This window comes from Caulobacter sp. GW821-FHT12F03, assembly GCF_058806855.1.
On the sequence record NZ_JBXAQC010000003.1, the window covers coordinates 1 to 54541 of the forward strand.

Sequence of the window (54541 nt, forward strand, 5' to 3'; positions counted from 1 at the left end):
GGGGTGACCCGGGCCGGCGGCGCGGGCGGCGCCGGCGGCGCGCGCGGCGTGCGGATGACGATCACGCCGCGGCAGGCCTTGACCCGCAGGCCGGCCGGCAACCGGGTCCGCTCGTCGCCGCAGGCATCGTCGAGCTGCTCCTGCCGCAGGCCCCGCGCGCCGGTCAGCACCGCGCCGATGAGCACCGCGCCGTCCAGGTCCGCGCCCCGGAAATCCGCGCCCTCGAAGCTGGCGCCGGTGAGGATCGCCCGCTCCAGCGAAGCGCCCTTGAACGAGGCCCCGTCGAAGCGCGAGTCGCTGAGGATCGCGCCGTCCAGTTCGGCCGAGGCGAAGTTCGCCCCCTGGCCATTGACGTGCAGCAGCCGGGCGCGCGGCAGCTCCGCGCCGTCGAGCCGCGCCTGGGTCAGGTTGGCGAACATCAGGTTGGCCCCGGGCAGCTCGGCCCCGGTCAGGGTCGCGCCGGCGAAATTGGCCCGCATGAAGTTGACGGCCGGCCCTTCCAGGCCGTCCAGCCGGGCGCCGCCGAAGTCCGCGGCGCTGAAGTCGCTGCCGGCGATCATCGCGCCGCGCAGGTCGGCGCCGTTGAGGCGGGCGCGCTGGAAATTCGAGCCCATGAAGGTCGCGCCGCGCAGGTCGCTGCCGACAAAGCTGGCGTCGGCGAAGGCCGCGCCGGCGAACTTGGCCCCGGTCAGCCGGCGTCCGGAAAGATCGCATTTGCCGCAGGCGCCGCCGAAGGAGACCAGACGGGCGACGTCACGGTCGTCCGTCACGGCGCTGGCGTGTCCGACCAGGCCGAGGCTGGCGAGGACGAGACTGGAAAAGGCGATCGCGAAACGGGTCATGGACCGTCGGGGTCTGCGGCTCTGCGGGAGCCTGTTCGCTATCGGGTTTGCCGCGCCAAGGCCAGCAAGACCACTTAAATCGCGGTAATGACTTGGGTTTAACGACAGGCGGGGATGCGCAGGCCGGCTGGCAGGGTGGTCGCCTCGTCCCCGCAGGCGCGATTCAGTTGGCCCTGGGTCAGGCCGGTCGCCCGGCTCATCTCGGCGCCGGAGAAGTTGGCGCCGGCCAGGGTCGCGCCCCGGAAGGCGGCCCCCTGCAGAAAGGCGCCGACGAAGGTGGCGTTGGTCAGGTTGGCCCCGGCGAAGCTCGCGCTGGAGAACACCCCGCCATAGGCGTTGACGTCGCGCAGGTCCGCGCCCGCGAAGCTGGTCCGGTTCATCACCGACAGGCTGAGGTCGGCCTGGCGCAGCCGCGAGCCCGACAGGTTCAGGCCCTTGAGCGTGCGGTTCGACAGCTCGGCCTGGAACAGGTTGCAGCGCGGGCAGCTGGCGCCGCCCTGAACGCGCGCGATCTGGCCCGCGTCCTGTGCGAGCGCAGGCGTGGCGGCGAGAGCGGCCAGCAGGCCAAGGGCGGCGAAGGGTCTCATCACGGCACGGATGCTCCGTTGGACGTCGGATTTCCCTTAACCGTGCAAGCTTAAGACCAGATGACCTGACGAAGGGGCCAGGGGTTAGGGGTTAGCCGAGGGTAGGCGCGGCCTCAGCGGCGTGCGCTGTTCGAACCTAGCCCCTAGCCCCTAGTCCCTAGCTGGCCCCGCACGCCCCGCAGACGCCGCCGATGACGGCGAGGTCGCCGCAGGCCGGGCAGACGCCGGCCGCGCGCTGCTGCAGTTCGTCGGACAGTTCGGCCTTGCGGCCGCTGAACGGCAGGAAGACCAGATTGTCCGGCGCCGAGCCGCGCGCGAAGCCCTTCGAGATGAACTTCGAGGCCGGCTGGGGCTCTTCCTGGAAGGCGAGGGCGGCGTCGTCGGCCTTGCCGCGGCCGAGGCCGTCGGCGTTGAGGGCTTCGCCCTCGGCATTGGCGAGGTCGTGGCGGCCGAGATAGCTGACGCCCAGCTCGCGGAACACATAGTCGAGGATCGAGGTCGCGGACTTGACCGAGTCATTGCCCGTCACCGGCCCGGCCGGTTCGAAGCGGGTGAACACGAAGGCGTCGACGAACTCGTCCAGCGGCACGCCGTACTGCAGGCCGATCGAGATGGCGATGGCGAAGTTGTTCATCAGGCTGCGGAAGGCGGCGCCTTCCTTGTGCATGTCGATGAAGATCTCGCCGAGCTCGCCGTCGTCGTACTCGCCGGTGTGCAGATAGACCTTGTGACCGCCCACGGCCGCCTTCTGGATGTAGCCCTTGCGGCGATCGGGCAGCTTGCGGCGCGCGCGTTCGATCTCGACCTCGACGCGGCGCTCGACGATGCGCTCCTCGATGATGGTCTCGGGGCGCGCGGCCTTCGGAGCTTCCGGCTCGGGGAGGGCGAGGGCGAAACCCGCCGGGGCCGCCTCCCGACGGACGTGGACCGCGCCGACGCCCGACGCCGCGCCAAGGGCGACCGCCGCGAGGGCGTCGGCCGGCGTCGCGTCGAACGGCAGGGTGATGTCGGTCAGGCCGGGCTGGTCGGCGACGACCTCGACGGCGGCGGCCATGGCCAGCCGGTCGGCGAGGGATGGCGGGGCGAACACGGCCTGCTGGCCGGCGTCCAGCGCCGCGTGGCCGGTCAGGGCGCCTGCGCCCAGGGCGTGACGCTCGGCGGCGGCGATCTGGTCGGCCGAGAAGCCGGCGAAGCCCAGGGTGTCGAAGGCCGCGTCCTGCAGCGCCTCGGCCGGCGCGCCGAGCACGTCGCAGACGAAGCCGGCGCCGAGGATGGCCGGGGTGAAGGCCTGGGCCAGGCCGGTGACGAACGGCAGGTGGCTTTCGGCCGCGCTGATCTCATGGTCGGTCAGGCCGAGCGCGTGCAGTTCGGCGTGACCGACGCCGGGCGCATCCTCCAGCGTGCCGGCGCCGAGCGCATAGAGCCGGGCGGCGTCCAGATCGGCGCCGAGGGTGGTCAGGCCGCGCAGCGCCGCGTCGGACAGCACGGGGATAATCTCGCCGTCGGCGGTCTCGGCGTTGACGACCACGCCGGGGACCGGCGCGGCGCCGAGGCTGACGCCGCCGAGGCGGAGGGACAGGTCGGCGTCGCCGAACGGTGCCACCGTCAGGCGGGGAAGGTCCGGCGTCTCGGCGTCCAGCGCGCGGGCGGCCTCGACCGCCAGGCGCCAGAGGCTGGCCGCGGCGTCGCGGGCCGCGTCGGTCGACCAGGCGAGACCTCCTGCCATCAGCCGCTCGGCGACGCCGGCCAGGGTCAGGCGGGGCGTCTCGCCGGCCTCGACGGACAGTTTCAGGGCGAGGCCCGCGACGCGCACGGCGGCGGTCAGGTCGTCCGGGCCGAGGTCGCCGACATGGACCGCCGCGCAGGGGCCGGCCGCGTGGTCGCGCAGCCGTTCCGCGGTCGTCGCGTCGCGGGCCAGCGCCAGCCGGCCGGTGCGCCAGGCCAGCATCGCCGCCCGCGATGGGTCCGCGCCGGCCGCGGCGATGGCCAGCATCAGCGGCGGCGGGGCGAGCTCGAGCAGGGCGTGGCCGGCGTCCTCGCCGACGAAGCCCAGCGCGATGGCGTCGGCGATGGCCGCGTCATCGGCGCCGGCGAGGCGAGCGGCGTGGGCGGCGCGGGCGAGGGCCGGATTGCCGGCCGGGTCGGCGCAGGCGGCCGGATCCCCCTCGCAGCGGCGCACGGCGTCGGAAATGGCGTTGAGCCGAAGGGCCAGGGTCTCGGCTGACCGCTCGGCGAGGCCTTGTCCGAGGCATTCGGCCGCCAGCCGGTCGGCGGCGACGCGGAAGGCCGGCTCGCCGACCGAGAGCAGCGGGCCGTCGGCGAAGATCTGGCGGGCGCGGCCGAAGGCGGCGATCCCGCCCAGCAGGACGGCGGTCAACTCCGCCTCGAAGGCCAGCAGGTCAGGGCGGCGATCGAGAATCTTGCGCTGGGCCGCGCGGGCGGTGAGGGCGTTGGTGAAGTGGGCGGGGCCGCCGGCCAGCAGGGCCGCGCCGTCACGGTCCCGGTCGGCGGCGTGCGGGGCGATGGACTCGGCCCAGTCCAGCCAGGCCTCGACCCGGGCGCTGGTCCATCCGCGCGGCGCCAGCACGCCGGTGAGGGCGTCCGCCGTCTCGACCGTACGAAGCTCGACTTCCGGCGCGGCGACCTTTGCCAGCCGCTTGGCGAAACGCATCGACCCGACTCTCCACTGCACCCTGGCGCAAGGCTAAAGAGCAGGTCGGGCAGGGGCAATAGATATGGCGTGTCGCGGGCCGGTCATCCACAAGATGTTGCGTCGCGGGGCGTCGGCGGAGCGCTGGACGCGGCCGGTGCGCCCCGCTATGGTCCGCCCGACCTCAAACCCTTGTCTTCAGCGGATTTGCGCGTGCTCAAAGCGATCTTCACCTGGTGGAACGGCGCCACGATCGGCCAGAAGTTCCACATCGGCCGCCGCGGCGTGTTTGTCGGCCAGGACGAACTGGGCAACCGCTACTTCGAGGCCAGGGACAACCGCGACAGCTACGACAACCGCAAGCGCCGCTGGGTGATCTACAACGGCTACGCCGAGGCCTCGAAGGTGCCGCCCGACTGGCACGGCTGGCTGCGCTACACCTTCGACGAGCCGCCGACCATCGATCCGCTGCCCCGCCGGTCGTGGGAAAAGGACCACCGTCCCAACCTGACCGGCACCGTCCACGCCTGGCGGCCCAAGGGCTCGATCGCCCAGGGCGGCGAGCGCGACCGCGCCACCGGCGACTACCTGCCCTGGACGCCCGAGTAGCGTCCCGATGCGGCTGACCCTTCCCCTGCTGGCGGCGCTGTCCCTCGCGGGCGCGGCCGGGCTCGTTCAGGCGCGTCAGGCGACGCCGCCCGGGCCCCCGACCGCGCCGCCGCCCGCCGCGACCCCCGGGGCCGAGGCGCCGCCGGCCTCGGAAGAGCCGCCGCCCGGACTGCAGGTTCCGCCGCCCAAGACCGAGACCGCGCCGACCACGGCCGAGACCCCGGCCACCAGCAGCAAGCCCAAGTCGCAAGCCGTCGAGAAGCCGGCCGATCCGACGCGTCGCACCCGCTCCGGCGCGGCCATCATCCAGGCGATCGACAAGGTCACCGCCGAGACGCTGCGCTTCGAGGCGCCGATCGGCCAGCCGATCCGCTACAAGACCCTCGTGTTCACCGTGCGCGCCTGTGAGACCACGGCCCCGGACGAGGATACGCCGGACTCGATGGCCTACATGACCATCGACTCGCAGCCCAAGTCGCTGACCGGCCGCGCGCCGCCGCCGCCAAAGCAGGTGTTCCGCGGGTGGATGTCGGCCGCCTCGCCGGGCCTCAACCCGTTGCAGCACCCGGTCTACGACGCCTGGCTGATCGCCTGCAGGGCGCCTTGACCTGACTCGCTGAAGCGGTAGAAGTCGGCTTCCACCGCCAGCGCCTCCGCCAGTTTCCGGCGATAGGCCGCGCGCGGAATCTCGACGGCGCCGAACTGCGCCAGATGCTCGGTCATGAACTGGGTGTCGAGCAGCCGGTAGCCGCCGACGATCAGCCGGCCGACCAGATGCACCAGCGCCACCTTGCTGGCGTCGCGGGCCGTGCTGAACATGCTCTCGCCGAAGAAGGCGCCGCCCAGTGACACGCCGTAGAGGCCGCCGACCAGCGCGCCGTCCAGCCGGCATTCGACGCTGTGGGCCCGCCCGGCCCGGTGCAGCGCCTCGTAGAGCCGCTGGATGGGATGGTTGATCCAGGTTTCAGGTCGGCCCGGCCGCGAGGCGGCGCAGGCCTCGACCACGCCGGCGAAGTCGGTGTCGACGCTGACCAGGAAGCGGCCGGACCGCACCGTGCGGGCCAGCCGCGAAGAGACGTGGAAGCCGTCCAGCGGGATCACGCCGCGTCGCTGCGGATCGATCAGGAAGACCCGCTCGTCCTCGCGGGCGTCGGCCATCGGGAAGACGCCGCGCCGGTAGCAGGCGACGAGCTCTTCAAGGTCGAAGGCGTCGTCGGCCACTGGACCCGGCTACCCTTGGGCTTTGATCCACTGTTCTAGCCAGTGGATGTTGTAGTCGCCGTTGCGGATGTCTTCCTGCTGCAGAAGGTCCTGGAACAGCGGGATCGTCGTGTCGACGCCGCTGACGACCATCTCGTTCAGGCAGCGCTGGGTACGGGCGATGCACTCGGCGCGGTCGCGGCCGTGGACGATCAGCTTGCCGATCAGGCTGTCGTAGTAGGGCGGGATCGAATAGCCGTCGTAGAGGGCGCTATCGAGCCGCACGCCGAGGCCGCCGGGGGCGTGGAAGCCGTTGATGGTGCCGGGCGACGGCGCGAAGGTGCGGGCGTTCTCGGCGTTGATGCGGCACTCGATGGCGTGGCCTTCGAAGACAACGTCGTCCTGGGTAAAGCTGAGCGGCAGGCCGGCGGCGATGCGGATCTGTTCGCGGACCAGGTCGATGCCGGTGATGGCCTCGGTGACCGGGTGCTCGACCTGCAGGCGGGTGTTCATCTCGATGAAGAAGAATTCGCCCTTTTCCCACAGGAACTCGATCGTGCCGACGCCGAGGTAGCCGATGGCCCGGATGGCGTCGACGACCACCTTGCCGATGGCGGAGCGTTCGGCCGGCGTCAGGGCCGGGGAGGGGGCTTCTTCCAGCACCTTCTGGTGGCGACGCTGCAGCGAGCAGTCGCGTTCGCCCAGATGGACCACGTTGCCGAAGCTGTCGGCGATGACCTGCAGCTCGATATGGCGCGGGGTCTGGAGGTAGCGCTCCATGTAGACGGCGTCGTCGCCGAAGGCCGCGCGGGCCTCGCCCTGGGCCGTGGCGACGGCCTCGGACAGGTCTTCACGGGTCTCGGCGACCTTCATGCCGCGTCCGCCGCCGCCGGCGGCGGCCTTGATCAGCACCGGGAAGCCGATCTTGTCGGCCGCCTCGAAGGCCTGCTCCTCGGTGGTCAGGGCCCCATCGGAGCCCGGCACCACGGGGATGCCGGCGGCCATGACCGCCTGCTTGGCGGTGATCTTGTCGCCCATCATCCGGATGTGTTCCGGCTTGGGGCCGATGAAGGTGTAGCCGTGCGCGCCGACGATCTCGGCGAAGCGGGCGTTCTCCGACAGGAAGCCGTAGCCGGGATGAACCGCCTGGGCCCCGGTGATCTCGCAGGCGGCGATGATCGAGGGGATGTTCAGGTAGCTCTTCGCCGCAGGAGCCGGGCCGATGCAGACGCTTTCGTCGGCCAGGCGGACCCACATGCCGTTGGCGTCGGCCTCGGAGTGGACCGCCACGGTGGCGATGCCCATCTCCTTGCAGGCGCGGTGAACCCGCAGGGCGATTTCGCCGCGGTTGGCGATCAGGATCTTGTCGAACACGGCTCTGGCCTACTCGATGATCGCCAGCGGCTCGCCGAACTCGACGGGCTGGGCGTCGGACACCAGGATCTCGACGATCTTGCCGGCCTTCGGAGCCGGGATCGGGTTCATGGTCTTCATGGCTTCGACGATCAGCAGGGTCTGGCCCTGGGTGACGGTCTGGCCAACCTTGACGAACGGGTCGGAGCCGGGGGTCGGCTGCAGATAGATGGTGCCGACCATCGGCGACTTGATCGTCTCGCCGTTGTGCGTCGGGGCGGCCGGGGCGGCGTCAGCCACGGGCGCGGGCGCGGGCGCGGCGGCGACGGGCGCAGGGGCGGCGGCCATGGCCACCGGCGCCGGGGCATGGACCATGGCGCTCACCGGCGCGGACATCGTCACCTCGCGCGCGACGCGGATTTTCAGACCGCCGCGCTCGACCTCGATCTCGGTCAGATCGGTGTCGCGCAGGATGTCGGCGAGCTTGCGCACGACGCGGGTGTCGATGGCCTGGTGATCGCCGGACTCGGGAGCGGCCTTGGGAGTGGACATGAAGCGTTACCTTGTCTGCGGATCAGGCCGAGGCGCCGGGGGCGCCGATCAGGCCGGCGGCGGCCTCGACCGCCAGTTCGTAGCTGTTGGCCCCGAAGCCCGAAACGATTCCGGTGGCGGCCAGCGACACGTAGGTCTTCCTGCGAAACGTCTCACGCGCCGCCGGGTTCGACAGATGACATTCGATGATCGGTATATCGAGAGTCTTCAGCGCGTCGAGCAGGGCCACGGAAGTGTGACCATAGCCCGCGGGGTTGATGACGAGGGCGCACGCCTCGGTCCGGGCCTGCTGGACCCAGTCGATGAGCTCGCCCTCGTGGTTGGATTGCCGGAACACGATCGAGTAGCCGAGGCCTTTCGCCCGGGCTTCGCAGCGGGCCTGGATATCGGCCAGCGTCTCTCGTCCGTAGATCTCAGGCTCACGGACCCCCAGAAGATTGAGGTTGGGTCCGCTCAGCACATGGATCGGTTTCGCCATCAGGCCCCGCCGTCGTTTCGGCGGCCCTTGTATCTTCGCCGGGCCGGGGTCACAAGCTGCAGCGTCATGCGCGTGTATATCAATGGCGAACTGCGGGAAGTCGAGGCGGTCGCGACCGTCGCCGATCTCGTGGCCGCGCTGGGTCTTGAGACCCGCAAGGTGGCCGTCGAACAGAACCTCGAGATCGTCCCGCGCGGCCTGCACGCGGCCACCCCGGTGCACGAGGGCGACCGATTCGAGATCGTCACCTTCATCGGCGGTGGGTGATCAGGTCCGGCCGTCGCCGATCCTGCGGTAGGCGATGAACACGCCAAGCGCCGGAAGCACCATGCCCAGCCACAGCACCAGGGCGAGCACCATGCCCCGGTCGAACAGCGGCTGGCCGGCCTGATGACTAAGGCCGGCGGGCAGAATCACGACGGCCGAGAAGGTCACCAGCGCTGCGAGGACGATCCGGGCCGCCAGCCGGACGTCGCCCCTGAGCCGGGCTTCCACCAGCCACACGGCGGCGCCCACGACATAGAGGGGCGCCAGCGCCTGTAGGCCGGGCATGGCGCGGGCGATGAGAATCCGCGGGGCGTCGCCCGACCGGAAGGCCGCGATCATCTCCGACCAGCTGTCGAACGACACCATCAACAGCCAGGCCAGACATCCCACGGCGATCGTCACGCCGATCGTCGCCCTGCCGAGCGCCCGGAGAGCGCGCTCCGACAGGCGCGCCCTGAAGAACCGGGAAGCCAGCTCCAGCAAAACCACGACGGCCACCATCGCGGCCACGAAGGCGCCCTGGAAAATCGCCTCGCGCCCTGGGTCGTTCGATTTGGCGATCCGTTCCGCCACGATGATCATGGGCAGCGCCAGCCACAGATAGCGCAGCAGCCACGCCCCAAGGACCTTCAACGTCTTCACGAACGCCTTCACGGCGACCTCCGAAGCCTGTGCAACCGCAGGCTAGCGTCATGCGGATTGGAGGCCAAGGGCTTCCGACGGGTGGCCGGCAGGCGTGACCTAGCGCGAAATACGCCGGTTTTCCGTCAGTTTTCAAACAGCTGTATTCGGCGAATTTCAAATAATCGCTTGTCGGACAGGCGTTTTCGTGAGACCCCGAATAAATCGAAGTTCGATCTGGCGCGGCCAGCCGTTTCGGAACCTCATCACGAGGTGACCGGAGTAGCCTTCCAAAACCTCTGAGAATACGATCAGGCAGCCGCATCTCGCGGGCTGAAATTTATGTCTACAAGGCTACAAACTATGGCTACCGGTACTGTTAAGTGGTTCAACGCGACCAAGGGCTTCGGCTTCATCGCGCCTGACGCGGGCGGCGGCGACGTGTTCGTCCACATCTCGGCGGTTGAGCGTTCGTCGCTCGGCTCCATCCATGAAGGTCAGAAGCTCAACTATGAGCTCGAGCGCGACCAGCGCAGCGGCAAGACGTCCGCTGGCCAGCTGACGTCGGCCGACTGAGGCTTTCAGCTTCATTCAGTTACGGATGACGGGTCGGCTCACGCCGGCCCGTTTTCTTTTGTGCCCCTGTCATGGAACCCTTCGTGCTACTGTGCGCGACGCTCCTGAAGGGAGCCCTGCCGGCGACTCGCCCATCCGCCGTCCTGCCCGACCAGTGCCCCGTCATTCATGGGGCTGCGGGGGAAAAAGGCGACGATCATGAGCATCTCCAACCGTCCGGTCCCCAAGCACGACACGATCCTGCTGCTGCGCAGCGCCATCGCCGAGGCCGGCGACAACGGGTCCGACCTGTCGGCCATGACCCTGCACCTGACCCATCGCGACGCGGCCCTGCTCAAGCGCAGCCCGACCGTGGCCATGGAAGAGATCAGCTTCGTCGGCGGCGAGATGCGCTTCCTCGGCGTGAAGGTCGATGTCGGCCAGGTGACGGTCAGCGCCCTCGGGGCTTAGGTTGCGGCGCTCCTCCCCCAGCGGGGGAGGGGGGACCATGCCCCCGGAACGCGCAGCGCGCGCCCGAGGATAAACTCCACATGGTGAAGGGGGCCATCCAGTGCGCAGCCCCCTCAGTCAGGCCTCCGGCCTGACAGCTCCCCCGGCGGGGGAGCATCCTTTCATGTACAGCTGTCAGGCCTGGTCCGAATACCGGACCTGGAACTCGGCGCCGTCGTCCTCGACGTTTTCGAGGGTGACCGGCGTGAGGACGCCGTTGTCCTGGGTGAGGGTGGCCTCGCCGCCTTCGAGATCCTCCACCATGCCGGCGAAGTCCCCGTCGAGCGATCCGCTGGCGACCTGACGGTCGCCGTCGGCGTAGAGGTCCATCTGGTAGCCCACGGCGATCGTGCGGCCGGCGGCCAGCAGGCTTCCGTCGCCGCGCAGCGTTTTCAGCAGTTTGAGCGAACGCTTCCCGCGACGGGAGCCGAAGCCCTGACCCTTGGCGGTTTTCGGCGGTTCTGGCTTGTCAGACGGCGGCAATCGGATCTCCCGGACGCAGCGGGCCGACGGGCGCACGACGAGCCCCCATTATGCGCCGCCGGGAGCGGTCCGGCCAGCGCTAACGGTCACACCCGGCGCCGTGCTCCCCGGTGCAGGGCGGCAAACGTCGCGGCGGCCAGGGTTCCGCACTTCCAGGCGCTGTCGCGGTTGTCGGCCATGCCGCTGGCGGTGACCACCGCGTCCAGGTCCATCAGCGCCCACAACCAGCGGTCGGCTTCCGGCTGGACGACGATGGCGTAGCCGGTCTCGGCGGGCGCGGGCTGCTGCATGGTGGATCTCCCTGTTTGCCCGATGCTGGACCGGCCGCGGGCAGCGGTGAGGGAGGGGATGTGGAGATGGGGTGCAGGGAAGGGGTTAGGGGCTAGGGGATAGGGGATAGGGGCTAGGGAGTAGGGGCTAGGGGCTAGGGGCTAGCAAGGGACATGCGCAGGCGAAGTCCCCAGTCATCTCTAACCCCTAAACCCCTAGCCCCTAATCCCTAGCCCCTACTCCCTAGCTCCTGGCCCCTGGTCCCCAGGCCTCAGCCACCCACCTCCGCCACCGGCAGCACCACCTCGAACCGCGCGCCGCCGGCGGAGGGGGCGAGGGTGATCCGGCCGTGGCTGGCGGCCAGCAGGGAGCGGGCGATGGGCAGGCCGAGGCCCGTGCCGCCGGCCGCGCGACGGCTGGTGAAGAAGGGCTCGAACAGGCGGTCGCGGTCGGCCTCCGCCACGCCCGGGCCGTCGTCGGACACGGTCAGGGTCACCGCCGCGGCGTCGGCCGTCGCCGAGACCCAGGCCCGGGTCGCCCCGATGAGGCGGCTGTTTTCCAGCAGCACCGTCAGCACCGTCTCGATCGCCTCGGCCGGGACGGCCACGGCGGGCAGGGCGTCGGGCAGGCTGGCCTCGATGGCCAGGGTCGAGCCGCCGAGCGCGTCGACCATGCGATGGACGATCTCGCCGACCTCCACGGCCTGGCCCGTGCCCGGCTGGGCCATGTCGGCCCGGGCCAGATCGAGCAGCCGGGTGACCAGCTGGGTCAGGCGGGCGTTGTCGGCGGCGATGTTGGCGAGGAAGCGGGCGCGCTCCTCCGGCTTCATCGTCTCGCCGTGGTCCTGCAGCAGCTCGACGGCCCCGCCGATGCCGGCCAGCGGCGTCTTGAACTCGTGGCTGACGGCGGCGGCGAAGTCGCGCAGGTAGCGGGACCGGCGGGCGATGGCCTCGGCCATGGCGCGGAAGTCCTCGTACAGCTGGCGGATCTCGATGGCCGCGGTCGCCGGGGTGTCGGGGATGTCGCCGACCCCGGCGGCCACGTCGCGCGAGGCGCGGCTGAGGGCCATGATCGGCCGGGTGATGCCGCCGGCGATCAGGCCCGACAGCAGCACCAGGATCAGGATCAGCCCGGCCAGGCCGGCGAGGAACTTGCCACGGTCCTCGTAGAGCCCGCCGAACAGCGCGCGGGGCGAGCGCGACAGCAGCAGCACGCCCTCGACCCTGCCGTCGACGACGATCGGCCGGGTATGGTGCAGGCGGATGCCCGAGGCGCGGCTGAGCCACTCGAACGAGTAGCGCGGGCGGTAGTCGGACTGGCGGCGCAGCACCGTGCGGGTCTCGCCGCGCAGGGCGGCGGCGACCTCCGGCAGTCGGCGCAGGCTGCCGCCCCGGCCGAGGCCCTGGACGACCACGCCGTTGCGGTCGAGCACGACGACCGAGGCGAGGGTCGTGCGGGTGGTCTCGTCGATCACCCGCCGCAGGGCCGGCAGCGCCGCCACGGCGGCCGGATCGGCCGGCGGGCCGCCGCGGGCCGCCGCAGGCCGCGCCGGCAGCACCGGCGAGCGGCTGAGGTCGATGGTCGTGTGCTCGGGGGTGTAGTAGCCGGGCGCGGTCTTGTCCGGCGGCGCGGCCGGCGGCGTCGCGCCGGGCCAGAGGGCGGCGGCGGCGGCGGTCAGGGCGGCGCCCTGGGACACGAGCTCGACCTCGGTCTGGCGCACCAGGGTGTTCTCGTAAACGCGCAGGAACACCGCCCCGGCGACGGGCAGGGCGGCCACGCCCAGCAGCACCGACAGCAGGATGGTCCGCAGCTTCAGCCGCGGCCAGACCCGTTTGACGACGGTGCGGACCGTCGCGATCACGAGGCCTGGCCGGTGCAGGCTCCCAACCGGTAGCCGACGCCCGCGCGCGTCTCGATCACATCGTGGCCGCCGAGCGCGGTGAACTTGCCGCGCAGGTTGCGCACATGGCTGTCGATGGTCCGGTCGGTGATGGCGAAGCCCGGACCATGCAGCCGGTCGATGATGGCGTCGCGGCTGAACACCTTGGTCGGGGTGGAGGCGAGGGTGCGCAGGATGCCGAACTCGGTGACCGTAAGGGCCGCCTCGCGGTCGTCCCACAGGGCGGTCCAGCCGTCGGTGTTGAGGGTCAGCCGGCCGCGCACGATGGCCGCCTCGTCGTCGCCGGCGGCAGCCGGGGCGGCCCGGCCGCCGGCGCGGCGCAGGATCGCCTGGACCCGCGCGGTGACCTCGCGGGGGCTGAACGGCTTGACCACATAGTCGTCGGCCCCGAGCTCGATGCCCAGCACCCGGTCGATCTCGTCGTCGCGCGAGGACAGGAACAGGATCGGCAGGTCGCCCTGGGCCCGCAGCCGGCGACAGACCTCCAGCCCGTTCAGGCGCGGCATGTTGATGTCGAGGATGACCAGGTCCGGCACGTTGGCGGCGACCGCGGCAAGGGCCGCCTCGCCGTCCTCGGCCTCGCGCGCTTCCAGACCCGCCTTGGTCAGGGCGAAGGCCAGCAGCTGGCGGATGTGGGGGTCGTCATCGACGATCAGGATCGAACGGGTCATGGCCGCATCATCCGCCGACGCCGCGCCGGGTCAACGGGGGAGGGGTGCAGGGGGCGAACGGCTGTGATGCAGATTTGGTGCAGATGCGTCCGCGTTCTTCTCGCCGGGCCCGACACGTCGTAAACCGCCGCCATGACCGAGACCCTGACCCCCGCCGCCGACAGCTGGACCGTCGCCGGCCGCACCTTCACCTCGCGCCTGATCGTCGGCACCGGGAAGTACAAGGACTACGCCACCAACGCCGCCGCCGCCGAGGCGGCCGGGGCCGAGATCGTCACCGTGGCCGTGCGCCGGGTGAACATCTCCGACCCCAGCCAGCCGCTGCTGATGGACTATGTTCGGCCGGACCGCTTCACCTACCTGCCCAACACCGCCGGCTGTTTCACCGGCGAGGAGGCGGTGCGGACCCTGCGTCTGGCGCGTGAGGCCGGCGACTGGTCGCTGGTCAAGCTCGAGGTGCTGAGCGACCCCAAGACCCTCTACCCGGACATGGAAGAGACGCTCAAGGCGTTGAAACTGCTGGTGAAGGAGGGCTTTGATGTCATGGTCTACTGCACCGATGACATCGTCTACGCCCGCAAGCTGGAGGAGGCCGGCGCCGCCGCCATCATGCCGCTGGGCGCGCCGATCGGCTCGGGCCTCGGCATCCAGAACAAGGTCAACATCCGGCTGATCGTCGAGCAGTCGAAGGTGCCGGTGCTGGTCGACGCCGGGGTCGGCACGGCCTCGGACGCGACCATCGGCATGGAGCTGGGCTGCGACGGCATCCTGATGAACACCGCCATCGCCGAGGCCAGGGACCCGATCCGCATGGCCCGCGCCATGAAGTACGCCGTGATGGCCGGGCGGGACTCCTACCTCGCCGGCCGCATGGCCCGCCGGATGTACGCCGACCCGAGTTCGCCGCTGGCGGGGCTGATCTAGAGTCGCGGTTTGTCCCGTGATGTCCCGGGATTATCGGTCCGCAGAGTCCCGTTCTTTGGATTGCGCCCGGTCTGACCTCTGCTAGCCTCCGGTCAGCACAGGGGTCTCACATGCGTATTGGACTGTTCGCCGGCGTCGCCGTAGCGGGATTCGTCATCGGTCTCGCCGAGCCGTCGCGATCGGCCGACGAGCAGGTCATCGACGCCCTGACCGTGTCGACGATCTGCGGCAACGAGGCCGACAGTTCCGGCGGGTCGGCGCCGGCCGTGGCCGAGGCGCCGCCGAAGCTGCTTCCGGGCTTCGGCAACGGCGGCTTCACGATCAGCACCGGCAATGCCGAGGCCCAGCGGTGGTTCAGCTACGGCGTCCAGCTGGCCCAGGCCTTCGCCCACGACGACGCCAAGGCCGCCTTCAAGGAGGCCGCGCGGCTGGATCCGGCCTGCGCGATGTGCGTCTGGGGCCAGGCCTTCGCCGAGGGGCCGACGATCAACTACGGCATCAGCGCGGACGAGCGGGCCAGGGCCCTGACGCTGGCGATCAAGGCGCAGCAACTGGGAAGCGCGGCGACCGCGAAGGAGAAGCGGCTGCTGGCCGCCATGGTCCGGCGCTACCAGCGCGCCGGCGGCGACGCGGCCTTCGCCGCCGAGATGGTGGCGACCGCCGCGACCTGGCCCGACGACGACGCGCTGCAGGTGCTGGCCGCCGAAGCGCTGATGGACACAGGCAAGACGGCGCGGGTGCGCGAAGCCGATGCGCTGCTCGAACGGGTGCTGGCGCGCACGCCCGACCATGTCGGCGCGATCCACTTCTACATCCACTCCAGCGAATGGATCGGCGTGGGCGGCAAGGCCGAACCCTATGCCGACAAGCTGGGCCGGCTGGCGCCGGCGGCCAGCCACCTGATCCACATGCCGTCGCACACCTATTACCGGGTCGGACGCTACCGGGAGGCGGGCCGGGTCAACCTGGCGGCCATCGCCGTCGACACCCAGCGGATGAAGGCCGACGGGGCGACGACCGGCTGGAAGATCCCCTACTACGGCCACAACGTGCGCTTCGCCGTCGGCGGGGCGATGATGGCCGGCGACGCCGAGGCGGCACTGTCGATCGCCGATCTCTACACCGGCGTGCCGGCCGAGATGGCCGAGAAGCAGCCGTGGATGCAGGCCAGCGCCGGCGCCGGCTGGTTCGCGCGGGGCCGCTACGGCGATCCCGACCAGGTGCTGGCCATGGCCGGGCCGGGCGACCGGCTGCCGCTGGTGCGGGCCATGTGGCGCTACGGCCGGGGGGAGGCGCTGGCGCGCAAGGGCGACGCCAGGGGCGTGCTGGCCGAGGCCGCGGCCCTGACCCCGACGGCCAAGGAGATGGCCGGCTACAAGGGCGGCGGCGCGACCGTGCCGACGCTGGTGCTGATCGCCCGGGAAACCCTGCTGGGCCGGGCGGCCATGCTCGAAGGCCGCTACGGTGACGCCGCGGCGGCGTTCCGCAAGGCGGCGGCGAAGCAGGAGAAGGTGTTCGGCTTCGGCGGCGACCCGCCGATCTGGTGGTATCCGGCGCGGCGCAGCCTGGCGGCCGCCCTGCTGGCCGGCGGCAAGCCCGATCAGGCGCTGGCCGAGGCCAACGCCGTGCTGGCCAAGTGGCCGAAGGATCCGATGACCCTGGTGGTGCTGTCGCGGGCCGAGGCGGCGCTGGGCCACCAGGCCGCGGCGGCCGACGCCCTGGCGCGCGCGAAGGCGGGCTGGAGCGGCGCGGCCGTCGAGGGCCTGAGCCTCAGCGGGATCTAGCTGGCGGTTCCGGCCGGCGGGCGCGGCGCGGCCGAGGTCTGCTGGGCCCCGCCTGGCTTGCGCCGCAGTTCCGCGGCGATGGCGGCCTTCAGGGCCTCCGGATCGGCGCCGGGGATCAGGGTGTCGCCGACGATGAAGGCCGGCGTGCCCTCGATGGCCAGGCCATTAGCGATGGCATGCACGTCCTGCAGATAGCGTTTGCGCGCGGCGCTGGCCTGTTCGGCGCGGGCGGCGGCCGGCGTGATGCCGTGGGCGGCCATGATCCGCGCGGCGACGGCGTCGTTGAGCGGCTTGGCGGCCATGAAGTCGCGGTGCAGGGCGATGTACTGCTCGGGCGTCGTGGCCAGGGCGGCCGCGGCGGCGGCGAACTCGCTGGTCTCGCCGAAGATGACCATGTCCTTGAACACGAAGCGGACCTGCGGGTGGGTGCGGGCCAGTTCGAGGACCTGCGGCGCGACCAGCTTGCAGTAGCCGCAGTTGTAGTCGAACAGCTCGACGACGGTGATCTTGCCGTCCGGATTGAGCACGCGGTCGCGCGGGTCGTTTTCAAGCTGCGTGCGGTAGGCGCCGAGCGACTCGCGCGCCTGCTTGGTCTTGAGCGCGTTGCTGACCTCGATGAGGATCTCGGGATTGGCCAGCAGATAGGCGCGGACCTTCTGGCCGAACGCCGGATCGACTTTCGCCTCGGGGCGGGGCCCGCAGGACGCCGTCAGCAGGGCGAGGGCGGCGATCAGCAACAGGCGCATCAGGAGAACTCCGGCGGGTCAGGCGGTGCAGATGGGGCGAACCTCGCCGCCCGTCAACGACGGGAAGCGGACCCCTCGTCGGACAGGGCGCGCATATCCTGGTCGGAGGGGTTGGAGGCCATGACGATGTCGGTCGCCCGCAACCACTCGACCGAGCTGCGGTCGAACATCTCGCGGGCGCGGACCGCGAAGTTGCGCGATTCCCCGAGGGCTCCCATGGCGAAGTACTGCTCGGCCGTGGCCAGCCGGGCCAGGCCCTCGTCGCCGCGCGCCTCGTAGGCCATCGCCAGCAGACGCCAGGCTTCGGCGTTGTCGGTTTCGAGCAGGGTCACGCGCTTGAGCTCGGCGATGCCTTCGTCGCGCTTCTTCGCGTCGTTGAGGTTGATCAGGGTCTGGCCGAGGTTGATGCGCAGCAGGGCGGCGTCCGGCTTCAGCGCGACCGACCTGCGCTGCGGCTCCTCGGCCTCGGCCACGCGGCCGAACTCAAACAGGATCTGGCCCTTGAGCTCCCAGAGGTAGGGATTGTTCGGCTGGTCGACGAGCATGGCGTCGATCAGCTTCAGGGCCCGGTCCGGGTCCTTGGTCTGGTAGTAGGCGATGGCCCGGGCGTAGCGGGCCGGATAGCTGGTGTCGCTTTCCTTGTATTTGGTCAGCGAGACCTGGGGATTCACGAAGCCATCGATCTTGGCCTTCATGATCTGGAATTCGAGGATGTCTTCAGGTTTGTCGACGGCGCCGTAGCTCGGCTGGGCCTCGACGCGGCTGCGCAGCAGCTCGATGCGCTGCGACGACAGCGGGTGGCTGCGGAAGTAGGGGAAGCGGCGGTCCTGGGAGAAGACCTCCTGGTAGCGGAACTTGTCGAAGAACTCGACCAGGCCCTTGCCCGACTGGCCGGTCTTCTCGAGGAAGCCGACCGCGGCCTGGTCGGCGCGGCCTTCCTGCTCGCGGCTGTAGCCCAGCGCCCCGAGGGCGCCGAAATACTGCGAGTTGGCCAGCAGCATCGCCCCGGCGTCCGGCGCGCCGGCGAACAGCGCCAGCACGCCCAGCCCCATGGTCAGCAGCATCGGCTTGATGCCGGCCCGGGTCAGTTCGCCCGAGCGGATCGGGTGGCCGCCGGCGATGTGGCCGGTCTCGTGGGCGATGACGCCCTTGAGCTCGTTGGGATTTTCGGCCTCGAGGATCAGGCCGGTGTGCAGACCCAGTTGCTGACCCTGGGTGGCGAAGGCGTTCAGCGTCGGGTCGCCGATCAGGAGGATGCGGACATCCTCCGGGTGCAGGCCCGCGGCGCGGAAGATCGGGTCAGCCTCGTGGTGGAGGATTTCCTCGATTTCCGTGTCGCGCAGCAGGGTCGGACCGCGCTGGGCCGACTGGGCCCAGGCCGGGGCGACCTGGGTCATCATCACCGCCGTCATGGCGGTGATGACGCCCAGGGTCCTCAAAGGCTTCCGGATCGGGGAGGTCATGCCTCAAAACTCTCCGTCGCGCCCCCGCGCGTCATGACTGTATCGGCCGGTCAGCCGCGACGCCACCAGCCCCGTTTGGGCTTCTCGGGCGGCGCGACAATCTCAGCCGGATCGGGCTGAACAATGGCGGCCGGCGTTGACGCGACAGATTCCACGACCGGTTCCGGCGCGGGTTCGGGCGCCGGCTCCGGAGCGGGTTCGGGCGCGGCTTCGGCGACCGGTTCGGCGGCGGCCGGAGCTTCAGCCTCGGCCTCGACCGGGGGCCTGGCCTTGGCGCGCGAACGCGAGCGGGGTTTGGCGGCCGGGGCGGCTTCCGGTTCGGGCGCGACCTCGACGGCCGGGGCGGCGGGGGCCTCGGCGGCCGGCTCGGCGACGACCTCGGTCACCGTTTCAACCGGCGCTTCGGCGACCGCGGCGGCGGCCTTGCCGCCGCGCGGCTTGCGGGCGCGGCGCTTGCCGGCTTCCGGCTCCACCGGCAGTTCGACCCAGATCTCTTCCTCCGGCCCGGCGGCCGCGGCGGCGACAGGCGCGGCCTCGACGACAGGGGAGGCTTCAGGCCGGGGCGCCGGTTCGCGGCGCGGCGGACGGGCGTCGCCGGTCGGGGCGGACGCGCCGCCTTCGGCCAGGGTCGCCGGGTCGTGCCAGACGAAGGGATCGTCGCCGAACGGGACACGCGGACGGGTCCAGGAGAAGCCGTCCTGCGGACGGGCGTCGTCGCGCATGCGGCGACCGCCGCGACGGCCGCGACGGCGGCGGCGCTGGGCCTCGCCCTCGGCGCCCTCGGCGTCCTCGTCGTCACGGGCCGGGGCAGGGGCCTGGACGGCCGCGCCGGCTTCGGCGCCCTCGCCGTCTTCACGGCGACCGCCGCGACGGCGACGGCGACGGCTGCGGCCGTGACGGCCGCCGTTCTCGCCGGCCTCGCCGTCCTCGCGCGGCGCGCGGGCTTCGCGGGCCGGGGCGGCGGCGTCTTCGTCCTCGTCGTCGTCGGACAGGCCGCCTTCGTTCTCCTCGGCCTCTTCCTCTTCCTCGTCTTCGTCTTCCTCGTCCTCGAAGTCGGCGCCGTCATCCAGCAGGTCGTCTTCCGGATCGTAGGCGACGCGGCCGATCGTCGAGGCCACCGGCTCCAGGTCGTGCAGCGACCGCTCGCCGCTGGCCGTGCGCTCGATCTCGTGGTCGGCCTCGCCGAGGCCGGCGTCGATCTGCACGGTGACGAACAGATGGTGGGTCTGGTGCACGCGGATCAGGTAGGCGCGCTTTTCGTTGAGGATGTAGAGGCCAACGGCCGGCGACACCCTCAGCGTCACCTCGCCGCCGCCCTGCAGGGCTTCCATCTCCACCGCACGCAGCGCCGACAGGGCGCTGGACTCGGTCGAGCGGACCCGGCCCGTGCCGGCGCAGTGTTCGCAGACGTGGGTCGTGCCTTCCAGCACGCCGCTGCGGCGACGCTGGCGGCTGATTTCCATCAGGCCGAACGAGCTGATCTTGCCCATCTGGATGCGGGCGCGGTCGTCCTTGAGGGCGTCCTTGAGCTTCTTCTCGACCGCACGGTTGTTCTTCGACTCATCCATGTCGATGAAGTCGATGACCACCAGGCCGGCCAGGTCGCGCAGGCGCAGCTGGCGGGCGGCTTCCTCGGCGGCTTCCAGGTTGGTCTTGAGGGCCGTGGCCTCGACGTTCCGCTCCTTGGTCGACTTGCCGGAGTTGACGTCGATGGCGACCAGCGCCTCGGTCTGGTTGATCACCAGGTAGCCGCCGGACTTCAGCGGCACGACCGGGGTGTAGATCTGCGAGAGGTGGCCCTCGACCTTGTGCGCCACGAACAGCGGCGTCGGCTCGCGGTACAGCTGAACCTTCTTGGCCTGCGAGGGCATCAGCATGCGCATGAAGTCGCGCGCGTCCTTGTAGCCGCGCTCGCCCTCGACCCAGACCCCGTCGATGTCCTTGTCGAACAGGTCGCGGATGGCGCGCTTCACGAGGTCTTCTTCCTCGTAGATCAGCGCGGGAGCGATCGAGTGCAGCGTCGTCTCGCGGATGTTCTCCCAGGCGCGCAGCAGATAGTCGTAGTCGCGCTTGATCTCGGTCTTGGTGCGCTTGGCGCCGGCCGTGCGAACGATCAGGCCCATGCCCTTGGGCACTTCCAGGCTCTGCACGATGCCCTTGAGCTTCTTGCGGTCGGTGACGGTGGTGATCTTGCGGCTGATGCCGCCGCCGCGAGCGGTGTTGGGCATCAGGACGCCGTAGCGGCCGGCCAGCGACAGGTAGGTGGTCAGGGCCGCGCCCTTGTTGCCGCGCTCTTCCTTGACGACCTGCACCAGCATGATCTGCCGGCGGCGGATCACTTCCTGGATCTTGTAGTTGCGCATCAGACGGCGGCGGCGACGGGCCACCTCCTCGTCCATCACGTCGTCTTCGTCTTCCGAGACCTCGTGATCGTCGTCGTCGTCGTTCTCCGACGACGAGGCGGCCGAACGGCCGCGGCCGCGCGTCTCGGGCTCGTCGTCATCCTCGGCCTGGGCGCGCATCAGCGCTTCGCGGTCGGCGAGGGGGATCTGGTAGTAGTCCGGGTGGATTTCGTTGAAGGCCAGGAAGCCGTGGCGGTTGCCGCCGTACTCGATGAAGGCCGCCTGCAGGCTGGGCTCCACCCGGGTCACCTTGGCGAGATAGATGTTCCCGCGAAGCTGTTTCTTGGACTGGCTTTCGAAATCGAACTCTTCAACCCGGTTTCCGTCCACGACGACGACCCGGGTTTCCTCCGGGTGGGCGGCGTCGATAAGCATTTTCTTGGTCATTGAAAGTGTCTCCCCGGCGCGCGGCGGGCCTTTGGCCCGGTCGCCGGCATGATGTGAAGGCGCGCTCCGTATGACCGTCCAACGCGCCGCGATCGGCGGTGCGAAGGGGCGAATGCCAGGCCAGGGCGTGTGCGCAGCCCATGAGGAAATGTCCTTGTCGCGCCAGGATGGGCGCGGGGTCAGAGGGTCGCGTCGTTTCACCGTGAGGCGAAGGGCCGGACGCACGGCCTTGAAGTGTCTCGTGCGCGGAGAATCCCCGTCACTCGCGGGAACCGGCGCGCCAGGCGACCTTAGCCCTATCCGGACTCAAAAGGAAAGCTCGTCGCAATCGCCGGTCGCAAACCGGCGTCGCGGGTCAGGTCGCAAACCGGCGTTGTAGGTAAAGCCTTAACCAATTCGATACCCGCCCGGTGCGATGATGGACGATCAATCGCAAAGCGATGTTTGGGGCGTAGAATGCGGGCGTTGGCGACCGGTGGATTTCTGGCGGGATGGAGGGGCTTCGCCTTCCTGGTCTGCCTGAGTCTGGCGGTTCTGTCGCTGGGCGGCGTCGCCCGCGGTTCGTCCAGCAGCGGCCTGCTGAAGGTCCGCCTCGGCGGCGACCAGATCGAGACCCGCATCGTCCTCGACCTCGACCGTTCGGTGACCGGCAAGCTGGTGCAGGACGGCAGCGACGGCACGATCGTCGTGGCCCTGCCGCGCATCGACACGGCCAGCAATCTCAGCGGCGGCGGGCAGGGGCTCGTGCGGCGCTGGAACGTCGAGCGCGGCGCCACCGCGGTGAAGCTGAACATCGAGCTGGCGCGCGGCGCCGAGGTGCACCGGCGCTTCCTGCTGCCGCCCGGCGACGGCGTCTCGACCTATCGCTATGTCATCGACCTGAAGGCGAAGAACGCCGCCTCGAACACCGGCCCGTCGGCCCGTCCCGCGCCCGTCGCGCCGGTGGTGGCCGCGCGGGCGCCGAGTCGCGGCGGCCAGCGCGTGGTGGTCATCGACGCCGGTCACGGCGGCAAGGACCCGGGCGCGCCCGGCGTCTCGGCGCACGAGAAGGATGTCACCCTGGCCGCGGCCAAGGCGCTGAAGGCCAGGCTTGAGCGCACCGGCCGCTATCGCGTGGTCCTGACCCGCTCGACCGACGACTATATTCCGCTCGAGAGCCGGGTGCAGATCGCCCGGTCGGCCGACGCCGACCTGTTCATCTCGCTGCATGCCGATTCGGGGCCGACGACCTCGATGCGCGGAGCGAGCGTCTACACCCTGTCCGAACGGGGCGAGAGCCGCGTGACCAAGGTGCTGCGCAAGGATGACTGGCTGATGCCGGTCAGCTTCCCCGGAGCCGACCGCACGGTGGGCGAGATCATCCTCGACCTGACCCAGCGCTCGACGCGCAACCGGTCGGCCGAGTTCGCCGGCCTGCTGCTCGATCACATCGCCGACGAGACCACCCTGTTGCGCCGCAGCCACCGCGACGGAAATCTGATGGTGCTGCTGGCCCCCGACGTGCCGGCCGTGCTGCTCGAAATGGGCTTCATCAACAATCCCGACGACGAGCGGCAGCTGACCAGTTCCGCCAGCCGCAAAAGGCTTATGGACGCCGTGGGCGACGCCGTGGACGCCTGGTTCGCCCGTCAGGTGAAGACCGCCAGCAGTTAGCGACTGTCTGATGCGGGAGCCGTTGGCGCCCGGCTTCAGTCAGGCTAAGCAGGCCCATGCTTGAGAAGGCCCTACTGCGACTTTGGCCGTTTGAAGAGCCGCCCGAACGATGGGTGGCCATCGTCGGCGTGAGCGTGCTCAGCCTCATCGCCGTGGCCGGGTTCACGCTGGCGATCTATGCCGCGTGGCTGTTCCACGACATGCCGGACGCCGGCGACCTGACCGATTACCGGCCGCCGACCGCGACGCGGGTCTATGCCTGGGACGGCACCCTGATCGGCGAATTCTCGCGCGAACGGCGGATTTTCATCCCCTACGACCAGATTCCGCCCCGTCTGGTGCAGGCCTTCCTCGCCGCCGAGGACCACAACTTCTTCCAGCACAGCGGCGTCGACGTGCAGGGTCTGTCGCGGGCGATGATCAAGAATGTGCTCAACGCCATTCAGGGACGCCGTCTCGAAGGCGGCTCGACGATCACCCAGCAGGTGGCCAAGAACGTCCTGCTGACCAGCGACGCCACGGTCGGCCGCAAGCTGAAGGAAGCGATTCTCGCCCGGCGACTCGAACAGACGCTGACCAAGGACCGGATCCTCGAGCTCTATCTGAACGAAATCTGGCTGGGCTATCGCTCGTTCGGGGTCGGGGCCGCCGCCTACAACTACTTCGGCAAGCCGGTCTCGGACCTGACCCTGGCCGAATGCGCCTATCTGGCGTCGCTGGCCAAGGGGCCGGACAACTACCATCCGATCCGGCGCAAGGCGAATGCGATCGGCCGCCGAAACTGGGTGCTGGGCCAGATGGCCGAGATGGGCTGGGTCAGCCGGGCCGACGCCGAGGCGGCCATGAAGGAGGACCTCAAGGTCCAGGCCGCGCCGTCGCGGGCGAAGTACCGGGACGCGGACTATTTCGTCGAGGAGGTTCGCCGCCGCGGCATGGTCACGCTGGGCCCGCGCCTGAGCGAGGGCGGCTACTACATGCGCACCACGCTCGACCCGCGCCTGCAGACGGCGGCCCGGGTGGCGCTGATGGACGGGCTGGAGAACTACGACCGCCGCCACGGCTGGCGCGGGGCGTGGGGCACAACCGACATGGCGCCGGGCTGGGAAAAGGCCGCGGCCAAGAAGACCGCGCCGGCCGAACGTCGCGACTGGCGGGTCGCCGTGGTGACCAGCGTCACCGGCGGCGTGCGGGTGCAGCCGGCCAAAGACTACGGACCGGGCCCGCTGGCCGGTGAAGACGTCGCCTGGGCCAAGGCCGGCAAGGGTCTCAAGGTCGGCGACCTGGTGTTCGTCGAGCCGACGGCCTCGGGCGTCTATCGCCTGAAGCAGGTGCCGGCGGTCAACGGGGCGCTGGTCGCCATGGAGCCGCACACCGGCCGCGTGCTGGCCATGGTCGGTGGATATTCCTTCTCGCTGTCGAGCTTCAACCGCGCCACTCAGGCGATGCGCCAGCCCGGCTCGGCCATCAAGCCGTTCGTCTATGCGGCGGCCCTGGAGCCCGACGGCGGCTTCACCCCGGCCAGCTACGTCACCGACGCCCAGATCGTGCTCAAGGGCGCGGTCAACGGCGAGGACTGGACGCCCGAGAACTACAACAAGAAGTACTACGGCTCGATGCCCCTGCGGCGCGGCCTGGAGCTGTCGCGCAACGCCATGACCGTGCGGCTGGCGCAGGGCGTGGGCATGAAGAAGATCGCCGACCTGTGCGTGAAGTTCGGCATCGTCCGCTCCATGGAGCCGGTGCTGGCCATGGCGCTGGGCGCGGGCGAGACCACGCCGTTCCGGCTGACGGCCGCTTACACCGCCTTCGTCAACGGCGGCCGCCGCGTCGAGCCGCACCTGATCGAACTGGTCGAGGACCGGGAAGGGCAGGTCATCTACCGCGCCGACAAGCGCGACTGCCCGCGCTGCTCGGCCGGCTTCGGCGGCGAGGAGAGCCCGCGCATCGCCACGGCCGGCGAACAGATCATCGACCCGGTCACCGCCTACCAGATCTCCTCCATGCTGCAGGGCGTGGTCCAGCGCGGCACGGCCACCCAGGCCCTGGTGCTCGGCCGGCCCGTGGGCGGCAAGACCGGCACGACCAACGAATACCGCAGCGCCTGGTTCGTCGGCTTCACGCCGCAGATCGTCGTCGGGGTGTTCATCGGCTTCGACGACAACCGCTCCCTCGGCGAGGGCGAGGCGGGCGGGGTCTCGGCCCTGCCGGTGTTCGTCGACTTCATGCAGGAAGCCATCAAGGGCGTGCCGGTGCAGGACTTCAAGCCGCCGAAGACGGCCAAGTTCGCCATGGTCGGCGGCCAGCGCGAGGCCTTCCGGCCCGGCACCGAGCCGCGCGGGCCGGTCGGCCCCGTGGCCCCGGTCAACGCCGCCGGCCCGGTCAACTACCAGAACGCCTGGCCCGGCGGACAGCTCAACAGCGACCAGCCGCCGGCGGCCCCCAAACCGCCGCCGAAACCCAAGATCCCCGACGACCTGACGGGATTGTATTGAGGCGACGCGCGGGGTAAGGCCCGCGCCCCGCTTGATCGGAGACTTTCATGAGACCGGATGTTGAGGCCGCCAAGGCCGACATCGAGCAGTCCGCCGGACTGCTCAGGAGGCGTCTTTGACTGGGATGCAGCCCTAAGACGCCTGCACGAGCTGGACGCTCGTTCCGAAGACCCTACCCTGTGGGACAAGCCGGCCGAGGCCCAGGTCCTGATGCGCGAGCGTCAGCAGCTGGCTGACCGCGTCGAGGCCGTGCGCAGTCTCGAGCGCGACCTGGCCGACGCCGTCGAATACGCCGAGATGGCCGACGCCGAGAACGACGAGGCCTCGCTGGAGGACGCGCGCGCCCAGCTGAAGACCCTCAAGGCCCGCGCCGCCAAGGCCGAGCTGGAAGCCCTGCTGTCCGGCGAGGCCGACGGCAACGACGCCTATATCGAAATCAACTCCGGGGCCGGGGGCACCGAGTCCTGCGACTGGGCCAACATGCTGCTGCGCATGTACACCCGCTGGGCCAACGCCCACGGCTACAGCGTCGAGCTGGTCGAAGAGACCAGCGGCGACCAGGTCGGCATCAAGTCGGCCACGCTGCAGGTCAAGGGCCCCAACGCCTACGGCTGGCTGAAGACCGAGGCCGGCGTGCACCGGCTGGTGCGCATCAGCCCCTATGACGCGGCGGCCAAGCGGCACACCAGCTTCGCCTCGGCCTGGGTCTATCCGGTGATCGACGACACCATCGAGATCGAGATCAACCCGGCCGACGTGCGGACCGACACCTATCGGGCCAGCGGCGCCGGCGGGCAGCACATCAACAAGACCGACTCGGCCGTGCGCCTGACGCACATCCCGACCGGCATCGCGGTGGCCTGTCAGGCCGGCCGGAGCCAGCACCAGAACCGGGAAGAGGCGTGGAAGATGCTGCGCGCGCGGCTCTACGAGATGGAGCTGCAGAAGCGCGAGGCGGCGGCCCAGGCCCTCGAGGACCAGAAGACCGACATCGGCTGGGGCCACCAGATCCGCAGCTACGTCCTGCAGCCCTACCAGATGGTCAAGGACCTGCGGACCAACGTTGAGACGTCGGACACCGCCGGCGTGCTGGACGGCGACCTCGACCAGTTCATGGGCGCGGCCCTGGCGCAGCGCGTCGGCGCCACGCGGGACGCGGCCGAGGGGTAGGTCGGATTTCCCTCCCCATGAAGGGGAGGGAGGATCGCGTTGGATCAGCCGACCTTGGGCGGGATGCCGAGGCTCTGGCTGTGCGGCGGCTGCGACTGCGGCGCGGGGGCCGGGCTGTGCTGCGGCTGCGGCGGGCGCTGGAACTTCAGGCTGCGGCCCTGGAAGAAGGCCCCTGTTTCCATCGCCAGCTGTTCGTGGGTGATGTCGCCGTCGACGTAGGCTGTCCCATAAAGACGCACCTGCTTGGCGGTCACCGAGCCGATCACGCGGCCCCGGACCTCGGCGGCTTCGGCATAGACCGAACCCTCGATGTGGCCGGTGTCGCCGACGGTCAGTCGGCCGACGCGCACGTCGCCGCGGACCACGCCGTCGATCTGCAGTTCGCCGTCGCCGACGACGCCGCCCTCGATCGTAATCCCGTCACTGATAAGGGATGCCACTTTCGGTCGCGCCTTCGGCGGTTCGGGCGCCATGGGAGCCGGCGCGGGCGCCGGAGCCGAAACAGCCGAGGATTTGGGCGGGGTCTTACTCTGCTTGCTGAACATATTCGCCGGCCTTCAAGTATCGGTTGGGGTTCTGCGCCCGGCCATTGACCCACACCTCGTAGTGCAAATGTGGGCCAGTTGACCGGCCGGTCGACCCCATCGATGCAATACGCTGGCCAACTGTGACCCGCTGCCCGATCGTGACGTTGTAGCCGGCCAGGTGGGCGTAGCGCGTCTTGAACCCGGCGCCGTGGTCGATCTCGACCGTGTTGCCGTAGCCCGAACGAACGCCGGTGAAGGACACCACGCCCGGCGCGGTCGAATAGATCGGGGTGAAGGTCGCGCCCGGGAAGTCGAGACCCGAGTGGAAGGCCGGACGGCGGGTGAACGGATCCAGCCGCACGCCGTAGCTGCTCGACTGCGCCGCGGCGCTGGTCGGGCGGAAGAAGGGCAGGCCGCGCGCCGCGTCGGCGAGGGCGCTCATGTCCGACATGTTGGTCGCCGCGCGCTGGATGCGCTGGGCGAAGCTCTCGTCGACGTCGAGCACGGCGGCGAGGGCGCGAGGGTCGCGGGCCTCGATCAGCGGGCCGCCCAGGGCGCCGCCGCGGCGGGCGTAGCTGTCGGGATTCAGGCCGGCGAGGCGGAAGGCGAGGCGCAGGCGTTCGGCGCGGCTGAGGGCGTAGCTCTCGGCGGCGGTGATCATCCGCTCCTGGTCCATCAGCGTGTATTGCACGCGCTGGATCGGCGAGCCGCCGTTGATGCGCGGCTTGGCCGGGGCCAGGGCCTGGGCGGCGCCCGGCGCGCCGCGGAAACCGGAGTCGGTCAGCAGCTGGGCGAGGGCGGCGTGACGTTTCTCGACCGAGTTGGCCAGTTCGACGAGCGAGCCGTCCGTCTGGGACAGCTGCTGCATGGCGCTGTTGAGGCGGGCCTGGCGGTCGGCGGTGACGCGTTCCCAGTAGGCGTCCCGGCGGCCCAGTTCCTGGTCGGTGGCGCTGACCGACAGCGCGCTGACCAGCATGGCCGCGGTGCAGACGCCCATCCAGAGCGCCGCGGCGCCGATGAGGCCGGCGCCCATGATCTGTTTGCTGGTGGAGAGCACGAACCCGCGCATCTCCCCGCCCGAGCGGATGTAGAGATGCCGTTCCGGAAACAGCTCCTCCAAGGCTCGCTGAATTCTGCGCAAGCGTGCTGTGGCCATAGCCCCCGAACCCGAGTTTCTCGGTGTCCGGCGATATGCGATGAAGATGGGGAAACGTGCAAGGCCCTTCGCGCGTCAGGCGTGCGCGAAGCTGGGATTCTGACCTTGTGGGGTCAGGGTTAACCATGTCGCGGGCACAGCGCCAGTTCCTGAGCTCAACTTTGCGCGTCCGACGCGAATATTTGAATGATAGCGCGACGTTTTCGCAACAGTGCCGATACCGGTGGGTAACGACCCGCTCCGGGGGGGATCGGTGCGGCCGAATGTCGCCGTTGTGGTTAAAGCGCGCGGGCCGCGGCCAGGACCTCCGCGACGTGACCCTTCACCTTCACCTTGCGCCAGATCCCGCGGATCACGCCCTCGCCGTCGATGAGCCAGGTCGAGCGATCGATGCCCATGTACTGACGACCGTAGAGGCTCTTTTCGACCCAGGCGCCGTAGCGCTCGATGACGTCGCTGTCGGCATCCGAGCCCAGCTCAACGGTCAGGCCGTGCTTCGCGCGGAACTTGCCGTGCTTGACGGCGGTGTCCTTGGACACCCCGACCAGCACCGCGCCGGCGGCGTCGAAATCGGCCTTCGCCGCGGAGAAGTCGATGTTCTCGGTGGTGCAGCCGGGCGTGTCGTCCTTCGGATAGAAGAACAGCACGACCTTTCGGCCCTTGAGGGCCGCCAGCGAGACGCGGCCCGTGTCGGTGGGCAGGTCGAAGTCGGGGGCGCGATCGCCAATGGTCAGGTCAGTCACGGGCCTCTCCCTTTGATGGTCAGACCGGCTTCAACAGCACGATCTTCTTCTTGCCGGCGCCGAGCTTGATCACGCCGTCGACGACGTCGGCGGGGGTGATCTCACGGTTGGCGTCCATTTCCTGGACGTCGTTCAGGCGCAGGCCGCCGCCCTGGGCCAGGCGCCGGGCCTCGCCGTTGGAGCCGGCCAGACCGGCCGTCACGGCCAGCTTCGCCAGCTGGACGCCGGCCGTCAGGTCGGCCGCCGGAATTTCGACGGTGGGCAGGTCATCCGACAGGGCGCCCTGTTCGAAGGCCTTCTCGGCGGCGTCGCGCGCGGCCCGGGCCGCCTCGTCGCCGTGCAGCATGCGGGTCGCCTCATCGGCCAGCACCTTCTTGGCGTCGTTGATCGCCGCGCCGTCCAGCGCCTCCAGCCGGGCGATCTCGTCCAGCGGCAGGTCGGTGAACAGGCGCAGGAAGCGGCCGACGTCAGCGTCCTCGGCGTTGCGCCAGAACTGCCAGTAGTCGTACGGCGAGCGCATGTCGGCGTTGAGCCAGACCGCGCCCTGGGCCGTCTTGCCCATCTTGGCGCCGGAGGCGGTCGATAGCAGCGGGGTGGTCAGGCCGAAGGCCGGCTTGTGGTCGACGCGGCGGATCAGCTCCACCCCGTTGACGATGTTGCCCCACTGGTCCGAGCCGCCCATCTGCAGCGTCGTGCCGTAGCGTCGGTTCAGCTCGAGGAAGTCTGTCGCCTGCATGAGCATGTAGTTGAACTCGATGAAGGTCAGCGGCTGCTCGCGCTCCAGCCGCAGCTTGACCGAGTCGAAGGCCAGCATGCGGTTGATGGTGAAGTGCACGCCGTACTCGCGCAGGAAGTCGATGTAGCCGAGCTTGCTCAGCCACTCGTCGTTGTCGATCAGCAGCGCGTCGGTCGGGCCGTCGCCGAAGGTCAGGAACTTGCCGAAGGCCTGCTTCTGGCTGGCGATGTTGGCCTGGATCTCTTCGTGCGTGCGCAGCTGGCGCGTCTCGTCCTTGCCCGACGGGTCGCCTACCTTGGAGGTGCCGCCGCCGACGATGACGATCGGCTTGTGGCCGGCCTGCTGCAGCCGGCGCAGCATCATGATGGTGATCAGGTTGCCGACGTGCAGGCTGGGCGCGGTGGCGTCGTAGCCGATGTAGCCGGTGATGATCCCGTTGCTCGCCGCTTCGTCCAGCTCCTCCGGATGGGTGATCTGGTGGATGTAGCCGCGATCCCGCATCAGCTGCAGGAACGTCGACTTGAACTGGGGTTCGGCGGTCATCGGGGTGGAGTCTCCTTGCGCGGACGGCTCTAGCACGTCGGGCGGGGAGGGGTTCAAGATCGTGGGCACGGAAAGGTCTCCTCTGGTGAGGCCGGAGACTGTCTGTGAGGGAATTCAGAACATGCCGCCGGCGGTGTGGCGGCATGCGATCGCACAGCCGCTCGTCAGGACGAGCGGGCGTAATAGAGGCTGCAAAGGGCGCGGCGGGCGATCATGGCGTGATGAGTGCCTGCGCCATTGACCGGCGTCAAGCAGGGGGTGAGGAAGGGACATGCTGCTGGCGCTGACTCCTCATCCCGATACGCCCTGCGCGGCGGTGACCCGGATCGAGGTCAATCTGGCGCGGGCCGCGCCGGCGAGCCTGGCGCTGCGCTACGTCGTCACCGGCGATATCGCCTCGGTCCGCTGGCCCGAGCCGGTCGACCGCGCGCGGGCCGACGACCTCTGGAAACACAGCTGCTTCGAGGCCTTCCTCAGGCCGGGGAACGACGACGCCTACTACGAGATCAACCTGTCGCCTTCCAACCGCTGGGCCGGCTACCGCTTCGATCGCTATCGCGAGGGCATGGTCTCGCCGCCCGGGCTGGCGCTGACCCATATGACCTGGCGCGCCTCGCGCGGCCTGTTCGAACTGGTGGCAACGCTGGACCTGGCTGCGGAGGCTGACCTGACCGTCGATCACGCCGGACGGCTCGGCCTGTCCGCCGTCATCGAGGAGACCAGCGGCCGCAAGTCCTACTGGGCGCTGGCCCATGCGCCGGGTAAGCCGGACTTTCACCACCGCGACGCCTTTGCAGCCATTCTGGAGCCCGCATGAACTTCGGCATCGACCGCCTGCTCGCCGACCCCGCCCTGCGCGCGCCCCTGAAGGGCAGGCGCGTGGCCCTGCTGGCGCATCCGGCGTCGGTGACGGCGGACCTGACCCATTCGATCGACGCCCTGGCCGCCTGTCCCGACATCGAGATCACCGCCGCCTTCGGGCCGCAGCACGGCATGCGCGGCGACCTGCAGGACAACATGATGGAGTCGCCGGACTTCACCGACCCGGTCTACGGCTTCCCCGTGTTCAGCCTGTACGGCGAGACGCGCCGGCCGACGGGACAGGCGATGGGCACGTTCGACGTGCTGCTGGTCGACATGCAGGACCTGGGCTGTCGCATCTACACCTTCATCACCACCCTGCTGTACGTGCTCGAGGCCGCCGCCGAGCACGGCAAGGAAGTCTGGGTGCTGGACCGGCCCAACCCGGCCGGCCGGCCGGTCGAGGGGCTGACCCTGCTGCCGGGCTGGGAGAGTTTCGTCGGCGCCGGGCCGCTGCCGATGCGCCATGGCCTGACGCTCGGCGAGCTGGGCCAGTGGTTCGTGCGCACGCGCAGCCTCGACGTGGTCTATCGCGTGATCGAGATGGAGGGCTACGACCCCGCCGCCGCGCCCGGCCATGGCTGGCCGCTGGGCGAGCGCAGCTGGATCAACCCCAGCCCCAACGCGCCGAACCTGTCGATGGCCCGGGCCTACGCCGGCACGGTGATGCTGGAGGGGACCAACCTGTCGGAGGGACGGGGCACGACCCGGCCGCTGGAGCTGTTCGGCGCGCCGGACATCGACGCCCGCAAGGTCATCGCCGAGATGAACGCCCTCGCGCCGCAGTGGCTGAAGGGCTGCCGCCTGCGCGACATCTGGTTCCAGCCGACCTTCCACAAGCATGTCGGCCAGCTGTGCAACGGCGTGCAGATCCACGTCGACGACCCGTCGTACGACCACACGGCGATCAAGCCCTGGCGGGTTCAGGCGCTGGCCTTCAAGGCCATCCGCCGGCTGTATCCCGACTACCATCTGTGGCGGGACTTCCCGTACGAGTACGTGTTCGACCGGCTGGCCATCGACGTGATCAACGGCGGCCCCGGCCTGCGCGAGTGGGTCGATGATCCGACGGCGACGCCGGCCGACCTCGACGCCCTGACCACGCCCGACGAACAGGCGTGGATCGAAGAGCGCCGGCCCTACCTGCTGTACTGACCGCCATGACCCTGCGCATCGCCCTGCTGAGAGGCGTCAATGTCGGCGGGGCGAAGAAGGTCCCGATGGCCGAGCTCAAGGCCATGGTCGAGGCGCTGGGCTTCACCGGGGTAAAGACCCTGCTGCAGAGCGGAAACGTGGTGTTCGAGGCCGGCGACCGCGGTGACGCCGATCTGGAGGCCCTGCTGGAGACGGAGGCCGAGGCGCGGCTGGGCCTGGTGACCCGCTTCATCGTGCGCGGCCCGCAGGCCTGGCGGGCGATGATCGACGCCAATCCGATGCCGGACGAGGCCGGGCGCGAGCCGTCGCGGTTCATCGTCAATGTGGCGCGCGAGCCGGTCACGGCGGAGATGCTGGCGACGATCCGCGCGGCGGCGACGCCCGGCGAAAAGGTCGAGGCCGGCGACCGCTGCGTCTACGCCTTCTTCGGCGACGGCATCGCCGACTCGAAGGCGGCCCTCGTGTTCGGCAGGAAGGCGCTGGGGCTGACGTCGACGGGCCGCAACTGGAACACGGTGCAGAAGATCGCGGCGCTGATCGGGGCTTAGGTGCGTGGTTCGAGCCCCGGGTCCAGTCCAGGGTCGCTTGAGGCTCGCTCCTCACCATGACGGGCAAAGATGTTCGTCATCCTGAGGAGCGATCCCTCGGGATCGCGTCTCGAAGGACGCACGCAATCGGCCCCCAATGACGGCGTCTAGTACGTCTTCGACGGAGCCGCGCGCTTCAGAACGGCCGCGTCACCAGCAGCGCGATCGCGACCACCACCAGCAAGGCCGCCGCCGCGAGCACGATCTCCGCGCGGCGGGCCAGCAGGCCGTCCGTGTCCTTGATGACCTTGCGCTGGAACAGGCCCCAGGCGCCGGCCTTGGCGGCGAGCAGGGCCGCCACCGCGCAGAGGATGCCGACGGTGACCGACGCCGGCACGGGATCAGTCCTTTTCGGCCCGCGCCCGCTCGATCCCTTCCAGGACCATCTCGCGGGCCCGGGCGGCGTCGCCCCAGCCGTTGATCCTGACCCACTTGCCGGGCTCCAGATCCTTGTAGTGCTTGAAGAAGTGCTCGATCTGGTCGAGCGTGATCTGCGGCAGGTCGGTGTAGTCCCTGACGCTGTCGTAGCGGGCGGTCAGCTGCGACGAGGGGACCGCGATCAGCTTCTCGTCGACGCCGGCCTGGTCTTCCATCAGCAGCACGCCGACGATGCGGCAGCTCATCACCGCGCCGGGCACGATGGCGCGGGTGTTGACCACCATCACGTCGCAGGGGTCGCCGTCGCCCGACAGGGTGTGGGGGATGAAGCCGTAATTCCCCGGGTAGCGCATCGACGTATAGAGGAAGCGATCGACGACCAGCACGCCGGCGTCCTTGTCGAGCTCGTACTTGATCGGCTCACCGCCGATCGGCACCTCGATTATGACGTTGACGTCTTCGGGCGGATTCACGCCGATGGCGATGGCGTCCAGGTTCATGGCTTCAGGTACTCGGTAATCAGGCGGGATCGGCTTCGAGGCGCTTGTCGAGATAGGCCCCGACGCGCTTTTCGACTTCGGGAAGGTGTTCTGCCCAGAAGTGGGTGGCGCCCTCGACCAGTTCGTAGTCGATGACGATGCCCTTCTGCGTGCGCAGCTTGCTGACCACGCGCTCGACCTCGACGGGCGGCACGACGGTGTCGGCCTGGCCGTGCAGGATCAGGCCCGAGGCCGGGCAGGGGGCCAGGAAGCTGAAGTCGTACATGTTGGTCGGCGGCGAAACGCTGATGAAGCCGTCCGTCTCGGGGCGGCGCATCAGCAGCTGCATGCCGATGTAGGCGCCGAAGCTGTAGCCGGCGACCCAGAACTGGCTGGCCTGCGGGTTGGTCGCCTGCAGCCAGTCGAGCGCGGTGGCCGCGTCGGCCAGCTCGCCGATGCCGGCGTCGAACTCGCCCTGGCTGCGGCCCACGCCGCGAAAGTTGAAGCGCAGCACCGAGAAGCCGCGCTTCATGAACAGATGATACAGCTGCACCGACACCGGGTGGTTCATGTGACCGCCGGCCCGCGGATGCGGGTGGAGGATCAGCGCGATCGGCGCGTTCGCGCGCTTGCCGGGCGAATACCGTCCTTCGATCCGGCCGGCCGCGCCGGTGAGCACCACTTCAGGCATGCGTTTTTCCCGTCCTGCCGAGCCGTGGAATACTTGACCACCGCGCTTGGTTTTCCTAGATCAGCGACGTCCGCGTTGGCCTTCGACAAGGCCTTGCGGGCGAGGCGCGGCCTTAGCACAGGCCGCGCGCCGGATGCCAGGGAATCTCGCCATGCGCCTGTCCACAAAGGGCCGCTACGCCGTGATGGCCATGACCGACCTCGCCGGAAGGCAGGGGGCGGACGACTCGGTGCGGGCTGTGTCGCTGGCCGACATCGCCGCGCGGCAGCAGATTTCCCTGTCCTACCTCGAGCAGCTGTTCGCCCGCCTGCGCCGCAAGGGGCTGGTGAAGAGCGTGCGCGGGCCGGGCGGCGGCTATCGGCTCGCGATGAGCGCCGACGAGACGACCGTCGCCGATATCGTGCTGGCCGTCGACGAGCCGCTCCGCGCGACCCGCTGCGGCAAGCCGGCCGGGCGAGGCTGCATGGTCGGCGGCGAGCGCTGCATGACGCATGATCTGTGGGAAGAGATGGGCCGCCAGCTGCACAACTACCTGGCCTCGGTGTCGCTGGCCGATGTGATCTCCGGCAGGCTCGGCGCGGCCGCCTCGGAGGCCGCGTGAGCGTCTACCTCGACTATAACGCCACCGCGCCCGTCCGCCCCGAGGCGAAGGCCGCGGTGGTGCGGGCGCTGGACATCGGCGGCAATCCCTCGTCGGTGCATGCCGCCGGACGCGCCGCGCGATCGCTGATCGAGGCGGCGCGGGCGCAGGTCGCCGACCTCGTGGCCGTGAAGCCGGGCTCGATCACCTTCACCAGCGGCGGGACCGAATCCAACGCCCTGGCCATCGAGAGCGCCGTGGCGGCGGGCTTCGACCGGATCCTGCTGGGTGCGACCGAACATGGCGCCGTCGCCGAGAACGTCCGCGCGGCCGGGGTTACGGTCGAGGTCTGGCCGGTGGACAGCGACGGCGTCGCCAACCTGGCCTGGCTGGCGCGGGCGCTCGGAACGGGCGGCAAGCCGCTGGTCTGCCTGATGCTGGCCAACAACGAGACGGGCGTGATCCAGCCGGTGGCGCAGGTGGCGGTGCTGGTCCGCGAGGCGGGCGGCTGGCTGCATGTCGACGCGGTTCAGGCCGCCGGCAAGATGGCCATCGATTTCAACGCGCTCGGTGCGGATACTCTGGCGCTGGCGGCGCACAAGATCGGCGGGCCGTTCGGCGTCGGGGCGCTGGCCGCGGGGCCGCGCGCGACGCTGGTGCGGCGACTGCACGGCGGCGGGCAGGAGCGCGGCCGCCGCGCCGGCGCCGAGAACCTCTCCGGCATCGCCGGGTTCGGCGCCGCCGCCGAGGCCGCCGTCCGCGATCTCGACGCCATCGCCGCGCAAGGCCCCTGGCGCGATGCGCTGCAGGACCGGGTCGAGGCCGCCGGCGCGACCGTGCTGGGCAAGGGCGCCCAGCGCCTGCCGCAGACCCTGGGCTTCGCCGCTCCGGGCTTCGACGCCCAGATGCAGGTCATGGCCCTGGATCTGGCCGGGGTGATGATCAGCGCCGGCCCGGCCTGCTCGTCCGGCAAGATGAAGCCCAGCGACGTGGTGGCCGCCATGGGCCGCCCGGATCTGGCGCCCTTCGCCATCCGCGTCAGCGGCGGCTGGGGTAGCACCGAGGATGACTGGGTCCGGGCCGGCGACGCCTGGCTGGACCTCTATGCGCGCCACGCGGCGCGCCGGAAGGACGTTGCTTAAGATGGCCGCCGTCAAGGAAACCGTCGCCGCGGTCGCCGAGCTGGAGAAGTACCAGCACGGCTTTGTCACCGATATCGAACAGGACTTCGCGCCCAAGGGCCTGAACGCCGACATCGTGCGCTTCATCTCGGCCAAGAAGAACGAGCCGGACTGGATGCTGCAGTGGCGGCTGGAGGCGTTCGAGCGCTGGCTGGCCATGGACGAACCGGAGTGGGCCAAGGTCCACTATCCGAAGATCGACTACCAGGACTCCTACTACTACGCCGCGCCGTCGCAGAAGGCCGGGCCGATGAGCCTGGACGAGGTCGATCCGGACATCCTGGAGACCTACAAGAAGCTCGGCATTCCGCTGCGCGAACAGGAAGTGCTGGCCGGCGTGCAGGGCGCGCCGCGCTACGCCGTCGACGCGGTGTTCGACAGCGTGTCGGTGGTCACCACCTTCAAGAAGGAGCTGGCCGCCGTCGGGGTGATCTTCTGCCCGATCAGCGAGGCGATCCGCGAGCACCCCGAGCTGGTGAAGACGTACCTCGGCTCGGTCGTGCCGGTCAGCGACAACTACTTCGCCTGCCTCAACAGCGCGGTCTTCAGCGACGGCAGCTTCGTCTACATCCCGCCGGGCGTGCGCTGCCCGATGGAGCTGAGCACCTATTTCCGCATCAACGCCAAGGATTCCGGGCAGTTCGAGCGGACTCTTATCATCGCGGACAAGGGAGCTTACTGCTCCTACCTCGAGGGCTGCACGGCTCCGATGCGCGACGAGAACCAGCTGCACGCGGCCGTGGTCGAGCTGGTCATCCTCGAGGACGCCGAGATCAAGTACTCGACGGTGCAGAACTGGTACCCGGGCGATCCGGAGACCGGAAAGGGCGGCATCTACAACTTCGTCACCAAGCGGGCCGACTGCCGGGAAGCCCGGGCCAAGGTCAGCTGGACCCAGGTCGAGACCGGCTCTGCCATCACCTGGAAGTACCCGTCCTGCGTCCTGCGCGGAGAGGGGAGCTCGGGCGAGTTCTACTCGATCGCCGTGACCAACGGCCACCAGCAGGCCGACACAGGCACCAAGATGATCCATCTGGGGGCCAACACCCGCTCGCGGATCATTTCCAAGGGCATCAGCGCCGGCAAGTCGTCCAACACCTATCGCGGCCTGGTCTCGGCCCACCCGAAGGCCGTCGGATCGCGCAACTTCACCCAGTGCGACAGCCTGCTGATCGGCAAGGACTGCGCCGCCCACACCGTGCCCTACATCGAGGCCCGCAACGGCCAGAGCGTGTTCGAGCACGAGGCGACGACGACGCGCCTGTCGGACGACCAGCTGTTCTATTGCCAGCAGCGGGGGCTCGACACGGAGTCGGCGGTCGCCCTGCTGGTCAACGGCTTCGTCCGCGAGGTTCTGCAGGAGCTCCCGATGGAGTTCGCCGTGGAAGCGCAGAAGCTGGTGGCGATCTCGCTGGAAGGGAGCGTGGGGTAGTGGCCGACGCAATCCTTCTCCCTCCCCTTGATGGGGAGGGTGTCTCGCGGAGCGAGACGGGTGGGGTATGGACGCCGCCGAGCCCCACCCTGGCCGGCTGGCGCCGGCCGTCCCTCCCCATGAAGGGGAGGGAGGGCGTATGACCCTCCGCGCCATCGACCACGTCCAGATCGCCATTCCCGCCGGCGGGGAGGCGCAGGCGCGTCCGTTCTACGGCGACCTGCTGGGCCTCACCGAAGTGCCCAAGCCGGCCGAGCTGGCCAAACGCGGGGGCGCCTGGTTCGAGGCTGGCGCGGTGAAGGTCCACCTCGGCGTCGAGCAGGATTTCCGCGCCAATGTGAAGGCCCATGTGGCGTTTGAGGTCGATGACGTCGCCGGGCTGGCCGCGCGGGCCTCGGCGGCCGGCTACGAGACGAAGGCCAACGATGAGATCGACGGCGTCGAGCGGGTGTTCATCTTTGATCCGTTCGGCAACCGGCTGGAATTCCTGAAACCGCTGAGCGCTGCCCGATGAGCGCCGCATCCCACCGCATTCCGTCATCGTCGGACGTGTGCCGACGACCCATGCACACCGTCGAACGGTCGTGTGCATGGGTCCTCGCGACAAGCGCGAGGATGACGGTGAATTTGGAACTATTCGCGTGAAATCAATGCTCTCCATCACCAACCTCCACGCCACCGTCGGCGAGAAGCAGATCCTCAACGGGTTGACCCTCGCGGTGCCGGCGGGCGAGGTGCACGCCATCATGGGGCCGAACGGGGCGGGCAAGTCGACGCTCAGCTATGTGCTGACCGGGCGGCCCGGCTACACGGTCACCGAGGGCTCGGCGACGCTGAACGGCGAGGACCTGCTGGCGCTGGAAGCCAACGAACGGGCCGCGAAGGGCGTGTTCCTGTCGTTCCAGTATCCGCTGGAAATTCCGGGGGTTCCGGCCCTGACCTTCATCCGCACCGCGCTCAACGCCCAGCGCAAGGCGCGCGGCGAAGACGAGATCGCCGCGCCCGCCTTCCTCAAGAAGGCTCGCGAGACGGCCGCGGCGCTGAAGATCGACTTCGAGATGCTCAAGCGGGCGCTCAACGTCGGCTTCTCCGGCGGCGAGAAGAAGCGCATGGAAATCTTCCAGATGGCCATGCTGGAGCCCCGCTTCCTGATCCTCGACGAGACCGACAGCGGTCTGGACATCGACGCCCTGCGCATCGTGTCCGAGGGCGTCAACGCCATGCGCAGCCCCGACCGCGGCATGCTGGTGATCACCCACTACCAACGTCTGCTCGACTACATCAAACCCGACCGCGTGCATGTGCTGAGCGCCGGCAGGATTGTCGCCAGCGGCGGCCCGGAACTGGCGCTGCAGCTCGAGGCCGAAGGCTACGACAAGTACGCGCAGGTGGCGGCGTGACCCTCCTTCGCCGAGGCTTCGGAGGGCAAGCCCTCCCGCGCACGCGACTTGTCCTGCGAAGCTCCGCCAGGAGCGAAGCAGGATGAGTTTGGCCACTGCCCTCAGGACCGGCGACCTCGCCCAGCTCCCCTCGCGACGCGACGAGGACTGGCGCTGGACCGACCTGCGCGGACTGATCCGCGCCATTCCTGCGGCCTCGGGGCCGCTGACGCCGACGCCCGGCGGGCCGTTCGCCGCGCTCGGGGGCGAGGAAGTCGTCTTCGCCAACGGGCTGTCGGAGGGCCGCGAGGGCGCGCTGTTCACGGCCGAGGGCGACGCCACGCTCCGCCTGCGGTTCTGCGCCGACGCCAGGGGAACGCGCCACGCCAGCACCATGGTCATCAACGTCCCGGGCGGCGAGCGGCTGACGCTGCTCGAAAGCTATGAGGGCCGGGGCGACTACCTGGCTGATGTGGATCTCTCGATCGAGGTCGAGAGCGGCAGCCATGTGACGCGCATCGTGCTGGTGGACGAGCCTGCGGAGTCGGTCCTGGTGTCGACGGCCCAAGTCCGGCTGCAGCCTGGCGCCAGCTTCGACCAGATCGTGCTGAGCTCCGGCGGACGGCGCCAGCGGATCGAGACCCGCGTCGCGCATCCGGGGCAGGGCGCGTCCGTCCGCCTCGACGGCGTCTATATCCTCGCCGACCAGCGCCACGCCGACCTGACCACCGTGGTCACCCATGCCGGTCGCGACGGGACGACCGCGCAGCTGACCAAGGGCGTCGTGCGCGACCAGGCGCGGGGCGTGTTCCAGGGCCGCATCGTCGTGGAGAAGGGCGCCGACGGCACGGAGGCCCGCATGGGCCACCACGCGCTGATCCTGTCGGACAGGGCCGAGGTCGATGCGAAACCTGAGCTGCTGATCTTCGCCGACGACGTGCAGTGCGCCCACGGCAACACCATCGGGGCGCTCGACGAGGCGGCGATCTTCTACGCCCGCCAGCGCGGCATGCCCGAGAGCGTGGCGCGAGCCATGCTGACCGAGGCGTTCGTCGGCGAGGTGGTTGACAGCATCGACCACGAGGGCGCGCGGGATGTAGCGCGGGCGTGGGTGAGTGCGCAGTTGGGGGCGGGGGAATGAGCCCCTTCGATCCGGAATCGGTGAGGGACCAGTTCCCCATCCTGTCGCGCCAGGTCCATGGCAAGCCGCTGGTCTATCTCGACAACGCGGCGTCGGCGCAGAAGCCGCAGGTCGTGATCGACGCGCTGGTTCACGCCATGAGCCACAGCTACGCCAACGTCCATCGCGGCCTGCATACGCTCGCCAACGAAACGACGGAAGCCTATGAAAAGGCGCGCAAAACTGTCGCGCGCTTTCTGAATTGCGACACCGACGAGGTGGTCTTCACCAAGGGCGGGACCGAGGCGATCAACCTGGTGGCGGCGTCGTTCGGGCTGGCCTTGAAGGCCGGCGACGAGATCCTGCTGACGCAGATGGAGCACCACTCCAACATCGTGCCCTGGCATCTGCTGCGCGAACGCAGGGGCGTGGTGCTGCGCTTCGCGCCGGTGCTGGAGGACGGGTCGCTCGATCTGGAGGCGACGAAGGCCCTCATCACCGAGCGGACGAAACTCGTCGCCCTGACGCAGATGTCCAATGTGCTCGGCACGATCAATCCGGTCGCGGCCATCGTCCAGGCGGCTCATGCCGTCGGCGCGGCGGTGCTGGTCGACGGCTGCCAGGGCGCGGTGCACATGGCGGTGGACGTCAAGGCGCTGGGCGCGGACTTCTACGTCTGCACCGGCCACAAGCTCTACGGCCCGACCGGCATCGGCGTTCTGTACGGCAAGGCCGAGCGGCTGGCCGCGCTGCCGCCCTACCAGGCCGGCGGCGAGATGATCGGCACGGTGGCCGAGGACCGCATCACCTACGCCGAGCCGCCGATGCGGTTCGAGGCCGGCACCCCGCCGATCCTCGAGGCCATCGCGCTGGGCGCGGCGCTGGAGTGGCTGATGGGCCTCGACCGCGAGGCCGTGGCCGCGCACGAGCGCGCGCTCTACGACCGCGCCGTCGAGCGGCTGGACGGGGCCAACTGGCTGCGGATTCTGGGAACCACGCCGGACAAGGGCGCCATTCTCAGCTTCACCGTCGACGGGGCGCACGCTCACGACATCGCCCAGATTCTCGACCAGCAGGGGGTGGCGGTCCGCGCCGGGACCCACTGCGCCGAGCCGCTGATGGCCCGTTTCGGCGTCACGTCGAGCGCCCGGGCCTCCTTCGCCCTATATAACACCGTGGATGAGGCTGACGCGTTCGCGGACGCGCTGGTCAAGGCCCGCAGCTTTTTCGTCTGAGATCATGACCGACACAGCGCCCATTGCCCCCGAGACGTCTTCCGCCATTCCCCAGGCGGAGCTCGACGCGCTGACCGATCAGCTCGTGGAGAAGCTCAAGACCGTGTTCGATCCGGAGATCCCGGTCGACATCTACGAGCTGGGCCTGATCTACAAGGTCGACGTTTCCGACGACAGGGAGGTCAAGATCGACATGACCCTGACCGCGCCGGGCTGCCCGGTGGCCGGGGAAATGCCGGGCTGGGTGGAGGATGCGGTGATGGAAATCCCGGGCCTGAAATCCTGCTCCGTCGACCTCGTCTTCGACCCGCCGTGGGACCCCTCGCGCATGAGCGACGAGGCCAAGCTGCAACTGAACATGTTCTGACCATGGACGTTCAAGTCACACCCAGACCGCGCCGGCCGCGCCCCAAGGTCGTCACCCTGACCGACGCCGCGGCGGCGCGGGTGAAGGAGATCATGGCCCGCGCGGACAAGCCTTACGCCGGGCTGCGCGTGGGGGTGAAGAACGGCGGCTGCGCCGGCTCCGAGTACATCATCGAATACGCCGAGACGGCCGATCCCCTGGACGAGGTCGTCGAGGACCACGGGGTGACCATCCTGATCGAGCCGAAGGCCGTGCTGTTCCTGATCGGCTCGGAGATCGACTACGAGGTCAGCCGGTTGAGTTCGCGGTTCGTGTTCCGCAATCCGAACGAGACGGACGCCTGTGGCTGCGGCGAGAGCGTGACGATCCAGCCGGCCGCCGAGCGCGAGGCCTGATCAGGGGAATCCGCGTTTCGGGTAGGTCGCTGATTGGCGCCCGCGAACCGCGATGGAATCGTCGCCGCTCCTGAGGGGGAGGAGGACATCCATGATCCATCTGATGGTTTCCGCGGCCGCGGCCGTCATCCTGGCCGCCGGCGCTCCGGCCGATCCGTTCGCCGGCGTCAATCGCGACCAGTTCGAAGGGCTGTCCCACGACAGCTTCGCCGCCTGGTCCTACGGCTGGAACTCGGTGAAGGCGAACGGGTCCGTGCGCACGCTGGTGGCGCAGACGATCTATGACACGCCGACGCCCTTCAACGGTAACCCCACGCCGGTGGTCTACTCGCTGCACACGGTGGCGATCGACTGCTCGGCCAGGACCATCACCTTCATCAACGGGGCCAACTATACGGCCGGCGGCACGGTGATCACCCTCGCCAACCCCAGCGGCCCCGCGCCGTGGAGCGCGGGCACGCAGGGTCTGCAGGACTTCGCCGGACAGATCTGCGCGACCGACTGGAGCAAGTAGCGACAGCCCGTCAGGCCGCTACCTCCACGGCGCTCGCCGCCTTGCGCAGCTCATCCGGGGTCGGGACCAGCACCGAGGGGCGCAAGGGTTCGCCGGTCGCCAGCGCGATCAGTTCCTGGGTCCGCGTCTCCACCACCGCCTCCAGCCGCTCGAGGAACGGCGTGCGGTCGAGGCCCGTCTCGATCGGGTCGAGGAACTCGATGGTCGCCGTGCCCGGCCGCTTGATCTTCGAGGTCTGCTCCCAGAACAGGCCGAGGTTGGTCGCCACCGGCACGACCGGCAGGTTGAAGTCGCGGCTCATGTAGTAGACGCCGGTGCGGTAGCGGAACCGCTCGCCCGGCTTCGCCAGGTTGCCTTCCGGATAGATCAGGATGCGGCGGCCCTCGGCGGCGACCTGGGCGGCGCTTTCCGAAAGCGCGCGGCGCGCTTCGGGGCCGCCGCAGTTGTCGACGATGATCGCGCCGAACTTGCGCAGGATGGCGCCGACCAGCGGGAAGCGCTCCATGTGGTCGCCGGTGACGAACGACAGATTGTCGACGTTGGCGAACATGACGAAGCCGTCGCCCCAGCTGTGGTGCTTGGCGGCGATGATGAAGGCGCCCTTGGGCAGCTTCTCCTGGCCCTTCAGCTCGACCTTGATGCCGGCCAGGGCGTCCATCGCCCAGAGCATGCGGCGGGTGTAGGTGCGGATCGCCGCTGTCATCGGCGCGCGGCCCGGGGCCAGCGCCAGAAGGGCTGCGCTGAGACCGTAGAAGATCGACAGCACCCAGTAGTAGCCGTTGAACAGGCGATTGCGGAAAGTCATGGGGTGTCCCTAGCGGGCGAAGAGAAGGGCCTGCACGCCGGCGGTCATCAGGCCGGCGTGGGCGGAGAGGGGGTCTGAGCCCAGGCGGCCGTAGACGCGGTTCTGGGCGGTCTGGGTGATCACGCCGATGGCCATGGCGGCCAGCACGCGCGGATCAGCCGGCGGGATCTCGGCGGCGATCATCGCCTGCTTGATGACGTTCTCGGTCACCGTCACCGGGTCGCGGCCGTCCTCCTGGTAGTAGGGGATGAAGCGGTGGATCTGGGTCAGGTGAAAGCTGAAGGTCAGCCAGTCCTCGTCGGCCACCTCGCAGTAGGCGGCGACGATGGCGGCGGCCTTGGCCCGGATGCCGACGGCGCGGGCCGAGCTTTCCTCGATCAGCGACGACAGGCGGCGGTGGGTGGTCATGAACAGGCTGATCGCCAGCTCGTCCTTGCCCTTGTAGTGGCGGTAGAGGGCGCCCTCGGACACCCCCGCCGCCGTGGCGATGGCGCGGGTCGTGGCCGCGTCGACGCCGTCGCGAACGAAGACTTCCAGAGCGGCGCGCTCGATGCGAGGCTTGGCGGACATGGGGACGACTCCTTGTGTGAGCATTTGCTCACATCTGGGCCGCGTCCGCAAGTGAACAATTGCTCACGAGGGTCAGGAATGGCTGTCAGCGCCGCGTTTATCGATCATCTCGCCGAGCTGCTGGCGGGCCTTGGCCCCCTGACGGTGAAGAAGATGTTCGGCGGCGCCAGCCTGCAGGTCGACGGCGCGGCGTTCGCGCTGGTGTTCGGCGAGATGCTGTATCTGAAGGTCGATGACGAGAATCGCGCGGCTTTCGAGGCGGAGGGCTGCTCGCCGTTCGTGTTCGAGATGAAGGACGGCCGCAGCGGGACGCTGGGCTACTGGAGCCTGCCCGAGAGCGGCCTCGACGATCCCGATGAGGCCGTGCGCTGGGCCCGGCTGGGGCTGGAGGCGGCGTTCCGGGCGAAGAAGCCTGCCAGGAAGAAGGGCCGGGCGATGCGCGAAGACATCGGACCCGGCCCCTGGGATGGGTAGGTGAGGCGGGGACAGGTTAAACTGTCCCCATCGATCCCAGCGGAGCTGGGGAGGATTTCAGGGCTATTTCCCCGTGAACGCGGCGATGCGCTTCTGCAGGAAGGCGCTGACGCCCTCGACGAAGTCGTGGGTCTTGCCGGCGATGCGCTGGGCCTTGCGCTCGGCGGTCAGCTGGCCGGCCCAGTCGCTGTCGAGGCTGTCCCAGATGAGTTTGCGGATCTGGCCGAGCGAGGCCGGACCGTTGGCCAGTTCCTTCGCGATGCCGATGGCCGTGGGCAGCAGGTCGGCGTCGGGGACGACGCGGTTGACCAGGCCCCATTCCAGCGCCTTGGCGGCGCCGATCTTGTCGCCGAGCAGGGCCATCTCCATGGCCCGGGCGCGGCCGATGGCGCGCGGCAGCAGGTAGGTCGACCCGCCGTCCGGCACCAGGCCGATGCGGCGGAAGGCCTGCAGGAAGTAGGCGCTCTCGCCGGCGACGATGATGTCGCCGAGCAGGCCGAACGAGCAGCCGATGCCGGCGGCCGCGCCGTTCACGGCGGTGACCAGGGGCAGGGGCGTGTCGCGCATCAGGCTGACCAGCGGGTTGTAGACGGTCTCCAGCGCGCGGCCGGCGTCGGGCTTGCCGTCGACGTCCAGTTCACGACCGGCGGCGCCGCCGCCCGAGAGATTGGCCCCAGAGCAGAAGCCGCGGCCTTCGCCCGTCAGCACGATGGCGCGGGCTTCGATCTTGCCGGCGGCCAGGCTGCGGAACGCATGGCTGAGCTCCTCGGCCAGATCCAGACCGGCGGCGTTCATCGTCGTCGGATCCGCCATGGTCACCACGGCCACGCCGTCGGTCACCTCAACCTTGATTTTCTTGTAGTCCACCCGAGCGTCCTCCGAGGTTTTCTTATGCCTGCTGGCTAGCCCCTGTAACGCCGGGGAACGCCAACGAAAATTTTCAGGCCGGGCCGCGACCGTAGTAGCGGGTCAGCTGGAGCACCAGCAGCCCCGCCGGGACAAGCGCGAGGAGGATCGGCGCCGACAGCGGCAGGCCGAGGCTGGTCAGTCCCGCCGCCGTCATCAGGCCGAGGAAGCAGCCGGTGTCCCATGCTCCCTCCGTGGCCATATGGAAGCGAAAGGCGCAGGGCGAGGCCTTGGCCATGTTGTAGACCGGGGTCATCAGCACCGGCGAGACGATGGCCGCCAGCAGCGCGCCCGCAGCGTTGGCCAGCACCGCCAGCCAGGGCGTCTGCAGGCTGGCCGCGCGCAGGATCACCACGATCGCCGCGACGCCGTAGGCGATGAAGGTCGACCGCCGGCCATGACCGAGGTCGATCAGCCGGCCCAGCGCCAGGCCGCTGACCGCCCCGACCAGCGCCGCCAGGGCCGCGGCCCCGCCGAAGGCGAGGAAGCTCTCGCCGAGGGCGACGAACAGGGCGACCAGCCAGACGAAGTAGTAGGTCGCCGCGAACAGACCGTCGCAGGCCATCACGCCGAGTCCGAGCCGCGACACCGCAGGCCCGTCCGCGCGCGTCGCCGACACGGCCACGTTGGGCGCGCCGATCAGCGGAACGATGGCCAGCGCCTGCACCGCGCCCACGGCCAGGAAGGTCGGCATCGGTCCGACCGTCGTGAGGCCGAACGCGCCCAGCAGCGGCGCGACGATGCCGACCAGGGCGACCAGCGCCTCGCGGAAACCTATATGGCCGCCCCGGTCGTCGGCCTCGCCCAGCGAGGCGAAATAAGCGTGATAGCTGAGCCAGTAGAGCAGGTAGCCGAGCGAGGAGAGGGCGCACAGCGCCAGCAACGATGGCCCGACGCCGTCGACCAGCGCCAGCAGCGGGTAGGTCAGCGCCGTCACCAGCGTGCCGGCCATCAGCAGCGGCTTGACGCCCCAGCGGCGGGCGAACGGCAGGATGGCCGGGCGCAGCAGGAACCGGCCCGCGATGATGCCGGCCTGGAACAATAGCGCCTGCGGAACGGAGACCCCCGCCTTGAGCAGGAAGACCAGGACGAACAGGCCGCCCGCGCCCTGGGCGAAGGCCTGCAGGGTGTAGTGAATGTTGACGCGGTTGATCGCGTCATTTCTGAAAAAGGACATGTAGACCCGGGATTGCTTGGGTGAACGCAAGCGCGCCCGGCGGCTGACGCCGGGCGGCAGAGGGCGGACTGGCCGACCGGCCTAGCCTTGGCGGATGCGTTCACACATGGGTCTGGTTCTCCCCGAAGATTCACAGCGTGGCATGCGGGGAGACTTTGGGCAATCGGGCGGCGATCAGGCCGCGGTTGCCAGCTTTTCGCCGTTGGTCACGCGGTTGCGGCCCGAGCGCTTGGACGCGTAGAGCGCCTCGTCGGCGCGCTCCATGACGCAGCTGCCGGTCTCGCCCTCGCGACGGGTCGCCAGGCCCGCCGAGATGGTCACGGTGCCCAGGTCCTCGTTGGTGGAGCGGCGCTTGAGCATGCGGGACGCGACTTCCTCGCGGATCTCCTGCAGGCAGGCTTCGACCAGTCCGGCGTCCTCGCCGGGGAAGATCATGGCGAATTCCTCGCCGCCGTAGCGGGCCGAGAAGCGCGGCGTGGCGCCAAGGCGGCCGATGACGCTGGCGACATAGCGGATGACCTGGTCGCCCGTCTGGTGGCCCCAAGTGTCGTTGAAGCTCTTGAAGTGATCGATGTCGAGCACGGCCAGGGTCAGGGCCATGCCGGTCTCGTCGGCCTCGGCGCAGGCGCGGGCGAGCTCGTCGTCGAACGCGCGGCGGTTAGCCAGGTTGGTCAGGCCGTCGGTGGTGGCGTCACGGCGGACCTGTTCCAGGTGCTCGCGCAGGCGCTGGACCTCGCTGGTCGATTCGGCGAGCCGCTTCTCGAGCGACTTGTTTTCCTTCTGCACCCGGCGGGTCGCCGAGGAGAGGGAGTCGACCATCGCGCGGACCTGGTCCACGCCCTCGGCCTCGATCAGGCCCTTGCTGGCGCCGGCCAGCGTCTGGCCGTAGGCCTCGTTGGACTTCTGGGCCTGCTGGATGGCCTTGGACACCGAGTCCAGTTCCTTCGACAGCTGATCCCCGGCGTCGCGAATCTGTTCGTTGAGCCGGGCCTTGGCCAGATAGGCGGCGGCGAGGTCCTCGCTGACGCTCTCGGTCAGGGGTTCCCCAAGGGAAATCAGCCGGCCCAGTTCGACGGCCAGCGCGCCCTCCGGATCGGCGACATAGTGCGCCCAGAGCTCGAAATTGAGGGGGGTCGGCCAGACGTGATGGGATTCCATCAGTTCCAGGGCCTTGCGGGCGACCTGGTAGGCCGCGGGCCCTCTCAGAACGGTTTCGACATCGCCGGACATTCGCATTTCCCCCTTGGCGCAGGCGCGCATTCTGGCGCGCCTGGGCTGTAGATACTGGACGGTATGCCGAAAGGTCCGAATGAGCCGTTAAAGGCATAACGGCGGTCGCTTGCGGTCGGGCGCGGGTCCGTTCATTCTGAACGCCGATCACTTGAGCCGGGGGCCGCCCGGCCGTCCGGAGGGACCCCCCATGAACGCACCCGCCAACCTCGGCGTCGACGGCCACAAGGCCGCGATGCTCGCCATTCTCGACCGTCAGAAGGCGGCGAACATCCGCGACGGCGCGCCATCGGCGGAACAGCGTATCGACTGGATCGATCGCTGCATCGGCCTGCTGATCGACCACGCCGTGGAGATCCAGGACGCCCTGAACGCCGACTTCGGCAACCGCTCGCGCGAGGCCAGCCTGCTGACCGACGTGTCCGGCTCGATCGGCCCGCTGAAGCACGCGAAGGAGAACCTCCGCAAGTGGATGAAGCCGCAGAAGCGCAAGACCACGCCGGCGATCCTCGGCCTGCTCGGGGCCAAGGCGGAACTGCAGTACCAGCCCAAGGGCGTGGTCGGCGTCATCAGTCCGTGGAATTTCCCGGTGAACCTGACCTTCGCGCCGCTGGCCGGGATCCTCGCGGCCGGCAACCGGGCGATGATCAAGCCGTCGGAGTTCACCCCGGTGACCTCCGAGCTGATGAAGACCATGTTCGCCAAGGCCTTCACCGACGACGAGATCGCGGTGATCACCGGCGGGCCCGAGGTCGGTCAGGCCTTCGCCGGGCTGCCGTTCGATCACATGATCTTCACCGGCGCGACCTCGATCGCGCGCCACGTCATGCGCGCCGCCGCCGAGAACCTGGTGCCGCTGACGCTGGAGCTGGGTGGCAAGAGCCCGGTGATCATCTCCCAGAGCGCCGACATGGCCACGGCCGCGGCGCGGATCATGAACGGCAAGACGCTCAACGCCGGCCAGATCTGCCTCGCGCCCGACTACGTCAATGTGCCCGAGAACCGTCTGGAAGAGTTCGTCACCGAGGCCACCAGCGCCGTGACGCGCATGTTCCCGACGCTGAAGGACAATCCCGACTACACCTCGGTCGTGGCCCAGCGGCACTATGACCGGATCAAGGGCTACATCGACGACGCCCGGGCCAAGGGCGCCGACATCCGCGAGATCAACCCGGCCGGCGAGGACTTCAGCCAGCAGGAGCACCGCAAGATCCCGCCGACCCTGATCCTGAACGCCACCGACGACATGACGGTGATGCAGGACGAGATCTTCGGCCCCGTGCTGCCGGTGAAGACCTACAAGGCCGTCAGCGAGGCGGTCGACTACATCAACGCCCATGACCGGCCCCTCGGCCTCTACTGGTTCGGCACGGACGAGGCCGAGAAGAGCCACGTGCTCAATCACACCACCAGCGGCGGCGTGTCGGTCAACGACGTGGTCATGCATGTGTCCCAGGAAGAGCTGCCGTTCGGCGGCATCGGTCCGTCGGGCATGGGCAGCTATCACGGCCACGACGGCTTCCTGGAGTTCAGCCACAAGAAGGCGGTCTTCACCCAGCTGAAGAAGGACATCGGCCCGCTGGTGCAGATGCGTCCGCCCTACGGCCCGGCGATCCGCAAGTTCCTCGGCGCCTCGCTCAAGCGCTAGGCGAGATCGTTCATGTCCGCGTCAGGCGGGATGTCGTATTGCAACCTCCATGGCGGCATACGATATCCGCCTGACGGGGCGCATCGCCCCAGGGAGATGACCATGCGTACGGCCGTTACCGGCCTGCTCGTTTCGCTGCTGGCGGTTTCGGCCGCCCAGGCGAAGCCTGACTTTCACGCCCAGGCCCGCTGCATCGCGGCCTACGAGGTCGCCGCCGGCCTGCTCGAGGCCGACGCCGACGCCGCGAGCGGCGCCGACAAGATCGCCATCCGCAAGCGGATCAGCAAGCTCGACTCCAACCGGGAAAAGCTGTCGCTGGCGCTCGCCACGCGCACGGACCTGACACCGGCCGATAGCAAGGCCAGCCAGCAGGAGCGCAAGGCGGAGGAGGCGCGGCTCGATACTCTGACGCCGACCGCGGTCCAGGCCATCGCCGACGCCTGCGACCCGATCGCCGCGGCGACCTAGGCCGATCGGGCGGGGGACCCCGTTTTCGCGGGGCCCCTCAGGCCCTTGAGGGTCGATCTATTCTTCCGGCGTCGTCCGGCTGATCGGCGCGGCGCGGAGCAGGAAGGCCGGCGTGTCCGAGCCGAAGCCGACCACGCGCCCACCACCGTCATTGTCATCACGATCACGACCGCGCGGAGCGTGGTCGCGGCGCTGCTCGTCCCGGCGCGGACCGCGGTCGCGGCCTTCCGGACGGGCTTCGGCGCGGCGCGGTTCGCGGTCGCGGCGGGGCTCTTCCTGGCGCGGCGCGCGTTCCTCGCGGACCCGCTCTTCACGCACCGGAGCCGGGGCGGGCGCGGCCTGCGCCTCGACGGCGTCGGCCCGCGGGGCGGCGTCGCGGTCGCGACCGCGTCCACGGCTGCGGCCCCGGCGGGGTTCGCGCTCGGCACGCTCGGCGGCGGCTTCGGTGGGCGGGACCGGCGCGGCGACGGCCGCCGCTTCGGCGGCAGGCGCCTCGGCCTGGGCGATCGGCGTGGTGTCGGCCTCGGCCTTGCGGCCGCGCGGACGACGGGCGGGCTTCTCGGCAGGCTCGGCGCCCGGCGCGGCCGGCGTCGGAACGGAGATGGCCTCCATCGACACGGTCGAGGTTTCCGAGGGCGGACGGCCGCGGCTGCGGTCGCGGTCGCGATCGCGGCCGGCGGCGCGCGGGCCGCCGCGCTTGTCGCCGTCGCGCTTGGTGCGGGGCTCGCTCTTCAGGCTGGCCCAGTCGATGCCCTCGAAGGTGGCTTCGGCCGGGACCTTGCCGGTCAGCTTGATGACCTTGTCGTAGTTGCGGTCGTCGGCCGGCGTGACGATCATGAACGTCTCGCCCGAGCGGCCGGCGCGGCCGGTGCGGCCGATCCGGTGCACATAGTCGTCGGCGTGGTGCGGGACGTCGTAGTTGAACACGTGGCTGACATCGGGGATGTCGAGGCCGCGGGCCGCGACGTCGGAGGCCACCAGCAGCTTCAGCTCACCCTTGCGGAAGCCTTCCAGGGTGCGCATGCGCGTCGCCTGGTCGAGGTCGCCGTGGATGGCGGCGGCGTCATGGCCGTGCGTGCGCAGCGACTTGGCGACGATGTCGACCTCGCTCTTGCGGTTGCAGAAGACGATGCCGTTCTTGATTTCGCTGCGGTCGATCAGGCTGCGCAGGGCGACGCGCTTGGCCTTTGGATCGTTGCTCGGGATCTTGGCCACGAACTGGGAGATGTTCTCGCCGGTCGTCGCGGCGCGGCTGACCTCGATGCGGACCGGGTTCTTGAGGAACTGCTGCGTCAGCCGGGTGATTTCCGGCGGCATGGTGGCGCTGAAGAACAGGGTCTGACGCTTGGGCGGGGTCAGCTTGAAGATGCGCTCGATGTCCGGGATGAAGCCCATGTCGAGCATGCGGTCGGCTTCGTCGATGACCATCAGCTGCACGCCGGTGAGCATGATCTTGCCGCGCTCGAACAGGTCGAGCAGGCGGCCCGGGGTGGCGATCAGCACGTCGACGCCCTTGTCGAGCGCGGCGACCTGGTCGCCCATCGACACGCCGCCGATCAGCAGGGCCCAGCTCAGGCGCTGGCCCTTGGCGTACTTCTCGAAGCTGCTGGCGACCTGGTCAGCCAGTTCGCGGGTCGGGGCCAGGACGAGGGCGCGGGGCATGCGGGCCCGGGCGCGGCCCGAGGCCAGGCGGTCGATCATCGGCAGGGTGAAGGCGGCGGTCTTGCCGGTGCCCGTCTGGGCGATGCCGAGAACGTCCTGTCCGGCGAGGGCGACGGGGATCGCCTGTTCCTGGATCGGGGTGGCCGTCGTGTAGCCGGTGTCTGCCACCGCCTTGAGGGTGAGGGCGCTCAGCCCCAGCTGGGAAAATTCGGTCATGTCTCACTAAAGGAAGATTCAGAGCCGCCCGTGTTTGGGCGAGCGGGCGGCGCGGAATCGCCTGACCTGCTCCGAACTCGCGCGGATACATAGGCTCAACCCCAGTAAAGTCAATGTTTGCTTGGGGTCGAGGCGATCGCACACGCAACGGGTGATACCGGATGACGTCTTGGCAAGTGCCGGTGTGTTGTAGTTGTATGCGCCCAACCGAACGGGAGACGCGAACATGTCCGCGAGCGGATTAAGTCTGGGCCTGCTGGCCGCTGTCACCATCGTCGCGTCCGCGCCTTCAGCGGGCCTGGAGCCGGCGTTCGGCAACACCATCGTGACGACCTATCCGAACGGCAAGTCGACCAAGACCTGGCTGCATCGCGACGGCACCTACGAGGCCATCCGCGCCAACGGCGACCACACCGGCGGGGTCTGGAAGATCAAGGGCGGAAACCTGTGCATCACCCAGAAGCAGCCGGTCTATGTGCCGCTGACCTTCTGCACCCAGATCGTTCCCGGCGGCGTCGGCACGAGCTGGTCGGCCAAGGGGCTGATGGGCGAGCCGGTGCGCAACACCCTGGTGCCCGGCCGGCAGGGTTAACGAACGCCGTTTTCCCGGTTACGGTGCGACGCTCGCCCGCGAGGCGAGCCTGCGCAACGACGAAAACGGGCGGAAACACAGATGAAATTTCTCGCGAAGGCGGCGATCGCCGCGGCGATCTTCATGGCGGCCGGGCCGGCCCTGGCGGCTGATCCGATGGCGGCGGCCTACGGCAACACCGTGGTCATCACCTACGGCGACGGCACCACGGTCAAGCTGTTCATCGATGAGGGCGGGACCTACACCGGCGACGGCCCGACGGGCGCGACCTCGGGCAGCTGGTCGATCTCCGGCGGCCAGACCTGCTTCACCCAGCAGACCCCCGAAGCGGCCCCGCCGTCCTGCGGCCCGACGGTCAGCAAGAGCGTCGGCGACAGCTGGCAGGGCACCGGCCAGGGCGGCGCCCCGGTGACCGTGACCATCCAGGCGGGACGGTGATCCAATGATCCTCTCCGCGTAGCGGGGAGGGGGACCATGCGGAGCATGGTGGAGGGGCGGCGCCGCCGATCGTAACAAGTCACGTTTTGACTCTGACGTCTGACGTCGGTTCTGCCCCTCAGTCACGCTCCGCGTGACAGTTCCCCATGCGTGGGGAGCATCTTCGCGATCTAGATATCCACATCCGCCGCGGCGAACTCGGCGTTTTCCTGGATGAAGCGGAAGCGCTGTTCGGGCTTGCGGCCCATCAGGTTCTCGACCAGCTCCTCGACGTTGCTTTCGTCGCGCGGCAGGGTGACCCGGGCCAGCGTCCGCTTGGACGGGTCCATGGTGGTTTCCTTCAGCTGGGCCGGCATCATCTCGCCGAGGCCCTTGAAGCGGCCGATCTCGGGCTTCTTGCCCTTGAACTGGGTCTCCAGCAGCTCGTCCTTGTGCGCGTCGTCGCGGGCGTAGACGGCCTTGCCGCCATGGCTGATGCGGTAGAGCGGGGGGAGGGCGAGATACAGCCGGCCGCCGCGGATCATCTCCGGCATCTGGCGGTAGAAGAAGGTGATCAGCAGGCTGGCGATGTGGGCGCCGTCGACGTCGGCGTCGGTCATGATGACGATGCGCTCGTAGCGCAGGTCCTCGTCGCGGTACTTGGTCCCGCCCTGGACGCCCAGCGCCAGCATCAGGTCCGACAGCTCCTTGTTGCCCATCAGCTTGTCGCCGGTGGCGCTGGCGACGTTGAGGATCTTGCCGCGCAGGGGCAGGATCGCCTGGGTCTTGCGGTCGCGCGCCTGCTTGGCCGAGCCGCCGGCGCTGTCGCCTTCGACGATGAACAGCTCTGCGCCGTCGATGGCGTTGGCCGAGCAGTCGGCCAGCTTGCCGGGCAGGCGCAGCTTGCGGGTGGCCGAGGCTCTGGCGACCTCGCGGTCCTTGCGGCGCTTGAGGCGGTCCTCGGCCCGCTCGATGACGAAGTCGAGCAGGGCGCGGGCGGCCTTGGGCGAGGCGGTCAGCCAATGGTCGAACGGGTCGCGCAGGGCCGTCTCGACCAGCTTCTGGGCGTCGGACGAGCTCAGCCGCTCCTTGGTCTGGCCCTGGAATTCCGGATTGCGGATGAACACACTGATCAGGGCGCCGGCGTTGGCGATCACGTCGTCGGCGGTGATGATGCCGGCGCGCTTCTCGTTGATCATCTCGGCGTGCGCCTTGAGGCCACGGGTCAGGGCGGCGCGGAAGCCGGCCTCGTGCGTGCCGCCCTCGGGCGTGGGCACGGTGTTGCAGTAGGACTGCATGAAGCCGTCGGCCTCGCCGAAGCCCTGCGGCGTCCAGGTGACGGCCCATTCGACCGCGCCGGCCTCGCCGGTCCGCTCGATGCGGCCGCTGAAAGCCTCCGGCGTGACCGTGGCGACCGACTTGATCCGCTCGGCGAGGAAGTCGGCCAGACCGTTGGGGAAGTGGAACACCGCCTCGGCCGGGGTCTGGTCCTGGATCCGGCTCGGGTCGCAGGTCCATTTGATCTGCACGCCGCGAAACAGGTAGGCCTTCGACCGGGCCATGCGGTACAGGCGCGCCGGCTTGAACGTCAGGCTGTCGCCGAAGATGATCGGGTCAGGCAGGAAGGTGACCTGGGTGCCGCGCTTCTTCGACGGGCCGATCTTCTGCAGGCCGCCCAGCGGCTTGCCGCGCGAGAACACCTGGCGATGCTCGAAGCCGTCGCGCCAGACGGTGACCTCCAGCCGTTC

Annotated in this window: 57 protein-coding genes (1 of these 57 cut by a window edge); 28 read left to right on the plus strand and 29 right to left on the minus strand. The window is 69.6% G+C overall.

Translation table 11 applies throughout. From position 1 onward, the window contains the following. The 3 genes from AC1RN0_RS08530 to AC1RN0_RS08540 form a co-directional block, all read right to left on the minus strand. Window positions 1-842: pentapeptide repeat-containing protein (locus AC1RN0_RS08530; protein WP_492787018.1), on the minus strand; the 842-nt coding region annotated here is incomplete at its 3' end. 98 nt (window positions 843-940) lie between these two features. Further along, entirely contained in the window at window positions 941-1429 is a 489-nt protein-coding gene (locus AC1RN0_RS08535; protein ID WP_492787500.1) for a pentapeptide repeat-containing protein, read from the minus strand. 157 nt (window positions 1430-1586) lie between these two features. After that, entirely contained in the window at window positions 1587-4100 is a 2514-nt protein-coding gene (locus AC1RN0_RS08540) for a TSCPD domain-containing protein (RefSeq protein WP_492787019.1), read from the minus strand. 192 nt (window positions 4101-4292) lie between these two features. Here AC1RN0_RS08540 and AC1RN0_RS08545 point away from each other — a divergent pair, with 192 nt between their 5' ends. Beyond that, entirely contained in the window at window positions 4293-4688 is a 396-nt protein-coding gene (locus AC1RN0_RS08545) for an NADH:ubiquinone oxidoreductase subunit NDUFA12 (RefSeq protein ID WP_492787020.1), read from the plus strand. A 7-nt stretch (window positions 4689-4695) separates the two neighbouring features. Beyond that, window positions 4696-5295, plus strand: coding sequence for a DUF2155 domain-containing protein (locus AC1RN0_RS08550; protein WP_492787021.1), 600 nt, complete (start codon window positions 4696-4698; stop codon window positions 5293-5295). Here AC1RN0_RS08550 and aat read toward each other — a convergent pair. Genes aat through AC1RN0_RS08570 form a run of 4 tightly spaced genes read right to left on the minus strand, consistent with a single transcriptional unit; the run spans window position 5259 to window position 8271 of the window. Continuing rightward, window positions 5259-5909: a leucyl/phenylalanyl-tRNA--protein transferase gene (aat, locus tag AC1RN0_RS08555; protein WP_492787022.1), complete on the minus strand. Its 651-nt coding sequence runs from the start codon at window positions 5907-5909 to the stop codon at window positions 5259-5261. The genes AC1RN0_RS08550 and aat overlap by 37 nt on opposite strands. Window positions 5910-5918: 9 nt before the next feature. Continuing rightward, a complete protein-coding gene (accC, locus tag AC1RN0_RS08560) occupies window positions 5919-7262 on the minus strand; it encodes an acetyl-CoA carboxylase biotin carboxylase subunit (RefSeq protein WP_492787023.1) in 1344 nt (447 codons plus the stop codon). A gap of 9 nt (window positions 7263-7271) precedes the next feature. Next, window positions 7272-7793 carry an acetyl-CoA carboxylase biotin carboxyl carrier protein gene (gene accB, locus AC1RN0_RS08565; RefSeq protein ID WP_492787024.1) on the minus strand — a complete coding sequence of 174 codons (522 nt, stop codon included), beginning with the start codon at window positions 7791-7793 and terminating at the stop codon, window positions 7272-7274. Between the two features lie 22 nt (window positions 7794-7815). Beyond that, window positions 7816-8271, minus strand: a complete 456-nt coding sequence (locus AC1RN0_RS08570; protein WP_492787025.1) for a type II 3-dehydroquinate dehydratase — start codon at window positions 8269-8271, stop codon at window positions 7816-7818. Between the two features lie 66 nt (window positions 8272-8337). Here AC1RN0_RS08570 and thiS point away from each other — a divergent pair, with 66 nt between their 5' ends. Continuing rightward, window positions 8338-8538 (plus strand): sulfur carrier protein ThiS, encoded by a 201-nt coding sequence (gene thiS / locus AC1RN0_RS08575; RefSeq protein WP_492787026.1) that lies wholly within the window; start codon window positions 8338-8340, stop codon window positions 8536-8538. Here thiS and AC1RN0_RS08580 read toward each other — a convergent pair whose 3' ends face one another. After that, a complete protein-coding gene (locus AC1RN0_RS08580; RefSeq protein ID WP_492787027.1) occupies window positions 8539-9192 on the minus strand; it encodes a hypothetical protein in 654 nt (217 codons plus the stop codon). It lies immediately after the preceding gene. Between the two features lie 330 nt (window positions 9193-9522). On the opposite strand from AC1RN0_RS08580, the gene AC1RN0_RS08585 reads away from it, so the two are divergent. After that, complete coding sequence (locus AC1RN0_RS08585; protein WP_488900339.1) at window positions 9523-9735, plus strand: cold-shock protein; 213 nt, start codon at window positions 9523-9525, stop codon at window positions 9733-9735. Window positions 9736-9933: 198 nt separating this feature from the next. After that, complete coding sequence (locus AC1RN0_RS08590; RefSeq protein ID WP_492787028.1) at window positions 9934-10185, plus strand: hypothetical protein; 252 nt, start codon at window positions 9934-9936, stop codon at window positions 10183-10185. Window positions 10186-10359: 174 nt separating this feature from the next. Here AC1RN0_RS08590 and AC1RN0_RS08595 read toward each other — a convergent pair whose 3' ends face one another. The 4 genes from AC1RN0_RS08595 to AC1RN0_RS08610 all read right to left on the minus strand — a co-directional run bounded on the left by AC1RN0_RS08595 (window position 10360) and on the right by AC1RN0_RS08610 (window position 13548). Beyond that, complete coding sequence (locus tag AC1RN0_RS08595) at window positions 10360-10707, minus strand: hypothetical protein (protein WP_492787029.1); 348 nt, start codon at window positions 10705-10707, stop codon at window positions 10360-10362. 86 nt (window positions 10708-10793) lie between these two features. Next, entirely contained in the window at window positions 10794-10997 is a 204-nt protein-coding gene (locus AC1RN0_RS08600; protein WP_492787030.1) for a hypothetical protein, read from the minus strand. Between the two features lie 251 nt (window positions 10998-11248). Further along, a complete protein-coding gene (locus AC1RN0_RS08605; RefSeq protein ID WP_492787031.1) occupies window positions 11249-12838 on the minus strand; it encodes a sensor histidine kinase in 1590 nt (529 codons plus the stop codon). After that, the gene (locus tag AC1RN0_RS08610; protein WP_492787032.1) at window positions 12835-13548 is read right to left on the minus strand and encodes a response regulator transcription factor; all 714 of its coding nucleotides are present in this window, start codon (window positions 13546-13548) and stop codon (window positions 12835-12837) included. The genes AC1RN0_RS08605 and AC1RN0_RS08610 overlap by 4 nt, the downstream gene beginning before the upstream one ends. Before the next feature lie 132 nt (window positions 13549-13680). Between AC1RN0_RS08610 and AC1RN0_RS08615 the strand changes: the two genes are divergently transcribed. Beyond that, window positions 13681-14472, plus strand: coding sequence for a thiazole synthase (locus tag AC1RN0_RS08615; RefSeq protein ID WP_492787033.1), 792 nt, complete (start codon window positions 13681-13683; stop codon window positions 14470-14472). 110 nt (window positions 14473-14582) lie between these two features. Beyond that, on the plus strand, window positions 14583-16256 hold the full coding sequence (locus AC1RN0_RS08620) for a hypothetical protein (RefSeq protein WP_492787034.1): 1674 nt from the start codon (window positions 14583-14585) through the stop codon (window positions 16254-16256). Here AC1RN0_RS08620 and AC1RN0_RS08625 read toward each other — a convergent pair. From AC1RN0_RS08625 to AC1RN0_RS08635, 3 genes are read right to left on the minus strand one after another with little or no spacing between them, the layout of a single operon-like run. Then, complete coding sequence (locus AC1RN0_RS08625) at window positions 16253-17002, minus strand: DsbA family protein (protein ID WP_492787035.1); 750 nt, start codon at window positions 17000-17002, stop codon at window positions 16253-16255. The genes AC1RN0_RS08620 and AC1RN0_RS08625 overlap by 4 nt on opposite strands. Before the next feature lie 53 nt (window positions 17003-17055). Next, window positions 17056-18465, minus strand: coding sequence for a M48 family metalloprotease (locus AC1RN0_RS08630; RefSeq protein WP_492787036.1), 1410 nt, complete (start codon window positions 18463-18465; stop codon window positions 17056-17058). Window positions 18466-18515: 50 nt separating this feature from the next. Beyond that, window positions 18516-21254, minus strand: coding sequence for an Rne/Rng family ribonuclease (locus tag AC1RN0_RS08635; protein ID WP_492787037.1), 2739 nt, complete (start codon window positions 21252-21254; stop codon window positions 18516-18518). 456 nt (window positions 21255-21710) lie between these two features. Here AC1RN0_RS08635 and AC1RN0_RS08640 point away from each other — a divergent pair, with 456 nt between their 5' ends. From AC1RN0_RS08640 to prfB, 3 genes are all read left to right on the plus strand, one after another. Further along, window positions 21711-22907 carry an N-acetylmuramoyl-L-alanine amidase family protein gene (locus tag AC1RN0_RS08640; protein ID WP_492787038.1) on the plus strand — a complete coding sequence of 399 codons (1197 nt, stop codon included), beginning with the start codon at window positions 21711-21713 and terminating at the stop codon, window positions 22905-22907. 56 nt (window positions 22908-22963) lie between these two features. Then, window positions 22964-25399 carry a penicillin-binding protein 1A gene (locus tag AC1RN0_RS08645; protein WP_492787039.1) on the plus strand — a complete coding sequence of 812 codons (2436 nt, stop codon included), beginning with the start codon at window positions 22964-22966 and terminating at the stop codon, window positions 25397-25399. 47 nt (window positions 25400-25446) lie between these two features. Then, window positions 25447-26569 (plus strand): peptide chain release factor 2 gene (gene prfB, locus AC1RN0_RS08650; protein WP_492787040.1). Its coding sequence is split into 2 segments (ribosomal slippage): window positions 25447-25515 and window positions 25517-26569, totalling 1122 coding nucleotides; the frame shifts between segments, so codons are not numbered across the junction. A 44-nt stretch (window positions 26570-26613) separates the two neighbouring features. Here the strand turns inward: prfB and AC1RN0_RS08655 are convergent. The 4 genes from AC1RN0_RS08655 to tyrS form a co-directional block, all read right to left on the minus strand. Further along, window positions 26614-27114 carry a bactofilin family protein gene (locus AC1RN0_RS08655; RefSeq protein WP_492787041.1) on the minus strand — a complete coding sequence of 167 codons (501 nt, stop codon included), beginning with the start codon at window positions 27112-27114 and terminating at the stop codon, window positions 26614-26616. Next, window positions 27095-28252 (minus strand): peptidoglycan DD-metalloendopeptidase family protein, encoded by a 1158-nt coding sequence (locus AC1RN0_RS08660; protein ID WP_492787042.1) that lies wholly within the window; start codon window positions 28250-28252, stop codon window positions 27095-27097. Before AC1RN0_RS08660 ends, AC1RN0_RS08655 begins: the two co-directional genes overlap by 20 nt. Window positions 28253-28530: 278 nt before the next feature. Beyond that, on the minus strand, window positions 28531-28995 hold the full coding sequence (locus tag AC1RN0_RS08665; RefSeq protein WP_492787043.1) for a peroxiredoxin: 465 nt from the start codon (window positions 28993-28995) through the stop codon (window positions 28531-28533). A 19-nt stretch (window positions 28996-29014) separates the two neighbouring features. Further along, window positions 29015-30331 (minus strand): tyrosine--tRNA ligase, encoded by a 1317-nt coding sequence (gene tyrS / locus AC1RN0_RS08670; protein ID WP_492787501.1) that lies wholly within the window; start codon window positions 30329-30331, stop codon window positions 29015-29017. A gap of 214 nt (window positions 30332-30545) precedes the next feature. On the opposite strand from tyrS, the gene AC1RN0_RS08675 reads away from it, so the two are divergent. The 3 genes from AC1RN0_RS08675 to AC1RN0_RS08685 are packed head-to-tail and all read left to right on the plus strand — an operon-like array spanning window position 30546 to window position 32838. Further along, window positions 30546-31091, plus strand: a complete 546-nt coding sequence (locus AC1RN0_RS08675) for a DOMON-like domain-containing protein (protein WP_492787044.1) — start codon at window positions 30546-30548, stop codon at window positions 31089-31091. Beyond that, a complete protein-coding gene (locus AC1RN0_RS08680; protein ID WP_492787045.1) occupies window positions 31088-32290 on the plus strand; it encodes an exo-beta-N-acetylmuramidase NamZ family protein in 1203 nt (400 codons plus the stop codon). The genes AC1RN0_RS08675 and AC1RN0_RS08680 overlap by 4 nt, the downstream gene beginning before the upstream one ends. A gap of 5 nt (window positions 32291-32295) precedes the next feature. Then, complete coding sequence (locus AC1RN0_RS08685) at window positions 32296-32838, plus strand: DUF1697 domain-containing protein (RefSeq protein WP_492787046.1); 543 nt, start codon at window positions 32296-32298, stop codon at window positions 32836-32838. Window positions 32839-33013: 175 nt separating this feature from the next. Here AC1RN0_RS08685 and AC1RN0_RS08690 read toward each other — a convergent pair whose 3' ends face one another. Genes AC1RN0_RS08690 through AC1RN0_RS08700 form a run of 3 tightly spaced genes read right to left on the minus strand, consistent with a single transcriptional unit; the run spans window position 33014 to window position 34425 of the window. Further along, entirely contained in the window at window positions 33014-33214 is a 201-nt protein-coding gene (locus AC1RN0_RS08690; RefSeq protein ID WP_492787047.1) for a hypothetical protein, read from the minus strand. Window positions 33215-33218: 4 nt separating this feature from the next. Beyond that, on the minus strand, window positions 33219-33755 hold the full coding sequence (ppa, locus tag AC1RN0_RS08695) for an inorganic diphosphatase (protein ID WP_492787048.1): 537 nt from the start codon (window positions 33753-33755) through the stop codon (window positions 33219-33221). A gap of 19 nt (window positions 33756-33774) precedes the next feature. Continuing rightward, window positions 33775-34425, minus strand: a complete 651-nt coding sequence (locus AC1RN0_RS08700; protein WP_492787049.1) for an alpha/beta hydrolase — start codon at window positions 34423-34425, stop codon at window positions 33775-33777. 151 nt (window positions 34426-34576) lie between these two features. On the opposite strand from AC1RN0_RS08700, the gene AC1RN0_RS08705 reads away from it, so the two are divergent. From AC1RN0_RS08705 to AC1RN0_RS08750, 10 genes are all read left to right on the plus strand, one after another. Then, window positions 34577-35026, plus strand: a complete 450-nt coding sequence (locus AC1RN0_RS08705) for an Rrf2 family transcriptional regulator (protein ID WP_492787050.1) — start codon at window positions 34577-34579, stop codon at window positions 35024-35026. Continuing rightward, window positions 35023-36147, plus strand: coding sequence for a cysteine desulfurase family protein (locus AC1RN0_RS08710; RefSeq protein WP_492787051.1), 1125 nt, complete (start codon window positions 35023-35025; stop codon window positions 36145-36147). Before AC1RN0_RS08705 ends, AC1RN0_RS08710 begins: the two co-directional genes overlap by 4 nt. Before the next feature lies 1 nt (window position 36148). Further along, window positions 36149-37618 carry a Fe-S cluster assembly protein SufB gene (gene sufB / locus AC1RN0_RS08715; protein ID WP_492787052.1) on the plus strand — a complete coding sequence of 490 codons (1470 nt, stop codon included), beginning with the start codon at window positions 36149-36151 and terminating at the stop codon, window positions 37616-37618. Between the two features lie 139 nt (window positions 37619-37757). Continuing rightward, window positions 37758-38132: a VOC family protein gene (locus tag AC1RN0_RS08720; RefSeq protein WP_492787053.1), complete on the plus strand. Its 375-nt coding sequence runs from the start codon at window positions 37758-37760 to the stop codon at window positions 38130-38132. Window positions 38133-38268: 136 nt separating this feature from the next. Then, a complete protein-coding gene (gene sufC, locus AC1RN0_RS08725) occupies window positions 38269-39018 on the plus strand; it encodes a Fe-S cluster assembly ATPase SufC (protein ID WP_492787502.1) in 750 nt (249 codons plus the stop codon). Between the two features lie 82 nt (window positions 39019-39100). Then, entirely contained in the window at window positions 39101-40138 is a 1038-nt protein-coding gene (gene sufD / locus AC1RN0_RS08730) for a Fe-S cluster assembly protein SufD (protein ID WP_492787054.1), read from the plus strand. Beyond that, a complete protein-coding gene (locus AC1RN0_RS08735; RefSeq protein WP_492787055.1) occupies window positions 40135-41352 on the plus strand; it encodes an aminotransferase class V-fold PLP-dependent enzyme in 1218 nt (405 codons plus the stop codon). The genes sufD and AC1RN0_RS08735 overlap by 4 nt, the downstream gene beginning before the upstream one ends. A gap of 4 nt (window positions 41353-41356) precedes the next feature. Beyond that, window positions 41357-41719 carry an SUF system Fe-S cluster assembly protein gene (locus AC1RN0_RS08740; protein ID WP_492787056.1) on the plus strand — a complete coding sequence of 121 codons (363 nt, stop codon included), beginning with the start codon at window positions 41357-41359 and terminating at the stop codon, window positions 41717-41719. 2 nt (window positions 41720-41721) lie between these two features. After that, window positions 41722-42114 (plus strand): HesB/IscA family protein, encoded by a 393-nt coding sequence (locus tag AC1RN0_RS08745; RefSeq protein WP_492787057.1) that lies wholly within the window; start codon window positions 41722-41724, stop codon window positions 42112-42114. A gap of 91 nt (window positions 42115-42205) precedes the next feature. Next, window positions 42206-42628 carry a hypothetical protein gene (locus tag AC1RN0_RS08750; protein ID WP_492787058.1) on the plus strand — a complete coding sequence of 141 codons (423 nt, stop codon included), beginning with the start codon at window positions 42206-42208 and terminating at the stop codon, window positions 42626-42628. A gap of 10 nt (window positions 42629-42638) precedes the next feature. Here the strand turns inward: AC1RN0_RS08750 and AC1RN0_RS08755 are convergent, their stop codons facing one another. Together AC1RN0_RS08755 and AC1RN0_RS08760 are read right to left on the minus strand one after the other, a co-directional pair. Next, complete coding sequence (locus AC1RN0_RS08755) at window positions 42639-43433, minus strand: lysophospholipid acyltransferase family protein (RefSeq protein ID WP_492787059.1); 795 nt, start codon at window positions 43431-43433, stop codon at window positions 42639-42641. Window positions 43434-43442: 9 nt separating this feature from the next. Next, window positions 43443-44003: a TetR/AcrR family transcriptional regulator gene (locus AC1RN0_RS08760; RefSeq protein ID WP_492787060.1), complete on the minus strand. Its 561-nt coding sequence runs from the start codon at window positions 44001-44003 to the stop codon at window positions 43443-43445. Between the two features lie 78 nt (window positions 44004-44081). On the opposite strand from AC1RN0_RS08760, the gene AC1RN0_RS08765 reads away from it, so the two are divergent. Continuing rightward, on the plus strand, window positions 44082-44477 hold the full coding sequence (locus AC1RN0_RS08765) for a TfoX/Sxy family protein (protein WP_492787061.1): 396 nt from the start codon (window positions 44082-44084) through the stop codon (window positions 44475-44477). Window positions 44478-44540: 63 nt separating this feature from the next. Here the strand turns inward: AC1RN0_RS08765 and AC1RN0_RS08770 are convergent, their stop codons facing one another. The 3 genes from AC1RN0_RS08770 to AC1RN0_RS08780 all read right to left on the minus strand — a co-directional run bounded on the left by AC1RN0_RS08770 (window position 44541) and on the right by AC1RN0_RS08780 (window position 47790). Continuing rightward, window positions 44541-45344, minus strand: a complete 804-nt coding sequence (locus AC1RN0_RS08770; RefSeq protein WP_492787062.1) for an enoyl-CoA hydratase/isomerase — start codon at window positions 45342-45344, stop codon at window positions 44541-44543. 73 nt (window positions 45345-45417) lie between these two features. Next, window positions 45418-46560 (minus strand): MFS transporter, encoded by a 1143-nt coding sequence (locus AC1RN0_RS08775; protein WP_492787063.1) that lies wholly within the window; start codon window positions 46558-46560, stop codon window positions 45418-45420. Window positions 46561-46734: 174 nt separating this feature from the next. After that, entirely contained in the window at window positions 46735-47790 is a 1056-nt protein-coding gene (locus tag AC1RN0_RS08780) for a GGDEF domain-containing protein (protein WP_492787064.1), read from the minus strand. 190 nt (window positions 47791-47980) lie between these two features. Between AC1RN0_RS08780 and AC1RN0_RS08785 the strand changes: the two genes are divergently transcribed. Together AC1RN0_RS08785 and AC1RN0_RS08790 are read left to right on the plus strand one after the other, a co-directional pair. Beyond that, window positions 47981-49438, plus strand: coding sequence for a coniferyl aldehyde dehydrogenase (locus AC1RN0_RS08785; RefSeq protein ID WP_492787065.1), 1458 nt, complete (start codon window positions 47981-47983; stop codon window positions 49436-49438). A 102-nt stretch (window positions 49439-49540) separates the two neighbouring features. Beyond that, complete coding sequence (locus AC1RN0_RS08790; RefSeq protein ID WP_492787066.1) at window positions 49541-49906, plus strand: hypothetical protein; 366 nt, start codon at window positions 49541-49543, stop codon at window positions 49904-49906. Window positions 49907-49963: 57 nt separating this feature from the next. Here AC1RN0_RS08790 and AC1RN0_RS08795 read toward each other — a convergent pair whose 3' ends face one another. Further along, on the minus strand, window positions 49964-51784 hold the full coding sequence (locus tag AC1RN0_RS08795) for a DEAD/DEAH box helicase (RefSeq protein ID WP_492787067.1): 1821 nt from the start codon (window positions 51782-51784) through the stop codon (window positions 49964-49966). A 226-nt stretch (window positions 51785-52010) separates the two neighbouring features. Here AC1RN0_RS08795 and AC1RN0_RS08800 point away from each other — a divergent pair, with 226 nt between their 5' ends. Continuing rightward, window positions 52011-52376, plus strand: coding sequence for a hypothetical protein (locus AC1RN0_RS08800; protein ID WP_492787068.1), 366 nt, complete (start codon window positions 52011-52013; stop codon window positions 52374-52376). A gap of 81 nt (window positions 52377-52457) precedes the next feature. After that, window positions 52458-52814, plus strand: coding sequence for a hypothetical protein (locus AC1RN0_RS08805; RefSeq protein ID WP_492787069.1), 357 nt, complete (start codon window positions 52458-52460; stop codon window positions 52812-52814). Between the two features lie 170 nt (window positions 52815-52984). Here the strand turns inward: AC1RN0_RS08805 and parE are convergent, their stop codons facing one another. After that, window positions 52985-54541: the 3' portion of a DNA topoisomerase IV subunit B gene (gene parE, locus AC1RN0_RS08810; protein WP_492787070.1), read on the minus strand. It continues 516 nt past the right edge of the window; only the last 1557 of its 2073 coding nucleotides appear in the window; its start codon lies beyond the right edge, outside the window; it ends in the stop codon at window positions 52985-52987.

What these genes read in the sequence shown, in the direction of transcription:
- AC1RN0_RS08535 (WP_492787500.1), bottom strand. Translation starts at nt 1,429, where the DNA reads ATGAGACCCTTCGCCGCCCTTGGCCTGCTGGCCGCTCTCGCCGCCACG.
- AC1RN0_RS08540 (WP_492787019.1), bottom strand. Translation starts at nt 4,100, where the DNA reads ATGCGTTTCGCCAAGCGGCTGGCAAAGGTCGCCGCGCCGGAAGTCGAG.
- AC1RN0_RS08550 (WP_492787021.1), top strand. Translation starts at nt 4,696, where the DNA reads ATGCGGCTGACCCTTCCCCTGCTGGCGGCGCTGTCCCTCGCGGGCGCG.
- accB (WP_492787024.1), bottom strand. Translation starts at nt 7,793, where the DNA reads ATGTCCACTCCCAAGGCCGCTCCCGAGTCCGGCGATCACCAGGCCATC.
- AC1RN0_RS08570 (WP_492787025.1), bottom strand. Translation starts at nt 8,271, where the DNA reads ATGGCGAAACCGATCCATGTGCTGAGCGGACCCAACCTCAATCTTCTG.
- thiS (WP_492787026.1), top strand. Translation starts at nt 8,338, where the DNA reads ATGCGCGTGTATATCAATGGCGAACTGCGGGAAGTCGAGGCGGTCGCG.
- AC1RN0_RS08585 (WP_488900339.1), top strand. Translation starts at nt 9,523, where the DNA reads ATGGCTACCGGTACTGTTAAGTGGTTCAACGCGACCAAGGGCTTCGGC.
- AC1RN0_RS08590 (WP_492787028.1), top strand. Translation starts at nt 9,934, where the DNA reads ATGAGCATCTCCAACCGTCCGGTCCCCAAGCACGACACGATCCTGCTG.
- AC1RN0_RS08600 (WP_492787030.1), bottom strand. Translation starts at nt 10,997, where the DNA reads ATGCAGCAGCCCGCGCCCGCCGAGACCGGCTACGCCATCGTCGTCCAG.
- AC1RN0_RS08610 (WP_492787032.1), bottom strand. Translation starts at nt 13,548, where the DNA reads ATGACCCGTTCGATCCTGATCGTCGATGACGACCCCCACATCCGCCAG.
- AC1RN0_RS08615 (WP_492787033.1), top strand. Translation starts at nt 13,681, where the DNA reads ATGACCGAGACCCTGACCCCCGCCGCCGACAGCTGGACCGTCGCCGGC.
- AC1RN0_RS08620 (WP_492787034.1), top strand. Translation starts at nt 14,583, where the DNA reads ATGCGTATTGGACTGTTCGCCGGCGTCGCCGTAGCGGGATTCGTCATC.
- AC1RN0_RS08625 (WP_492787035.1), bottom strand. Translation starts at nt 17,002, where the DNA reads ATGCGCCTGTTGCTGATCGCCGCCCTCGCCCTGCTGACGGCGTCCTGC.
- AC1RN0_RS08630 (WP_492787036.1), bottom strand. Translation starts at nt 18,465, where the DNA reads ATGACCTCCCCGATCCGGAAGCCTTTGAGGACCCTGGGCGTCATCACC.
- AC1RN0_RS08635 (WP_492787037.1), bottom strand. Translation starts at nt 21,254, where the DNA reads ATGACCAAGAAAATGCTTATCGACGCCGCCCACCCGGAGGAAACCCGG.
- AC1RN0_RS08640 (WP_492787038.1), top strand. Translation starts at nt 21,711, where the DNA reads ATGCGGGCGTTGGCGACCGGTGGATTTCTGGCGGGATGGAGGGGCTTC.
- AC1RN0_RS08645 (WP_492787039.1), top strand. Translation starts at nt 22,964, where the DNA reads ATGCTTGAGAAGGCCCTACTGCGACTTTGGCCGTTTGAAGAGCCGCCC.
- AC1RN0_RS08655 (WP_492787041.1), bottom strand. Translation starts at nt 27,114, where the DNA reads ATGTTCAGCAAGCAGAGTAAGACCCCGCCCAAATCCTCGGCTGTTTCG.
- AC1RN0_RS08660 (WP_492787042.1), bottom strand. Translation starts at nt 28,252, where the DNA reads ATGGCCACAGCACGCTTGCGCAGAATTCAGCGAGCCTTGGAGGAGCTG.
- AC1RN0_RS08675 (WP_492787044.1), top strand. Translation starts at nt 30,546, where the DNA reads ATGCTGCTGGCGCTGACTCCTCATCCCGATACGCCCTGCGCGGCGGTG.
- AC1RN0_RS08680 (WP_492787045.1), top strand. Translation starts at nt 31,088, where the DNA reads ATGAACTTCGGCATCGACCGCCTGCTCGCCGACCCCGCCCTGCGCGCG.
- AC1RN0_RS08685 (WP_492787046.1), top strand. Translation starts at nt 32,296, where the DNA reads ATGACCCTGCGCATCGCCCTGCTGAGAGGCGTCAATGTCGGCGGGGCG.
- ppa (WP_492787048.1), bottom strand. Translation starts at nt 33,755, where the DNA reads ATGAACCTGGACGCCATCGCCATCGGCGTGAATCCGCCCGAAGACGTC.
- AC1RN0_RS08700 (WP_492787049.1), bottom strand. Translation starts at nt 34,425, where the DNA reads ATGCCTGAAGTGGTGCTCACCGGCGCGGCCGGCCGGATCGAAGGACGG.
- AC1RN0_RS08705 (WP_492787050.1), top strand. Translation starts at nt 34,577, where the DNA reads ATGCGCCTGTCCACAAAGGGCCGCTACGCCGTGATGGCCATGACCGAC.
- sufB (WP_492787052.1), top strand. Translation starts at nt 36,149, where the DNA reads ATGGCCGCCGTCAAGGAAACCGTCGCCGCGGTCGCCGAGCTGGAGAAG.
- AC1RN0_RS08720 (WP_492787053.1), top strand. Translation starts at nt 37,758, where the DNA reads ATGACCCTCCGCGCCATCGACCACGTCCAGATCGCCATTCCCGCCGGC.
- sufC (WP_492787502.1), top strand. Translation starts at nt 38,269, where the DNA reads ATGCTCTCCATCACCAACCTCCACGCCACCGTCGGCGAGAAGCAGATC.
- sufD (WP_492787054.1), top strand. Translation starts at nt 39,101, where the DNA reads ATGAGTTTGGCCACTGCCCTCAGGACCGGCGACCTCGCCCAGCTCCCC.
- AC1RN0_RS08735 (WP_492787055.1), top strand. Translation starts at nt 40,135, where the DNA reads ATGAGCCCCTTCGATCCGGAATCGGTGAGGGACCAGTTCCCCATCCTG.
- AC1RN0_RS08740 (WP_492787056.1), top strand. Translation starts at nt 41,357, where the DNA reads ATGACCGACACAGCGCCCATTGCCCCCGAGACGTCTTCCGCCATTCCC.
- AC1RN0_RS08745 (WP_492787057.1), top strand. Translation starts at nt 41,722, where the DNA reads ATGGACGTTCAAGTCACACCCAGACCGCGCCGGCCGCGCCCCAAGGTC.
- AC1RN0_RS08750 (WP_492787058.1), top strand. Translation starts at nt 42,206, where the DNA reads ATGATCCATCTGATGGTTTCCGCGGCCGCGGCCGTCATCCTGGCCGCC.
- AC1RN0_RS08755 (WP_492787059.1), bottom strand. Translation starts at nt 43,433, where the DNA reads ATGACTTTCCGCAATCGCCTGTTCAACGGCTACTACTGGGTGCTGTCG.
- AC1RN0_RS08760 (WP_492787060.1), bottom strand. Translation starts at nt 44,003, where the DNA reads ATGTCCGCCAAGCCTCGCATCGAGCGCGCCGCTCTGGAAGTCTTCGTT.
- AC1RN0_RS08765 (WP_492787061.1), top strand. Translation starts at nt 44,082, where the DNA reads ATGGCTGTCAGCGCCGCGTTTATCGATCATCTCGCCGAGCTGCTGGCG.
- AC1RN0_RS08775 (WP_492787063.1), bottom strand. Translation starts at nt 46,560, where the DNA reads ATGTCCTTTTTCAGAAATGACGCGATCAACCGCGTCAACATTCACTAC.
- AC1RN0_RS08780 (WP_492787064.1), bottom strand. Translation starts at nt 47,790, where the DNA reads ATGTCCGGCGATGTCGAAACCGTTCTGAGAGGGCCCGCGGCCTACCAG.
- AC1RN0_RS08785 (WP_492787065.1), top strand. Translation starts at nt 47,981, where the DNA reads ATGAACGCACCCGCCAACCTCGGCGTCGACGGCCACAAGGCCGCGATG.
- AC1RN0_RS08790 (WP_492787066.1), top strand. Translation starts at nt 49,541, where the DNA reads ATGCGTACGGCCGTTACCGGCCTGCTCGTTTCGCTGCTGGCGGTTTCG.
- AC1RN0_RS08795 (WP_492787067.1), bottom strand. Translation starts at nt 51,784, where the DNA reads ATGACCGAATTTTCCCAGCTGGGGCTGAGCGCCCTCACCCTCAAGGCG.
- AC1RN0_RS08800 (WP_492787068.1), top strand. Translation starts at nt 52,011, where the DNA reads ATGTCCGCGAGCGGATTAAGTCTGGGCCTGCTGGCCGCTGTCACCATC.
- AC1RN0_RS08805 (WP_492787069.1), top strand. Translation starts at nt 52,458, where the DNA reads ATGAAATTTCTCGCGAAGGCGGCGATCGCCGCGGCGATCTTCATGGCG.